The 55734-nt window shown below is 66.5% G+C and carries 57 protein-coding genes and 2 pseudogenes (1 of these 59 only partly in view); 36 read left to right on the top strand and 23 right to left on the bottom strand.

Features of this window, described 5'->3' with window-relative positions; genetic code table 11:
* Positions 1-2090: the 3' portion of a ComEC/Rec2 family competence protein gene (locus tag EG885_RS08270; protein ID WP_242679564.1), read on the top strand. The gene continues 94 nt to the left of window position 1, outside the view; the window shows 2090 of its 2184 coding nt (coding positions 95-2184); its start codon lies beyond the left edge, outside the window; the stop codon is at positions 2088-2090.
* A gap of 3 nt (positions 2091-2093) precedes the next feature.
* On the opposite strand, the gene EG885_RS08265 is transcribed toward EG885_RS08270, so the two are convergent.
* From EG885_RS08265 to EG885_RS08255, 3 genes are all read right to left on the bottom strand, one after another.
* The gene (locus EG885_RS08265) at positions 2094-2318 is read right to left on the bottom strand and encodes a DUF2798 domain-containing protein (RefSeq protein ID WP_131574005.1); all 225 of its coding nucleotides are present in this window, start codon (positions 2316-2318) and stop codon (positions 2094-2096) included.
* Positions 2319-2396: 78 nt separating this feature from the next.
* On the bottom strand, positions 2397-3758 hold the full coding sequence (locus EG885_RS08260; RefSeq protein ID WP_165571074.1) for an aminotransferase: 1362 nt from the start codon (positions 3756-3758) through the stop codon (positions 2397-2399).
* A gap of 125 nt (positions 3759-3883) precedes the next feature.
* Positions 3884-4228: a TfoX/Sxy family protein gene (locus tag EG885_RS08255; protein WP_131574004.1), complete on the bottom strand. Its 345-nt coding sequence runs from the start codon at positions 4226-4228 to the stop codon at positions 3884-3886.
* A 63-nt stretch (positions 4229-4291) separates the two neighbouring features.
* On the opposite strand from EG885_RS08255, the gene miaB reads away from it, so the two are divergent.
* Positions 4292-5644, top strand: a complete 1353-nt coding sequence (miaB, locus tag EG885_RS08250; RefSeq protein WP_131574003.1) for a tRNA (N6-isopentenyl adenosine(37)-C2)-methylthiotransferase MiaB — start codon at positions 4292-4294, stop codon at positions 5642-5644.
* Between the two features lie 83 nt (positions 5645-5727).
* On the opposite strand, the gene queE is transcribed toward miaB, so the two are convergent.
* From queE to polA, 4 genes are all read right to left on the bottom strand, one after another.
* Positions 5728-6450, bottom strand: coding sequence for a 7-carboxy-7-deazaguanine synthase QueE (gene queE, locus EG885_RS08245; protein WP_131574002.1), 723 nt, complete (start codon positions 6448-6450; stop codon positions 5728-5730).
* The gene (gene queD, locus EG885_RS08240) at positions 6447-6800 is read right to left on the bottom strand and encodes a 6-carboxytetrahydropterin synthase QueD (RefSeq protein WP_131574001.1); all 354 of its coding nucleotides are present in this window, start codon (positions 6798-6800) and stop codon (positions 6447-6449) included. Before queD ends, queE begins: the two co-directional genes overlap by 4 nt.
* Positions 6800-7507, bottom strand: coding sequence for a 7-cyano-7-deazaguanine synthase QueC (gene queC, locus EG885_RS08235; RefSeq protein WP_131574000.1), 708 nt, complete (start codon positions 7505-7507; stop codon positions 6800-6802). The genes queD and queC overlap by 1 nt, the downstream gene beginning before the upstream one ends.
* A gap of 182 nt (positions 7508-7689) precedes the next feature.
* Positions 7690-10488: a DNA polymerase I gene (gene polA, locus EG885_RS08230; protein ID WP_131573999.1), complete on the bottom strand. Its 2799-nt coding sequence runs from the start codon at positions 10486-10488 to the stop codon at positions 7690-7692.
* An 80-nt stretch (positions 10489-10568) separates the two neighbouring features.
* Between polA and EG885_RS08225 the strand changes: the two genes are divergently transcribed.
* Positions 10569-10751, top strand: a complete 183-nt coding sequence (locus tag EG885_RS08225) for a DUF2256 domain-containing protein (RefSeq protein WP_131573998.1) — start codon at positions 10569-10571, stop codon at positions 10749-10751.
* A gap of 69 nt (positions 10752-10820) precedes the next feature.
* Here EG885_RS08225 and EG885_RS08220 read toward each other — a convergent pair whose 3' ends face one another.
* Positions 10821-11066: a zinc-finger domain-containing protein gene (locus tag EG885_RS08220; protein ID WP_131573997.1), complete on the bottom strand. Its 246-nt coding sequence runs from the start codon at positions 11064-11066 to the stop codon at positions 10821-10823.
* Between the two features lie 89 nt (positions 11067-11155).
* Here EG885_RS08220 and EG885_RS08215 point away from each other — a divergent pair, with 89 nt between their 5' ends.
* Positions 11156-12079, top strand: a complete 924-nt coding sequence (locus EG885_RS08215; protein WP_131573996.1) for an ABC transporter ATP-binding protein — start codon at positions 11156-11158, stop codon at positions 12077-12079.
* Positions 12080-12177: 98 nt separating this feature from the next.
* Here EG885_RS08215 and EG885_RS08210 read toward each other — a convergent pair whose 3' ends face one another.
* On the bottom strand, positions 12178-12558 hold the full coding sequence (locus tag EG885_RS08210; protein WP_131573995.1) for an HIT domain-containing protein: 381 nt from the start codon (positions 12556-12558) through the stop codon (positions 12178-12180).
* An 11-nt stretch (positions 12559-12569) separates the two neighbouring features.
* Positions 12570-14147: a DUF5928 domain-containing protein gene (locus tag EG885_RS08205; protein WP_131573994.1), complete on the bottom strand. Its 1578-nt coding sequence runs from the start codon at positions 14145-14147 to the stop codon at positions 12570-12572.
* 165 nt (positions 14148-14312) lie between these two features.
* Between EG885_RS08205 and EG885_RS08200 the strand changes: the two genes are divergently transcribed.
* Complete coding sequence (locus EG885_RS08200; RefSeq protein WP_131573993.1) at positions 14313-15131, top strand: sulfotransferase family protein; 819 nt, start codon at positions 14313-14315, stop codon at positions 15129-15131.
* 68 nt (positions 15132-15199) lie between these two features.
* Here the strand turns inward: EG885_RS08200 and dps are convergent, their stop codons facing one another.
* From dps to ndk, 5 genes are all read right to left on the bottom strand, one after another.
* Positions 15200-15742 carry a DNA starvation/stationary phase protection protein Dps gene (gene dps / locus EG885_RS08195; RefSeq protein WP_278248470.1) on the bottom strand — a complete coding sequence of 181 codons (543 nt, stop codon included), beginning with the start codon at positions 15740-15742 and terminating at the stop codon, positions 15200-15202.
* Between the two features lie 87 nt (positions 15743-15829).
* Positions 15830-16063 (bottom strand): acyl carrier protein, encoded by a 234-nt coding sequence (locus EG885_RS08190; RefSeq protein WP_042251881.1) that lies wholly within the window; start codon positions 16061-16063, stop codon positions 15830-15832.
* 171 nt (positions 16064-16234) lie between these two features.
* A complete protein-coding gene (fabG, locus tag EG885_RS08185) occupies positions 16235-16972 on the bottom strand; it encodes a 3-oxoacyl-ACP reductase FabG (RefSeq protein WP_131573991.1) in 738 nt (245 codons plus the stop codon).
* Between the two features lie 109 nt (positions 16973-17081).
* On the bottom strand, positions 17082-18008 hold the full coding sequence (gene fabD / locus EG885_RS08180; protein WP_131573990.1) for an ACP S-malonyltransferase: 927 nt from the start codon (positions 18006-18008) through the stop codon (positions 17082-17084).
* Positions 18009-18183: 175 nt separating this feature from the next.
* Entirely contained in the window at positions 18184-18606 is a 423-nt protein-coding gene (gene ndk / locus EG885_RS08175) for a nucleoside-diphosphate kinase (protein ID WP_131573989.1), read from the bottom strand.
* 164 nt (positions 18607-18770) lie between these two features.
* Here ndk and EG885_RS08170 point away from each other — a divergent pair, with 164 nt between their 5' ends.
* The 15 genes and pseudogenes from EG885_RS08170 (at position 18771) to urtE (ending at position 32660) form a co-directional block, all read left to right on the top strand.
* Positions 18771-19880, top strand: coding sequence for an AI-2E family transporter (locus EG885_RS08170; RefSeq protein WP_131573988.1), 1110 nt, complete (start codon positions 18771-18773; stop codon positions 19878-19880).
* Positions 19881-20001: 121 nt separating this feature from the next.
* Positions 20002-20766 (top strand): GNAT family N-acetyltransferase, encoded by a 765-nt coding sequence (locus tag EG885_RS08165; protein ID WP_131574017.1) that lies wholly within the window; start codon positions 20002-20004, stop codon positions 20764-20766.
* Positions 20767-20900: 134 nt separating this feature from the next.
* Positions 20901-21716, top strand: a complete 816-nt coding sequence (locus tag EG885_RS08160; RefSeq protein WP_131573987.1) for an urease accessory protein UreD — start codon at positions 20901-20903, stop codon at positions 21714-21716.
* Between the two features lies 1 nt (position 21717).
* On the top strand, positions 21718-22029 hold the full coding sequence (locus EG885_RS08155) for an urease subunit gamma (RefSeq protein WP_131573986.1): 312 nt from the start codon (positions 21718-21720) through the stop codon (positions 22027-22029).
* On the top strand, positions 22030-22593 hold the full coding sequence (locus EG885_RS08150; protein WP_131573985.1) for a HupE/UreJ family protein: 564 nt from the start codon (positions 22030-22032) through the stop codon (positions 22591-22593). It abuts the gene before it with no gap.
* Between the two features lie 4 nt (positions 22594-22597).
* Positions 22598-22903, top strand: a complete 306-nt coding sequence (locus tag EG885_RS08145) for an urease subunit beta (RefSeq protein ID WP_131573984.1) — start codon at positions 22598-22600, stop codon at positions 22901-22903.
* On the top strand, positions 22900-24585 hold the full coding sequence (ureC, locus tag EG885_RS08140; RefSeq protein ID WP_131573983.1) for an urease subunit alpha: 1686 nt from the start codon (positions 22900-22902) through the stop codon (positions 24583-24585). The genes EG885_RS08145 and ureC overlap by 4 nt, the downstream gene beginning before the upstream one ends.
* A gap of 13 nt (positions 24586-24598) precedes the next feature.
* A pseudogene (locus tag EG885_RS23280) lies at positions 24599-25066 on the top strand (urease accessory protein UreE); the annotation flags it as partial.
* Between the two features lie 238 nt (positions 25067-25304).
* Positions 25305-25961 (top strand): urease accessory protein UreF, encoded by a 657-nt coding sequence (locus EG885_RS08130; RefSeq protein WP_242679562.1) that lies wholly within the window; start codon positions 25305-25307, stop codon positions 25959-25961.
* Entirely contained in the window at positions 25958-26581 is a 624-nt protein-coding gene (gene ureG, locus EG885_RS08125) for an urease accessory protein UreG (protein ID WP_131573981.1), read from the top strand. Before EG885_RS08130 ends, ureG begins: the two co-directional genes overlap by 4 nt.
* Positions 26582-26795: 214 nt before the next feature.
* The gene (gene urtA, locus EG885_RS08120) at positions 26796-28058 is read left to right on the top strand and encodes an urea ABC transporter substrate-binding protein (RefSeq protein WP_207392228.1); all 1263 of its coding nucleotides are present in this window, start codon (positions 26796-26798) and stop codon (positions 28056-28058) included.
* A gap of 57 nt (positions 28059-28115) precedes the next feature.
* Entirely contained in the window at positions 28116-30038 is a 1923-nt protein-coding gene (urtB, locus tag EG885_RS08115) for an urea ABC transporter permease subunit UrtB (protein ID WP_131573980.1), read from the top strand.
* 3 nt (positions 30039-30041) lie between these two features.
* A complete protein-coding gene (gene urtC, locus EG885_RS08110; RefSeq protein WP_131573979.1) occupies positions 30042-31214 on the top strand; it encodes an urea ABC transporter permease subunit UrtC in 1173 nt (390 codons plus the stop codon).
* Positions 31211-31951: an urea ABC transporter ATP-binding protein UrtD gene (urtD, locus tag EG885_RS08105; RefSeq protein ID WP_131573978.1), complete on the top strand. Its 741-nt coding sequence runs from the start codon at positions 31211-31213 to the stop codon at positions 31949-31951. The genes urtC and urtD overlap by 4 nt, the downstream gene beginning before the upstream one ends.
* Position 31952: 1 nt before the next feature.
* Entirely contained in the window at positions 31953-32660 is a 708-nt protein-coding gene (gene urtE, locus EG885_RS08100; RefSeq protein ID WP_131573977.1) for an urea ABC transporter ATP-binding subunit UrtE, read from the top strand.
* Positions 32661-32782: 122 nt separating this feature from the next.
* On the opposite strand, the gene EG885_RS08095 is transcribed toward urtE, so the two are convergent.
* Both EG885_RS08095 and EG885_RS08090 read right to left on the bottom strand, forming a co-directional pair.
* A complete protein-coding gene (locus EG885_RS08095) occupies positions 32783-33232 on the bottom strand; it encodes a DNA polymerase III subunit chi (RefSeq protein ID WP_131573976.1) in 450 nt (149 codons plus the stop codon).
* Positions 33233-33335: 103 nt separating this feature from the next.
* Positions 33336-34916: a leucyl aminopeptidase gene (locus EG885_RS08090; RefSeq protein ID WP_131573975.1), complete on the bottom strand. Its 1581-nt coding sequence runs from the start codon at positions 34914-34916 to the stop codon at positions 33336-33338.
* A gap of 112 nt (positions 34917-35028) precedes the next feature.
* On the opposite strand from EG885_RS08090, the gene lptF reads away from it, so the two are divergent.
* From lptF to rsmA, 6 genes are read left to right on the top strand one after another with little or no spacing between them, the layout of a single operon-like run.
* Complete coding sequence (lptF, locus tag EG885_RS08085) at positions 35029-36156, top strand: LPS export ABC transporter permease LptF (RefSeq protein ID WP_131573974.1); 1128 nt, start codon at positions 35029-35031, stop codon at positions 36154-36156.
* A complete protein-coding gene (lptG, locus tag EG885_RS08080; RefSeq protein WP_131573973.1) occupies positions 36153-37262 on the top strand; it encodes an LPS export ABC transporter permease LptG in 1110 nt (369 codons plus the stop codon). The genes lptF and lptG overlap by 4 nt, the downstream gene beginning before the upstream one ends.
* Positions 37259-39715, top strand: a complete 2457-nt coding sequence (locus tag EG885_RS08075; RefSeq protein WP_242679561.1) for an LPS-assembly protein LptD — start codon at positions 37259-37261, stop codon at positions 39713-39715. Before lptG ends, EG885_RS08075 begins: the two co-directional genes overlap by 4 nt.
* A gap of 32 nt (positions 39716-39747) precedes the next feature.
* Positions 39748-41022, top strand: coding sequence for a peptidylprolyl isomerase (locus EG885_RS08070; protein ID WP_131573972.1), 1275 nt, complete (start codon positions 39748-39750; stop codon positions 41020-41022).
* Positions 41022-42053, top strand: coding sequence for a 4-hydroxythreonine-4-phosphate dehydrogenase PdxA (pdxA, locus tag EG885_RS08065; protein WP_131573971.1), 1032 nt, complete (start codon positions 41022-41024; stop codon positions 42051-42053). Before EG885_RS08070 ends, pdxA begins: the two co-directional genes overlap by 1 nt.
* Positions 42050-42895 (top strand): 16S rRNA (adenine(1518)-N(6)/adenine(1519)-N(6))-dimethyltransferase RsmA, encoded by an 846-nt coding sequence (gene rsmA / locus EG885_RS08060; RefSeq protein ID WP_131573970.1) that lies wholly within the window; start codon positions 42050-42052, stop codon positions 42893-42895. The genes pdxA and rsmA overlap by 4 nt, the downstream gene beginning before the upstream one ends.
* A gap of 980 nt (positions 42896-43875) precedes the next feature.
* On the opposite strand, the pseudogene EG885_RS23275 reads toward rsmA, so the two are convergent.
* The 4 genes and pseudogenes from EG885_RS23275 to speB all read right to left on the bottom strand — a co-directional run.
* Positions 43876-44136: pseudogene (locus tag EG885_RS23275) on the bottom strand (DUF4167 domain-containing protein); the annotation flags it as partial.
* Between the two features lie 255 nt (positions 44137-44391).
* Positions 44392-45228: a peptide chain release factor N(5)-glutamine methyltransferase gene (gene prmC, locus EG885_RS08050; RefSeq protein WP_131573968.1), complete on the bottom strand. Its 837-nt coding sequence runs from the start codon at positions 45226-45228 to the stop codon at positions 44392-44394.
* Positions 45225-46280 (bottom strand): peptide chain release factor 1, encoded by a 1056-nt coding sequence (gene prfA / locus EG885_RS08045; protein ID WP_131573967.1) that lies wholly within the window; start codon positions 46278-46280, stop codon positions 45225-45227. The genes prmC and prfA overlap by 4 nt, the downstream gene beginning before the upstream one ends.
* 119 nt (positions 46281-46399) lie before the next feature.
* A complete protein-coding gene (speB, locus tag EG885_RS08040; RefSeq protein WP_131574013.1) occupies positions 46400-47359 on the bottom strand; it encodes an agmatinase in 960 nt (319 codons plus the stop codon).
* A gap of 295 nt (positions 47360-47654) precedes the next feature.
* Here speB and rpsF point away from each other — a divergent pair, with 295 nt between their 5' ends.
* From rpsF to bmt, 4 genes are all read left to right on the top strand, one after another.
* Positions 47655-48104 carry a 30S ribosomal protein S6 gene (gene rpsF / locus EG885_RS08035; protein WP_131573966.1) on the top strand — a complete coding sequence of 150 codons (450 nt, stop codon included), beginning with the start codon at positions 47655-47657 and terminating at the stop codon, positions 48102-48104.
* Between the two features lie 13 nt (positions 48105-48117).
* The gene (rpsR, locus tag EG885_RS08030; RefSeq protein ID WP_131573965.1) at positions 48118-48345 is read left to right on the top strand and encodes a 30S ribosomal protein S18; all 228 of its coding nucleotides are present in this window, start codon (positions 48118-48120) and stop codon (positions 48343-48345) included.
* A 13-nt stretch (positions 48346-48358) separates the two neighbouring features.
* Positions 48359-48943 carry a 50S ribosomal protein L9 gene (gene rplI / locus EG885_RS08025; RefSeq protein ID WP_131573964.1) on the top strand — a complete coding sequence of 195 codons (585 nt, stop codon included), beginning with the start codon at positions 48359-48361 and terminating at the stop codon, positions 48941-48943.
* 201 nt (positions 48944-49144) lie between these two features.
* Positions 49145-50134, top strand: a complete 990-nt coding sequence (gene bmt, locus EG885_RS08020) for a betaine--homocysteine S-methyltransferase (RefSeq protein WP_131574012.1) — start codon at positions 49145-49147, stop codon at positions 50132-50134.
* 33 nt (positions 50135-50167) lie between these two features.
* On the opposite strand, the gene EG885_RS08015 is transcribed toward bmt, so the two are convergent.
* Positions 50168-51247 (bottom strand): PA0069 family radical SAM protein, encoded by a 1080-nt coding sequence (locus EG885_RS08015; protein WP_131573963.1) that lies wholly within the window; start codon positions 51245-51247, stop codon positions 50168-50170.
* 97 nt (positions 51248-51344) lie between these two features.
* Between EG885_RS08015 and yghU the strand changes: the two genes are divergently transcribed.
* Entirely contained in the window at positions 51345-52208 is an 864-nt protein-coding gene (gene yghU, locus EG885_RS08010; protein ID WP_131573962.1) for a glutathione-dependent disulfide-bond oxidoreductase, read from the top strand.
* 139 nt (positions 52209-52347) lie between these two features.
* Here yghU and ilvC read toward each other — a convergent pair whose 3' ends face one another.
* Complete coding sequence (ilvC, locus tag EG885_RS08005) at positions 52348-53415, bottom strand: ketol-acid reductoisomerase (RefSeq protein WP_131573961.1); 1068 nt, start codon at positions 53413-53415, stop codon at positions 52348-52350.
* An 84-nt stretch (positions 53416-53499) separates the two neighbouring features.
* Between ilvC and EG885_RS08000 the strand changes: the two genes are divergently transcribed.
* From EG885_RS08000 to EG885_RS22675, 5 genes are all read left to right on the top strand, one after another.
* A complete protein-coding gene (locus EG885_RS08000) occupies positions 53500-53955 on the top strand; it encodes an Lrp/AsnC family transcriptional regulator (RefSeq protein WP_131573960.1) in 456 nt (151 codons plus the stop codon).
* Complete coding sequence (locus EG885_RS07995; protein ID WP_131573959.1) at positions 53952-54425, top strand: Lrp/AsnC family transcriptional regulator; 474 nt, start codon at positions 53952-53954, stop codon at positions 54423-54425. The genes EG885_RS08000 and EG885_RS07995 overlap by 4 nt, the downstream gene beginning before the upstream one ends.
* Positions 54426-54546: 121 nt before the next feature.
* A complete protein-coding gene (locus EG885_RS07990) occupies positions 54547-54999 on the top strand; it encodes an RrF2 family transcriptional regulator (RefSeq protein ID WP_131573958.1) in 453 nt (150 codons plus the stop codon).
* Positions 55000-55252: 253 nt separating this feature from the next.
* Positions 55253-55465 (top strand): hypothetical protein, encoded by a 213-nt coding sequence (locus EG885_RS07985; RefSeq protein WP_131573957.1) that lies wholly within the window; start codon positions 55253-55255, stop codon positions 55463-55465.
* A gap of 37 nt (positions 55466-55502) precedes the next feature.
* Positions 55503-55667 carry a hypothetical protein gene (locus EG885_RS22675; RefSeq protein ID WP_165571072.1) on the top strand — a complete coding sequence of 55 codons (165 nt, stop codon included), beginning with the start codon at positions 55503-55505 and terminating at the stop codon, positions 55665-55667.
* Positions 55668-55734: the final 67 nt, after the last annotated feature.

Here is a 55734-nt window from a genome sequence, read left to right as displayed (position 1 = left end):
TGCGTCCCGCCGCCGTGCTGCGCGCGGGGCTGTTTCCTTGGGTGCCGGTCTGCCTGTCGGCGGGGATCGGGCTGTGGTTCCTGCGCCCGGCCCTGCTGGATGCCGGGCAATGGTCCCTGCTGGGGGTCATTCTCGCGGGGGCGATCCTTGTGGCGTGGCAGGCGCATGGCTGGGCTGAACGCGGGCGGATCGGCTGGCCCTTGGCGGATGCCACGCATCTGGGCGCGCTGGCCCTGTGCGTCGCCGTGTTGGGCATGGGGCTGGTCGCCTTTCGCGCGGCGCAGGTCGCCGCCCCGGTCCTGGACTGGCGCTATTACGGCCCGGTTGAGGGGCGGGTGATCCAGATCGACAGATCGGGGCGCGACCGGATGCGGCTGATGCTGGACCGGGTGGTTCTGAATGATATGTCTCCGCAGCGCACCCCCGGCAAGGTCCGCCTGTCGCTGATGGGCGACGATCCCTTGCCGCCCCTGGGGCAGCGGGTGATGCTGACCGGCCATCTGGGCCCGCCGCCCGCGCCCGCTGCACCGGGCAGCTTTGATTTCCGGATGTTCGCGTGGTTCGACGGGCTGGGGGCGGTCGGCTATTCCCGCACGCCGATCATGGCCGTCGCCCCGCCGCAGGACGGGCTGTGGGGGATGCACCGCGCCCGGATGCAGATCAGCGCCGCGATCCGCGACCGCATCGGCGGGCAGGCCGGCGCGGTCGCTGCGGCGCTGATGACCGGCGACCGCTCGGGGATCGCGGAGGAGACGAACGCGGTGATGCGGGCATCGAACCTCTATCACATCATCTCGATTTCGGGGCTGCATATGGGGATGCTGGCCGGGTTCGTCTATGCGGCGGGGCGGCTGGTTCTGGTCGCGGTGCAGGGCGCGGGCATCGGGCTGGCCCGCCCGCTGCACAAGATTGCGGCGGGCGTCGCGATCCTCGCGGCGGCGGCCTATCTGTGGCTGTCGGGCGGCGGCGTCGCGACCGAGCGGTCGTTCATCATGGTCACCGTCATGCTGGGCGCGATCATCGCCGATCAGCGCGCCATTTCTTTGCGGACCGTGGCGCTGGCGGCGACCATCGTGCTGATCTACAGCCCCGAGGCCGTGACCAGCGCCGGTTTCCAGATGAGCTTTGCGGCCACCATCGCGCTGATCCTGACCTTTGGCCCGTGGTCGCGCATCGCGCCGCGCCTGCCCTGGTGGCTGCGTCCGGTGGCGATGCTGTTCGTGTCGTCGCTGGTCGCGGGGCTGGCGACCGCGCCCATCGCCGCCGCGCATTTCAACCGCATGGCGCAATACGGGATGCTGGCCAACCTGCTGGCGGTGCCGGTCATGGGCACGCTGGTGATGCCCGCAGGCGTCATCGGCGCGCTTCTGGCGCTGGTCGGGCTGGAGGCTCCGGCCCTGTGGGTCATGGGTCTGGGGACCGAATGGATGCTGTGGGTCGCGGGCTGGGTCGCGGGGCTTTCGGGCGCGGTCACCGGCATCCCCAAGCCGCCCGGTGCGGTGGTCGCGCTGATGGGCTATGGCGCGGTGCTGGCCATCCTGTGCTGGCGCCGGGCGGGGCAGCGCGGGTTGATCACCGCGGCAGGCTGCGCCGTGGGTCTGGCGCTGCTGGCCTTGGCGGCGGGTTTGTGGCTGAGCGCGCGCCGCCCCCTGCTGCTGATCGCCCCCGAGGGCGAGGCCGTGGGGCTGATGACCCCCGCGGGGCGGGCGATCTCGAAACCCTCGGGCGGGGCCTTTGTCGTGTCGGTCTGGCTGCAGGAAGACGGCGACATGCGCGATCAGAGCGCCGCCGCCGCCCGTCCCGGCTGGACCGGGGATCATCGCGACCGGCGTGCCGATCTGCCGCAGGGCTGGCAGGTCTGGCATCTGACCGGCAAGGGATCGGGCCGCCGCGCAGCGGGGGAATGCCGCCCCCGCCGCATCGTCGTCGCGTCGGAACCTGTGGCGCTGCAGGGCCGCGCGCCCTGTCTGCTGCTGGACCCGGACAGGCTGCGCCGGACCGGCGCGCTGGCCATCGTCATGGGACCGGACGGCCCGCAGATCCGGTCCAGCGGCCCCATGCCGCTGCGCGGTCGCACCAAGCCGCCGTGACCCTCAGGCCCGCGTCAGCCGCGCCACGACCCGACGCGCAACCGGCGCCACGACCAGCACCGCAGGAAAGGCGACCGCCCAACTGGACAGCCAGTTGCCCAGCCACAGTCCCGCCACCCCCTGCACCATCCCGACCGCGCGAAAGGTCGCAATGCCCGACACCAGCGAGGACATCAGCCCCGACAGGATCAGCCCGAACAGGATCGGGGCGTAGCGCGCGGGAATCATGGGCCGGTCTCCTGCAAAAAAAACCGCCGGCAGTATCGCCGCCGGGCCTGCCCCCGCCTGACGCGGGGGTGCTTTCTGTCATGCCAGTTCGGCAAAGACCTTGCCAAGCGCCTTGTCCAGCTTGTCGAACATCTCGTCCATCTGATCGGTGGTCAGGATGAACGGCGGGCACAGCACGATCGACTGCCCAAGCGGACGGCAGATCAGCCCCATATCGGTGCAGGTATTGGCGATCCGCTCACTGACCGACAGATGCCCTTCGAACGGGGTCTTGGTGGCTTTGTCGCGCACCGCCTCCAGCGCCCACATGAAGCCCACGCCGCGATATTCGCCGATATTGGGGTTCTGGGCCAGCTGCCGCAGCCCATCCTCGAATCGCGGCGCCAGATCGATGACGTTCTGGGCAAGCCCCTCATTCATGACCACATCAATGGCCTTCAGCGCGATGGCGCAGCCGACCGGATGGCCCGAGGCGGTGAAGCCATGCGGAAATTCCTCGATGATCTCGACCGCCGCCTGAACCCGGTCGGCCAGTTCCGGCCCCAGAATCACCGCGCCCATCGGAAACAGCCCCGCCGTCAGGTTCTTGGAACTGATGATCGCATCGGGCATGAAATCATAGGTCTGGCTGCCCCAGGTGTTGCCCGTCCGCCCAAATCCGGTGATCACCTCATCGGCGATCATCGGAATGCCGTATTTCTTCAGAACCGGCATGATCGCCTGAAAATACCCCGCCGATGGGGGAATGACCCCGCCCGCGCCCTGCACCGGCTCGGCAAAGAACCCGGCGATGGTATCGACGCCCTCGCGCAGGATCGTCTCCTCCAGCTCGCGGGCTAGACGCGCGGTGAACTGTTCTTCCGTCTCTCCTGCCTCGCCAAAGCGCCAGTAATGCGGGCAGCCCAGATGGATGAAGCCCGGCAGCGGCAGGCCGAAGACGGAATTATAGGGCTTGCCGGTCATGCTGGCCGACACGGCGGTGACCCCGTGATAGGCGTTCCAGCGGGTCAGGATCTTGCGCTTTTCGGGCTTGCCCTCGCTGGCATGCAGGAACCACAGCATCTTGACCATCGTGTCATTCGCCTCGGAGCCCGAGTTGGTATAGAATACCTTGCCGCGTTCAAAGGGCGACACCTCGACCAGCTTTTCCGACAGCATCACCGTCTGATCGGACATCCGCCCGAAAAATGCGTGATAGCCAGGAAAGCGATCGTATTGATCCTTGGCAGCCTGCGCCAGACCCTTGTGATCGAACCCCGCGACCATGTTCCACAGGCCCGAATTGGCATCCAGATAGCGGTTGCCGTTCACATCGACGACGTAAGGCCCCTCGCCATGGGTCAGCACGACGGCGCCGCGTTTGTGCACGCTTGGCAGGTCGGTGAATCCGTAAAGCGAATATTCGTCGGCGCGTGCTTCCCAGCTTTGCGGCGTGTTCATGGTCAGGCTCCTCAACCGGTCAGAAGCGCAGGCTATCCGGGGCCGGGGGCGCGTTCAATGGGGGCCGGTGCGCAGGGCCACGCCTGCCCGCGCTCCGGGCAGGCCCCGCGATCGACCGATCATTTTCAACCCGCCGCCTTCACCCCGGGGCGGCGCAGCCCGATCGCATCCAGCTCGGCCTCGATCCCGCTCAGCGGTGCGCCCCTGACCCCGGCCACCAGCGCATCGAAACGCTTCCGCAGCGCGTCCTTTTCCGCGCCCTTGCAATCGTTCCAGGGTCGGCCCTGCAGCGCCATGTGCAGGACGTAATAGCCGATGAAATGCGGCCGCTCGCCCGCGACCAGCAGCGCGCGATAGGCCGCATCCGCCCCCATCGCCCGCAGCATGGCCGCATCCGCCACCCCCACAGCGATCAGCGCCCGCGCCGTGGCGGGACCGATATTGGGGATGCCTGTCAGGTCGCTCTCCATCCCGTGCCTTTCCAAAACCCCGATCTTGCTGTATCGCTGCGCGACCTCCAAGGACAGCATGACATGACCGCCAGCACCCCGGCCACGAAAAAGCTTTTCATCAAGACCTATGGTTGCCAGATGAACGTTTATGACAGCCAGCGCATGGCCGAGGCGATGGGCGCCGAAGGCTATGTCCTGACCGAGGATCAGTCAGATGCCGATATGGTTCTGCTGAACACCTGCCATATCCGCGAAAAGGCCGCCGAAAAGCTGTATTCCGACCTTGGCCGCCTCAAGCCGCTCAAGGCCGCGCGCCCGGATCTGAAGATCGGCGTGGCAGGCTGCGTGGCACAGGCCGAAGGGGCCGAGATCATCCGTCGCATGCCGCTGGTCGATCTGGTCGTCGGCCCGCAGACCTATCACCGCCTGCCCGCCATGGCGCGGGGCGAGATCGCCGCAATCCAGACCGACTTCCCTCAGGAAGACAAGTTCGAACACCTGCCCGCGCGCACCAGCCTCAATCCGGCGACGCGCCGCGCGCCCACCGCCTTTCTGACCGTGCAGGAAGGCTGCGACAAATTCTGCGCCTTCTGCGTCGTCCCCTATACCCGCGGGGCCGAGGTCAGCCGCCCCGCCCCCCGCATCCTGTCCGAGGCCCGCGATCTGGTCTCCCGCGGCGTGCGCGAGATCACCCTGCTGGGCCAGAACGTCAACGCCTGGCATGGCGCGGCCCCGGCCTCCGACCCGGCGGGCGGCGAATGGGGCTTTGGACGGCTGATCCGCGCCCTGGCCCAGATCGAGGGCTTGGCCCGCATCCGCTATACGACCAGCCATCCCAACGATATGGGCGACGACCTGATCGCCGCCCATGGCGATGTGGCGCAGCTGATGCCCTATCTGCACCTGCCGGTGCAATCGGGCAGCGACCGCATCCTCAAGGCGATGAACCGCAAGCATACGGCGGATCACTATCTGCGCCTGATCGACCGCATCCGGGCCGCGCGCCCCGATATCGTGCTGACCAGCGATTTCATCGTGGGCTTTCCGGGCGAGACCGATCAGGACCATGCCGACACGCTGCGGCTGATCGAACAGGTTGGCTTTGGCATGGCCTACAGCTTCAAATATTCGCCCCGCCCCGGCACCCCGGCCTATGACCGCCCCGAGGTCGAGCCCGCCGTGGCCGATGCCCGCCTGCAGGAATTGCAGGCCCTGCTGACCCGCCAGCAGAAAGCCGTGCAACAGGACATGGTCGGCCGCACGGTCGGCGTCCTGTTCGAAAAGGCCGGACGCGAGCCCGGACAGATGATCGGCAAATCCGACTATCTGCACGCGGTCTTCGTCGACACCACGGACGTGCAGATCGGCGACTTGCGCCAGGTCCGCATCAAGAACAGCGCGGCAAATTCGTTGCACGGAGAACTGCTCCCCTAAGCCCGGCCCCTGCAACGGTCCCTAAAATATCCTCGGGGGGTCCGGGGGGCGAAGCGCCCCCGGCATTCGCGGGACGCAAACCGTCAGACGCCGCGCCGGTTCCCCCACAGCATCACATGCAGCTGCGGCAGCAGACGGGGCCGGAACCAGCCTTCGGCGGTGACCTTGTCCACCAGCCAAAGCAGCCGGTCGGCCACGTCCTGCGCCGCGACAGGCACCGCCGGATCGACCTCGGGATTGCCGGGTTGCAGGACCAACGGCAGGTCGGGATAGCTATCCGCGACATCGCGTGCCCAAGCGTAATCGGTATCGTCAAAGATCACGATCTTCATCACCACTGCACTGGCGCCCTGCCCGGCGCGCAGGCAATCGTCGAACACCGCCCAATCCGGCACCTGGCCGCTGGAGGGCGGCTTGGGGCTGAGAACCAGCATAGACAGCTCCGCAAACCAGTCCCGCGCGACCGATCCCTGCGTTTCCAGCGCAAAGCCATAGCCTTCGGCCCGACCCATCGCGATCAGTGGCCCGAAATCCTGAATGGCCGGGTTCCCGCCCGAGATCGACACGGTCAAAGGCCGCCCGCCCGACAGGTCGCGCACCCGCGCCCAGACCTCGGTGCTGCTCATGGCGGCCCAGCTGTCGCGAAAGGCGCTGTCCACCGCATGCAGCGAATCGCACCAACTGCAGCGGTAATCGCAGCCGCCCGCGCGCACGAAAACCGTGGGCAGGCCGATCAGCGCGCCCTCGCCCTGAATGGTCGGGCCAAAGATCTCGGCGATGCGCAGGGGTCTGTCGGTCGCGCTCATGGCCGGTATTCCGCCCAGGTCTTGGGCGTCTCGCTGACCCGGACGGCCTGCGTTTCCGGCCAGCGGGCACGGCACCAGTCGAACAGATGCCGCGCCAGATGTTCAGCGGTCGAGGGCACGTCCAGCACGTCATTCAGATGCCGGTGATCGAAACTGTCGTCCAGATAGGCTTTCAGCGGGGCCAGCTGGTGATAATCGCGCACGAACCCGTCGGCGTTCAGATCGTCTGCGGCCAGTTCGACGACCACGATATAGTTATGCCCGTGCAGCCTTGCGCATTGATGATCGGGGGCCAGATGGTCCAGCCGGTGCGAGGCGCTGAAATGAAACTCTTTGGTGATCCGGAACATCAGGCCGACCCCGCCGCATGGGCCGCGATCGCGGACTGCCAGAAATCGGGGTCCGCATAGACGGTCGGATCGGCATGGCCCGCCAGATGAAAGGCCTCGCGCCGTTCCACGCAGGTGCCGCAGCGTCCGCAATGGACCGCGCCACCCTTGTAGCAGGACCATGTGTCGGCAAAGGGCGTGCCTGCGGCGGCGCCTGCAGTGACGATATCGGCCTTGGTCGCATGGACGAAAGGCACATGCAGCGCGACATCGGCATAGCCGTCCAGCGCGGCGCGCTGCATCGCCTCGAAGGACGCCGTGAAGGCCGGGCGGCAATCGGGATAGATGAAGTGATCGCCCCCATGCACCGCCGCCGCGACCGCCCCGTCGCCTTTGGCAGCGGCAATCCCGAAGGCGATGGTCAGCATGATCGCATTGCGGTTGGGGACCACCGTGACCCGCATGGAGTCCTCGGCATAATGCCCGTCGGGCACGTCCAGATCATCGGTCAGGGCCGAGCCGTTCAGCGCCGCCCCCAAACCCGACAGATCGACCAGATGAAAGGGCACGCCAAGACGGCGCGCGCAGGCTTTGGCAAAGTCCAGTTCCTTGCGGTGACGCTGGCCGTAATCGAAGCTGACGATCCGCGACAGGCGCCCCTGTTCCGCCAGCACATGCGCCAGCGACACGGAATCGAGTCCGCCGGAGCAGACGAGTGTGGTGTTCATATCCGTAACCCTTGTTTTTGTGACCCGGGTAGGCTGCGACCGGGAAGCGACCTGCTAGCAGAGACTTTGCGGGATTAAAAGAACCGCAGAGCGGTGCCACAAGGGCCGCAGCGGGGGGTTCACACCCCCGCACCCCCGTGGGATATTGGCGGACCGCTGCAGGAGGGGGTCAGTGGAGTGGGTCAGTGCGCCTCCGCCCAGTTGACGCCGGTCCCGGCATCCACCACCAGCGGCACCGACAGGCGGACCGAAGGTTCGGCGGCGGATTCCATGATGTCTCGGGCGATGGTGGTCAGGGCGTCGGTCGAATCGTCGCGGACCTCGAAGACAAGTTCGTCATGGACCTGCAGCAGCATCCGGGCCGGAAGATCCGCGATGGCATCCGGCATGCGGATCATCGCGCGGCGGATGATATCGGCGGCGGCGCCCTGAATGGGGGCGTTGATGGCCGCGCGGCGGGCACCCCCTGCGGCGGGGCCGGACTGGTTGATGCCGGGCGTGTTGATGCGGCGACCGAACAGCGTGGTGACATAGCCGTCCTGTTTGGCATCCGCCACGGTCTTGTCCATATAGGCGCGGATTTCGGGAAAGCGCTGGAAATAGGTGTCGATGAAGCTTTGCGCCTCGGCCCGCGGGATGCGCAGGTTGCGCGACAGGCCAAAGCCCGAGATGCCGTAGATGACCCCGAAATTGATCGCCTTGGCCTGACGGCGGATCATCGGGTCCATCCCCTCGACGGGCACGCCGAACATCTGGCTGGCGGTCATCGCGTGAATGTCGATGCCATCGCGGAAGGCCTGTTTCAGGGCCGGGATATCCGCGACATGGGCCAGAATCCGCAGCTCGATCTGGCTGTAATCGAGGCTGACCAGCTTGTATCCTTCCGGCGCGATGAAGGCCTGGCGGATGCGGCGGCCTTCCTCGGTCCGGATCGGGATGTTCTGCAAGTTCGGATCGGTCGAGGACAGCCGTCCCGTCTGCGCGCCGGTGATCGAATAGCTGGTATGGACGCGGCCGGTTTCGGCATTCACATAGGTCGGCAGGGCGTCGGTATAGGTCGATTTCAGCTTGGCGATCTGGCGCCAGTCCAGCACGCGGGCGGGCAGGTCATGGCCTTCGGCGGCCAGATCCTCCAGCACGTCGGCGCTGGTGGAAAAGGCGCCGGTCTTGCCCTGTTTGCCGCCCGCAAGGCCCATCTTGTCGAACAGGATCTCGCCCAATTGCTTGGGGCTGCCGATGTTGAAGCTTTGGCCCGCCAGCCCGTGGATCTCATCCTCCAGCTGCGCCATTTTCTGCGCGAAGACGCCGGACATGCGGCCCAGCACGTCGGTGTCGATGCGGATGCCTGCCATCTCCATCTGCGCCAGCACCGGGATCATCGGGCGTTCCAGCGTGTGATAGACGGTCGAGACCTTTTCCACCGGCAACATCGGCGCGAAATGCTGCCACAGGCGCAGGGTGATGTCGGCATCTTCGGCCGCATAGGGGGCGGCCTTGTCGATGGGCACCTGCGCAAAGGTTAGCTGGGATTTGCCGGACCCGATCAGATCCTTGATCGGGATGCATTTGTGGCCCAGATAGCGTTCCGCCAGCTCATCCATCCCATGATTATGGGTACCCGCATTCAGGGCATAGGACATCAGCATCGTGTCGGCCAAAGGCGTGACGTGGATGCTGTGACGGGCCAGCATCTTCCAGTCGTACTTCATGTTCTGGCCGATCTTCAGGATCGACGGATCCTCCAGCACCGGCTTCAGCGCCGCCAACACCGCGTCGGGGTCCAACTGGCCCGCCACACGTTCGACCGCGCCGAACAGGTCGCCGCCCCCCGCGACATGGCCGATGGGGATATAGCAGGCCCGCCCCGGCGCGGTCGCCAGACAGATCCCGACCAGCCCGGCCTGCATCTCATCCAGGCCCGTGGTTTCGGTGTCGATGGCAACGTGGCCGGTGTCGCGGATGTCCGCGATCCACGTCTTCAGCGTCTCCATGTCGGTGACGGTCTGATAGCCCGACGCGTCGATTGCCGGCTGATCGGGGGCTGCGGGCGCATCGCTGGCGGGGGCGGCCTGAATGGCGGGGGCCTCGGTTCCCAGCACCTCGGCCACACGGTTCGTCAGGGTGCGGAACTCCATCTCGGACAGGAACGCCACCAGGCGGTCGGCATCGGGGCGCTTGACGGCGAGGCTCTCCAGCGTGACGTCCAACGGCGTGTCGCAATCCAGCGTCACGAGGCGCTTGGAGATGCGGATCTGGTCGGCATGGTCGATCAGCGTCTGCCGGCGCTTGGGCTGCTTGATCTCGCCGGCGCGGGCCAGCAGCGTTTCCAGATCGCCGTATTCCTGGATCAGCAGGGCGGCGGTCTTGATGCCGATGCCCGGCGCGCCCGGCACGTTGTCCACCGGATCGCCGGCCAGCGCCTGCACGTCCACCACGCGGTCGGGATAGACGCCGAACTTCTCGAACACCTCGTCGCGGCCGATCAGCTTGTTCTTGATCGGGTCCAGCATGTCGACCCCGTCGCCGATCAGCTGCATCAGGTCCTTGTCGCTGCTGATGATCGTGGCGGTGCCACCGGCGTTGCGCGCGGCACAGGCCATGGCGGCGATGATGTCGTCGGCCTCGTAGCCTTGGGTCTCGATGCAGGCGATGTTGAAGGCGCGGGTGGCGTCGCGGGTCAGCGGGAATTGCGGGCGCAGATCCTCGGGCGGCTCGGGGCGTTGGGCCTTGTAGGCGGGATAGATCTCGTTGCGGAACGTCTTGGAGGAATGGTCGAAGATCACCGCCGCATGGGTCGGCGCGGTATGCCCGTCATCGGTCTGCACATAGCGCCACAGCATGTTGCAGAACCCCGCCACGGCGCCCACCGGCAGCCCGTCCGACTTGCGTGTCAGCGGCGGCAGTGCGTGATAGGCGCGGAAGATAAAGGCCGATCCGTCGATCAGATGCAGGTGACAGCCCTTGCCGAATGCGTCGTCCATGATCATCTGCCCCTTGTCCTGCTACAGGCCGCCTTTTGCCACGGCTGACCGCGATCTTCCAGAGACCACAAGGGATGCCCATGCCCAAGATGCGCCGCAAATCCGACCTGCCCCAGAAGATCTGCGCCGCCTGCGGGCTGCCGTTCAGCTGGCGCAAGAAATGGGAACGGGACTGGGATCAGGTGCGCTATTGTTCGGACCGGTGCCGGGGCAAGGGCGCCAGGGACAGGGCGGGCAAGGCTGGCGCCGCCAGCCCGGGGTGACGGCGCCCTCGATGGGGGCGGTCGCGCCGCGCCGGGCCCGGACGGACAATCGGCGGGGGGGGTCAGTCTTTAGTGATCGTCATGGGCGTGATCGCGGTCGATCACGAAACGCTTGTCGCAATAGCCGCAATCGACGAAGCCCAGATCCGGAGAGATCGCCAGCCAGACGCGCGGATGGCCCAGACCGGCGCCGTCATCGCCGTCGCAGCTGACCCGCCAGCGCGTCACGATCTGGGTCGCCGGCGCGGGACGGGTGCCGGCCTCGGTGCCGGTGTTGGTGGACAGCGGGGTTTCGGGCGTCACGTGCTGTGTCATGGCTGGCCTTCTTGTGGCGGCGGGCGTCATCTGGTCTAACCCCCATAGCGCAGCGCCGCCCGGCTTCGCAAGCTCTGCAAGGAATGCCCATGTCTGATGCCATCCGGATCACCGGTCTGTCCAAGACCTATGCAGCCCAGGGGAATGCCCCGGCCAAAGAGGCCCTGAAGGGCATCGATCTCGCCATCCCGACCGGCAGCATCTTTGGCCTTCTGGGCCCGAACGGCGCGGGCAAGTCCACGATGATCAACATTCTGGCCGGTCTGGTCAACAAGACCGCCGGAAAGGTGACGATCTGGGGGTTCGATCAGGATGTGAACCCGCGCCAGTCCCGCGCCGCCATCGGGGTGATGCCGCAGGAACTGAACATGGACCCGTTCTTTACCCCCCGCGCCAGCCTCGAGGTGCAGGCGGGTCTGTACGGCGTCCCGAAATCCGAACGCTGGACCGACGAGCTGCTGGCGCTGGTGGGCCTGACCGATCAGGCCAATGCCTATGCCCGGTCACTGTCGGGGGGGATGAAGCGGCGCTTGCTGCTGGCCAAGGCGCTGGTGCACCGGCCCCATATTCTGGTTCTGGACGAACCGACCGCAGGCGTCGACATCACCCTGCGCGAGATGCTGTGGAAGAACGTGCGCCGCCTGAACGAACAGGGCATGACCATCATTCTGACCACCCATTATCTGGAAGAGGCCGAACAGATGTGCGACGAGATCGCCATCATCAACCACGGTCAGGTCATCATCCGTCAGGACACCCAGACCCTGCTGTCGCGCACCGATGGCAAGACGCTGGTGCTGGACACCGGCGGTCCCGTCACCCTGCCGCCCTTGCCGCAGGGCGCGCGCAGCGAGATCCGGCCCGACGGGCGGCTGGCGATCAGCTATCCCCCGTCCCGGCTCCGGGCCGACCAAATTCTGGACGTGCTGCGTGTGGCGGGGGTGCCCATCGTCGATGTGGCGACCGAGCAGGCCGATCTTGAGGATGTGTTTGTCGAACTGACCCGCGACTGAGACGGTGGCGGGGTTGGCAGGGGGCGCTGCCCCCCGTCCTTGCGGCCTCCCCCCGGGATATTTTTGCCAAGATGACATTGGCCGGGGCGAGAGGTCAGTCAGTCGCGGGCGCCGATCATCGGGCCCATGACGCGACCGCCCATGATGTGAAGATGGAAATGCGGCACCTCTTGCACGCCATGGGGGCCGGCATTGGTGATCGCGCGAAAGCCCTCGCCCTGTTCCAGACCGATGCCTTCCAGCGTGCAGACCTGAGCGCAGAGGCGCATGAAGCCCGCAATCTCGGCCTCGGGGGCGTTGGTGGCGAAATCGTCGAAGCTGACATAGCGGCCCTTGGGGATCACCAGCACATGACGGGGCGCCTTGGGCTGGATGTCGCGAAAGGCCAACGCGTGATCGTTCTCGGCCACGGTGTCGTTCGGGATTTCGCCGCGCAGGATGCGGGCAAAGATGTTGCTGTCATCATAGGTGAAGGCCATGAACGTTCTTTCTAGTCGTCGAAGAGGAAAGGCGTGTCGGCCAGAGCCTGTGCCTGATCGGGCATGATGCCGAGAAACGCCGCGAGCGCCGCCGCGTTCCGTTCGGCGCCCGCCGATTCCGAGATGCTGGACAGCTGGCGGAAGCCGGCCTCGCGGACCCGGTCGGCCTCGTGCTGCAGATCGCTGCGCATGACCGGCAGCAGGCGATCGACGATCTCGGGCGGGGCATCGGGGCTGACAAGGCCCACGCGGCTCATATGGCCACGGACGTAATCGTCGTCAAATCGGCTGTCGATGAACAGCACCCGCGTTTCCGCCCGGTCGCCGTCGAAATCCGCGATCAGGGCCAGCGCCGAGGGATCGACGCAAAAGACCAGCCGTTCGGTTCCGAACTGTTCGAACATCAGCTTGACCAGTGCCCGGCGATGGCGTTCGCGCTTGCCGACCGACGAGGCGACGCCGCCCATGTCGGGCAGATTGGCCTCTTGTTCGTTGAAGACGTAATCGACCGCCGGGATGTCCGTCTGGTCGCGGATCGCGGCGGTCAGACGCTTGGCGATATGCCATTTCTTGGCCACGATCATATGAACGATCCGTTCATGGCCCAGGCTGCCATCGGTTTCCCAGAAGCGCGGCGCAAAGCGGCGCCCGATCCGGCCGCGCCCGGTCAGAAAACTGAACAGCTGCCGCCCCTCGGCGGCGATGGCGAAGTCATGCCCCTCGGTCTGCCACAGCGCGCCCAGCCTTTCGCGCAGGTCCAGCGCCTCGGGGCTGATCTTGCGCGCGAACAGGTAATCCTGCCGCAGCAGCAGGCCGTACTGGTCGTTGTGGAAGGTGACCGGCATGCCGTAATCCGAGAAGATCAGGAAGGTCAGGGTGCGGGTACGGATCTGCTTTCTGGGCACGACATGGGCGACCAGCGTCTGAAAGAAGGTCTCGTCCGGGATCCAGGTGGTGCTGAAGAACCGCACGATCTCGGGGCGGTCGCGGATCAGGTCCAGGATCGCCTCGACCGTCTGGCGGCGCAGGCACCACCACTGCGATCCGATCATCACCTGGATATCCTTGGGCACCTCCCGTGTCAGGCCAAGGCGTTTCTGCAGTTCATAGCTGGTATAGAACAGCCATTTCTGCGTGCGTTCGTTGAACAGGTGGCGATAGATCAGGCGTTCTTCCTTGAAGCCCGTCTTGATCCAGTCGCTGTCGAAGAAATCAAAGCTTTCAATGTAATCGCATTCCTCGGCCTCGAGGAAACCGCGCGCGAACTGGGCCGATTTGATGGGCATGCAATCGCCCGACAGCATGTAGAAATGCGTGGCCTGCGGAAACGCCGCCTCGGCGGCGCGCAGAGCCTCGAGCGTGGCGGCGACCAGCGACCATTCGCCCCAACCGCATTTCAGACGCCGTGGCGCAAATGCCACGCCCGGATGGTCGCCAAGCGCGTCCTTGATCTGCTGGAACATGGCCTTGGGTGCGCGCTTGTCAAAATGGATCGACACGAAATCGCCCGTGGCGGTCAGACGACGGGCCTGGTCGATGACCCCCTGAGGGTCCTTGTGCGTGAGCAGGATAAAGGCAATGCGGGCCATGTGATGCGCGGTTCCCGGTGACTGATTACACTTGTTTCAACGTAAGGCGTTGAATATTTCCTCGTCTTTTGCTTTGTGTGTGTAACCATTTTTGTCGTTGGGACAAGCAGGACGGCACATTGCCGCGATCTGCCGGGTCGGCAGTGAAATCGGAGTAGGTTCAGGATGGGTTTTCCCGGCGTTTGGATGACAGAAAGCGAAAGCATGATCTATCGGGTCGTGCCGAAATGCGCATGCTCGACGATCGGCCAGATCATGTTCTATTCGGATCATGGGCGCTTCTTTGACGGCGACATCCACGATTCAAAGGATGGAATGCATAAATGGGCGCAGGATCACAGCCATGACGCAATCGAACGCGCCGTGCGGGCCCGTGATGCGGTGACCTTCACCTGCGTGCGCAATCCCTATGCACGGCTGCTGTCGTCGTTTTTTGATAAAATTGCCGGAATTCAGCGCAATGGCAAACGCTATCGCGGCAATCTGGTGCCGCAGCTGGTCCAGCGCTATGGGATCGATGTCGGCACGCCCGAGAACGGGTTCGAATTCGATCAGGTCGCCAGCTTTCGTCGGTTCCTGCTGTTCGCGCGCGACACCATCCGGTTCCGCAAACCGATGGAGCCGGACATCCACTGGTCGGCCATGTCGGGCCATATCTCGACCTTCATCGTGAACGGCGGGCGCTACGACCAGATCTTTTTTACCGAAGCGTTCAACGACGGCATGCAAAAGGTTCTGGAAGAGGCGCAGGTGCCGGTCCCGCTGAACCTGTCCGACGTCCCACGCTTTAACGAATCCGAGGGGCATGGCCCCAAGCGCGCCCACAAGGTCAGCGATTATTTCGACGACCTGTCGCGCCATCTGATCTGGGAAATCTACAAGGACGATTTCCAGCTGTTCCGGTACGATTTCGACAATCCGGACAACAAGATGCCCTTGGGCGAGGTCGATCTGGAAGAGGTTCACGCCAAGCTGGGACGCTGATCCCCACCCGGCGATCAACGGCCCCGGTCAGTCCGGGGCCGCATCATATCTGATAGTAACAGACCTGATTATTCCAGGTGGCTTTCCAGGAACCACAGATCCTTGTCTGCCGTCCGCGAGGCTGCGGTAAAGATGTCGGCGGTATTGGCGTCGCCTGCTTCGTCCGTCGTATCGATGGCGGCGCGCAGCTTGGCGCCGTGATCGCGCATCCGGTCGCAGATCGCCTTGATATGGTCGGCGGCCTTGGTCAGGTCGGTCGGATATTCCTTGAGGGTCGAGGCTTTTGCCACCGCCTCGGCCGTGCCGACGGCCACACCGTCCAGCACCTGCACGCGTTCGGCAAAGATATCCAGATGCTCCTGCAGACGGCCGTTCACCACATCCAACAACTCGTGCACGGCGATGAAGTTGATCCCCTTGACGTTCCAATGGGCCTGCTTGATGGCCATCGACAAGGCCAGCCCGTCAGCCAGCCGTGCGTTCAGTTCGGAAATTGCAGTTTTGCGGGCGTTGTCGGCAAGCCCTTTGACGTTGACGGCCATGACGGCCTCCTTTGTTCGTTTCGACCGGTCAACACGACCCGGGCCGCGCGGGTTCCCCTGTGCGACAATCCACGCTGCCGAAACGAAAAACGGCGCCTCCCTTGCGGGGGCGCCGTCAGATCCGCCGCGCCCGAAGGCCCGGCGTCAAGCGTCGGTTCAGACCGCGCCCTTGATGAAGGTCACCGCGTCGCCAACGGTCTGGATGGTTTCGGCGGCGTCATCGGGGATCTCGATCCCGAACTCTTCCTCGAAAGCCATGACCAGCTCGACGGTGTCGAGGCTGTCGGCGCCCAGGTCATCGATGAACGAGGCGGATTCGACCACCTTGTCCTCGTCGACACCCAGATGCTCGACCACGATCTTCTTCACGCGATCAGCGATATCGCTCATGTCATATCCTCATTCTCGCGGGCATCCGCCCAGTTTTTCACGGACGCAACTGGTCCGGTTCAGCACAGGGCGGTTCCCCTGCTGCTAAAGGCGGGGATATAGCACCCATGAACCCTCTTGCAACCGCTTTCGCAAACAGTCCCGCGCAGCGTTGCCGCCGCGCATGCCCGTTCAGACCATCGCCATGCCGCCATTCACATGCAGCGTGGCCCCGGTGACATATCCGGCCGAGGGGCTGGCCAGATACAGGACGGCGGCGGCGATATCCTCGGGCCGGCCCATCTGGCCTGCGGGGATCTGCGTCAGGATCTTGCCCTTCTGATCGTCGGTCAGCTTGTCGGTCATTGCCGTGGCGATGAAGCCGGGCGCCACGCAGTTCACGGTGATGCCGCGGCTGGCCACCTCATAGGCCAGCGACTTGGACATGCCGACCAGCCCGGCCTTGGCCGCGGCATAGTTCCCCTGCCCCGGATTGCCCGTGGTTCCCACGACCGAGGTGATGTTGACGATCCGCCCCCACCGCGCCTTCATCATGCCGCGCAGCACGCCGCGCGACAGCTTGAAGACGCTGGTCAGGTTCACGTCCAGAACCTGCGCCCATTCGTCATCCGACATGCGCATGAACAGGTTGTCGCGGGTGATCCCGGCATTGTTGACCAGAATATCCACCGACCCCATCGCCTCGGCGGCCGCCTTGGGCAGGGTCAGGACCGAGGCCGGATCGCTCAGATCCGCCACGACCACATGCGCCCGCTCTCCCAGGCTGGCGGCCAGGTCGCGCAGCGGCGCCTCGCGCGTGCCCGACAGCGCGACCGTCGCCCCCGCCCCATGCAGTGCATGGGCGATCGCTCCGCCGATCCCCCCCGAAGCGCCCGTCACCAGCGCCGTCTTACCCGTCAGATCGAACATGCCCAAAGCCTCTTCTTCTTCACCTAAATATCCTCGGGGGGGTGCCGAGCGGTTCGCCGTCGGTTCAAGAACCGATCGGCACGGGGGCGAAGCGCCCCCGGCTCCCACGCTATCCCTTCAGCGCCGCGACATCCGCAGGCACGCCCACATTCTTGACCGTCACGTCCTTGGCCGTCCTCCGGATCATCCCCGACAGCGCCTTGCCCGCGCCGATCTCCCAGAACTCGGTCACCCCGGCTCCGGCCATATTGGCGATGGATTCGCGCCAGCGCACCGTGCCGGTCACCTGTTCGACCAGCAGGCGGCGGATGGCGCCGGGCTCGATTACCGCCTCGGCGCGGACATTGGCGATCAGCGGCACGGCGGGCGGCTGGATATCCACCCCCGCCAGCGCATCGGCCATCGCAGCCGCCGCAGGCTGCATCAGCACCGAATGGAAGGGGGCCGACACGGGCAGCATCACCGCACGCTTGGCGCCTGCCGCCTTCATCGCCTCGGCGGCCCGCTCGACCGCGCCCTTGTGCCCCGAGATGACGACCTGACCCGGATCATTGTCATTGGCGGCCTGCACGACCTCGTCGCCGCCGATCTCGCGGGCGATGCGGTCCACCGTCTCGAAATCCAGCCCCAGGATCGCGGCCATGGCGCCGATGCCCACCGGCACGGCCTCTTGCATGGCCTGTCCGCGCAGGCGCAGCAGGCGGGCCGTGTCGGACAAGGTCAGCGACCCCGCCGCGCACAGCGCCGAGTATTCGCCAAGCGAATGGCCCGCCACGAAATTGGCGTCCATGATGTTGATGCCCTCGGCCTCCATGGCGCGGAAGGCCGCGATCGAGGTCGCCATCAGCGCGGGCTGCGCGTTCTGGGTCAGGGTCAGCGTATCGGCATCCCCGTCCCAGATCAGCGCCGACAGGCTTTCGCCCAATGCCGCGTCCACCTCGTCAAAGACATCGCGCGCGGCAGGATAGGCCATGGCCAGTTCCCGGCCCATCCCGATCGTCTGTGCGCCTTGCCCCGGAAACACGAATGCCCGCATGGCCGCCCCTTCTGAATTCATTGCGTTGCAAAAGGGCATAGCCTGCGCGCGGCGCTGCCGCAACCGACCGCCGCAACCGATCGCCCCTGCCGCAGGTGCAAACTGCCGTGACCCCCGCGCATGGAAAAGGGGCCCGCAAGGGGCCCCCGTCCGATCGTTCATGTGGCCGAAAAGTTCAGCCGACCAGTTCAAGACCCGAGAAGAAATAGGCGATTTCTTCCTTGGCCGTCTCGGGCGCGTCCGATCCGTGGACCGAATTTTCGCCCATCGAGATCGCGAATTCCTTGCGGATGGTGCCCGCATCGGCATTGGCCGGGTTGGTGGCGCCCATCACTTCGCGGTTCTTGGCAATGGCGTTCTCGCCTTCCAGAACCTGCACGACGACAGGCTCGGAGGCCATGAACTCGACCAGTTCGCCGTAAAACGGGCGATCCTTGTGGACTTCATAGAACTTGCCTGCCTGCTCGGCCGACAGCTTGACGCGCTTTTGCGCGACGATGCGCAGGCCCGCATCCTCGAACTTGGCATTGATCTTGCCGGTCAGGTTGCGGCGGGTGGCGTCGGGCTTGATGATGGAAAGGGTGCGTTCGATGGCCATGGTGTTCACCTTGTCTGTGGGGCGGCCCCTCAAGGCCCGCCACGAATGAAATCCGCGTCCGGTTAGCAGGCTTGACCGTCTGCGGCAAGCGGGGTGCCCATGCTGGGGGGGAACCGCAGCCGCGGCGCCGGGCTTGTCCCAAGCGATCACGACAAGGAGAGATCATGACCGACCTGCATCCCGCAAGGCCGACCCCGCCCCCATCCGTGGCCCGGACCGACGGCACCCCGCGCCGCGCGGTGACGGCGGGCACGCTGGTCTCGGCCCTGCTGATCGGGCTGATCGTGGCGGCGGCGTGGTTCTGGTCGAACCTGCTGCTGATCTCGTTCGCGGCGATCCTGATCGCCATCGCGCTGCGCGCCGGGGCACGGGGGCTGCATGGGCTGGTGGGCCTGAACCTCAAGCTGGGGGTGCTGGCGGTGCTGCTGGGCGTTGTCGCCGTGGTCGCCCTGATGGTGCGGCTGGCAGGGCCCGCCGTGTCCGACCAGTTCGGCCAGCTGATCGCCGCGCTGCCCGAAAGCTGGGACGCGGTCGAGGGCTGGTTCGCCTCGCTGCCCTTTGGCGAACGCCTGATCGCCGGCGTGCAGGATGGCGAGACCGGCAGCATCGGCGACAATGCCGCAAGGCTGGCCGAACGCATCCCCGATCTGTTCGGCATGGTGATGGGGGGCCTGTCATCCGCCTTTGGCCTGCTGTCATCGGGCTTTCTGCTGCTGATCCTGTCGATCTATGTCGCGATGGAGGCGGACCTTTATCGCGGCGGCCTGATCCGGCTGGTGCCCCTGCCCCGCCGGGCGCGGGCCGCACAGGTTCTGGACGAGCTGGGCACCCAGTTGGCCCGCTGGATGGGCGGTCAGGCGCTGGACATGCTGATCGTGGCCATTCTGGCCGGGATCGGGCTGTGGCTGCTGGACGTGCCGCTGGCGTTCATTCTGGCGGTGATCGCGGGTCTGACCAATATCGTGCCGATCATCGGTCCCTTCGTGTCGGGCGCCATCGCGGTGGTGGTCGCGGCCCCGCAGGGTCTGGACACGGCGGTCTATGTCGCGATCCTGTTCACCGTCATTCAGGTGTTCGAGGGCGAGGTGCTGATGCCCCTGATCCAGAAATATGCCGTGCAATTGCCGCCCGCGCTGACCATTCTGGCAATCGTCGCAATGGGGGCGCTGTTCGGCGCGGCCTCGGTCATTCTGGCGACGCCACTGTTGATCGTGGCGATCCACCTGACACGGCGCGTCTATGTCGAGGATGTGCTGGGCGACCGGCTGGACTAGGCGTCCCGTTTGCCTTCCCCTGCGGCAATGGCGCGGGATTCGTCTGTCACCGGGCACGGCTGTTCGTGCTTTCGTCATATGTTGGGACTATGATGGCGCAACATCCATCAGGGGGCAGATGATGCAACCGCTGTGCAAGGGCCGCTATCGTGCCCGTCTGGCCGCGACGACACGGGATCTGCGCGCCTCGCAAAGGCTGCGTTGGATTGCCTTCATCGCCCGCACGGGGCAGCCCGATGACGGGCAGCGGCTGGACATCGACGCGCTGGACGAAGAATGCAGCCACATGATGGTCGAGGATATCGACAGCGGTCGGCTGGTCTGCAGTTTCCGGTTTCTACCGCTGGCCGACGGGTCGCAGATCGCGCGCAGCTATTCGGCGCAGTTCTATGATCTGGCGGCCCTCGGCTCTTTCGATGGCCCGATGGTCGAGATGGGGCGGTTCTGCCTGCATCCCGATTGCCGCGACCCCGATGTGATCCGCATTGCCTGGGCCGCCCTGACCCGTTTTGTCGAGGAAACCGGGGTCGAGATGCTGTTCGGCTGTTCCAGCTTTACCGGCTGCGAACCCGAATTGCATGCCGAGGCTTTTGCCATGCTCAAGGAACGCCATCTGGCCCCGCGCCGCTGGTGGCCGCGCGTCAAGGCGCCCAAGGTGTTCCGCTTTGCCCGCGCGCTGCGGCTGCGCCAGCCCGACCCCAAGCGCGCCATGGCCGCGATGCCGCCGCTGCTGCGCAGCTATCTGGCGATGGGGGGCTGGGTCAGCGATCACGCCGTGGTCGATCAGGCGCTGAAGACGATGCATGTGTTCACCGGAGTCGAGATCCGCGCCATCCCCCCCGCCCGGCGCCGCCTGCTCAGCGCGCTCTTGGACATGCCCGCCTGACCTGGACCGGGTCCGCCCGTTTTGCGGGCAGTGTGTTTAAACTGACGGCACACCCTTTGGTACTGCCCGCCTTGCAAGCAAGATCCGGCCCCCCTGCGATTGACCCTGCCCCCGGCCTGGCGCCCTTTGCCTGCATGTTCGACAGCAGCGACACAGCACCGCGAATGCAGCGCAGCCATGGGGCGGCGCATGTGGTCATGGGACCGCGTGGGCTGATCGATCTGGCGCAGGCGGGCTCGGCCAAGGCGATGCTGCCGCGCATGACGGCGGGTCTGCCGGAAATCGTCTTTCTGAACACCTCGGGCGGGCTGGCTTCGGGCGACCGGCTGGCCTTTGCGGTCGATCTGCGCGCAGGCACCCGCGCGCTGGCCACCACGCAGACCGCCGAACGCGCCTATCGCGCCACCGCCGCGGCCGCACAGGCGCGCGTCACCCTGACGGTGGGCGCGGGGGGCTGGCTGGACTGGCTGCCGCAGGAAACCATCCTGTTCGACGGCGCCCGGCTGGACCGGGAAACCCGGATCGATCTTGCCCCGGATGCGGGTTGCCTGCTGCTGGAGATGCTGGTTCTGGGCCGTCTGGCCATGGGCGAACGTCCCGCCCGCCTGCATCTGCGCGATCGCCGCATCGTGCGCCGCGACGGGCGGGTCATCCATCACGACGCCTTCGCGCTGGACGATGCCACCCTGCCGCGCCTGGACGGCCCGGCGCTGCTGGGCGGTGCCCCGGCGCTGGCCACGCTGGCGCTGATCGCCCCCGATGCGCCCGACCGGCTGGCTGCGACCCGCGCCGTGCTGGACGAACCCGGCGTCACCGGGGCGGCCAGCGCGCCGCCCGGTCGGCTGGTCATCCGCCTGCTGGCCGCCAATGGCTGGCCTTTGCGACGGCAGGTCAACCGGCTGCTGAGCGTTCTTCGCCCCGATCCCCTTCCCCGTATCTGGCAGGTCTGACATGAACCTTACCCCCCGCGAACGCGAGAAACTGATGGTCTCGGTCGCCGCCATGGTGGCGCGTGGCCGCCTGTCGCGCGGCGTCAAGCTGAACCACCCCGAGGCGATCGCCCTGATCACCGATTTCGTGGTCGAGGGCGCGCGCGACGGCCGCACGGTCGCCGATCTGATGCAGGCGGGGGCGCATGTGATCACCGCGGACCAATGCATGTCCGGCATCCCCGAGATGATCGAATCGGTGCAGGTCGAGGCCACCTTTCCCGACGGCACCAAGCTGGTCACCGTCCATCACCCCATCCGTCAGGAGGCCTGAATGAAACGCCTGTCTTTTACCGCCGCGCTGCTGATCCCGTCCGTCGCGGTCGCGCATCCCGGCCATGTCGCGGATCAGGGCCAGTTCCTGCACGGTCTGGCCCATCCGGTCGGCGGCGCCGATCACCTGCTGGCGATGGTGGCGCTTGGCCTCTTGGCGGTACAGCTGGGCGGTCGCGCGATCTGGGCGCTGCCGGTGACCTTTGTGGCCGCGATGGTCGCGGGCGGGGCGATGGGCGCCGCCGGCACGGGCTTTCCGGCGGTCGAGCCGATGATCCTCGCCTCGGTCGTGATCTTCGGCGTGCTGGTGGCGATGGCCGCGCGGCTGCCGCTGGCGGTGCTGGTCCCGATGGTCGCGGTCTTTGGCGCCGCCCATGGCTGGGCGCATGGGGCCGAGGGTCCGGGATCGGGGCTGGCGCTGTATGCGGCAGGCTTTGCGCTGGCGACGATGGCGCTGCATCTGGCGGGCATCGCTTTCGGCCGCCTGCTGTCGCGCGGGCTGGAACTGCGCGTGCTGGGCGGCGGCGCCTCGCTGGCGGGCCTTGCCCTGGCCTTCGGAGGATAACCCCATGATCCCCGGAGAGATCTTTCCCGCCCACGGTGACATCACCCTGAACGAGGGGCGCCCGACCCTGACCCTGATGATCGCCAATACCGGCGACCGGCCCATTCAGGTCGGCAGTCATTACCATTTCGCCGAAACCAACCCGGCGCTGGATTTCGACCGCGCGGCCGCGCGCGGGATGCGGCTGGCCATTCCCGCAGGCACCGCCGTGCGCTTTGAACCCGGCCAGTCGCGCGAGGTCGCTCTGGTCGGCTATGCAGGCGACCGGATCGTGCAGGGCTTTCGCGGCCAGATCATGGGGGCGCTATGACGACGCTGTCGCGCGCCGATTACGCGGCGCTTTACGGTCCCACCAAGGGCGACCGCATCCGTCTGGCCGATACCGAGATCATCATCGAGGTCGAGCGCGACCTGACCATTCCGGGCGAAGAGGTCAAATTCGGCGGCGGCAAGGTGGTACGCGACGGGATGGGCCAGTCTCAGGTCACCCGCGATGGCGGGGCGATGGATACGGTCATCACCGGGGTCGTGGTTTTTGACCATCAGGGCATCATCAAGGCCGATGTCGGCATCAAGGACGGGCTGATCGCGGGCATCGGCAAGGCGGGCAATCCCGACACCCAGCCCGGCGTGACCCTGATCATCGGCCCTGCAACCGAGATCATCGCCGGAGAGGGGCGCATCCTGACCCCGGGCGGCTTCGACTGTCACATCCACTTCATCTGCCCCCAGCAGATCGATCATGCCCTGCATTCGGGCGTCACCACGATCCTGGGCGGTGGCACGGGGCCCGCGCATGGCACGCTGGCCACCACCTGCACGCCGGGCCCCTGGCACATCGCCCGCATGCTGGAGGCCTGCGCCGACCTGCCGGTGAACGTGGGCATCGCCGCCAAGGGCAATGCCAGCGTTCCGGCGCCCTTGATCGAACAGATCCGCGCGGGCGCCTGTGCGATGAAGCTGCACGAGGATTGGGGCACCACCCCCGCCGCCATCGACAATTGCCTGACCGTGGCCGATCAGATGGACGTGCAGGTGATGATCCACACCGACACGCTGAACGAATCGGGCTTTGTCGAGGATACGATGGCCGCCATCGCGGGCCGCACCATCCACGCCTATCACACCGAAGGCGCGGGCGGCGGCCATGCCCCCGACATCATGCGCATGGTGGGGATGGCGAATGTCATGCCCTCGTCCACCAACCCGACGCGGCCCTATACGGCCAACACGGTCGAGGAACATCTGGACATGCTGATGGTGTGTCACCATCTGGACCGCCGCGTCCCCGAGGATGTGTCCTTCGCCGAAAGCCGCATCCGCCGCGAGACCATCGCGGCCGAGGATATCCTGCACGATCTGGGCGCGTTTTCGGTGATCTCATCCGACAGTCAGGCGATGGGCCGGATCGGCGAGGTGATCATCCGCACGTGGCAGACGGCATCCAAGATGCGCCAGCAGCGCGGCAGATTGCCCGAGGAAACGGGCGACAACGACAATGTCCGCGCGCGCCGCTATATCGCGAAATACACCATCAACCCGGCCATCGCCCAGGGGGTCAGCGCGCATATCGGGTCGATCACGCCCGGCAAGCGCGCCGATCTGGTCCTGTGGTCGCCCGCGTTCTTTGCCGCCAAGCCCGAGATGGTGCTGGTCGGCGGGCTGATCAGCGTGGCGCAGATGGGCGATCCGAACGGGTCCATTCCGGTCCAGCCGATGTTCTCGCGCCCCATGTGGGGACATACGCGCCGCGCCTCGGCGCTGTTCCTGTCGAAAGCGGGGCTGGAGGCGGGCGCCGCCAGCCGGCTGTCGAAAACGCTGATCGCCGTGGAACACACCCGCGACATCGGCAAGCGCGACATGATCCTGAACGACGCCCTGCCCGTGATCGAGGTCGATCCCGAAACCTACGAGGTTCGCGCCGATGGACAATTGTTAACCTGCGAGCCTGCGACGGAACTGCCGCTGGCTCAGCGCTATTTCCTCTTCTGAGGGAGGACACATCATGACCGCCACTGCCCATACCATCATCCGCAATGCGCCCGCGCCCTTTGACGGTGACATCGCGCTGGATTACGAAGGCCGCCTGCTGCGCCGCAAACGCCTGTCCTTTGACGGGGGCCATTTCATGGTCGACCTGCCCGAGGTGACCAGTCTGGACGACGGTGACGCGTTCGAGCTGTCGGATGGCCGCCAGATCGTCGTGCGCGCCGCCCCCGAACCGGTGATCGAGATCCGGGGCAATCTGGCGCGGCTGGCCTGGCATATTGGCAACCGCCACACGCCCTGCCGGATCGAGGCCGACCGCCTGATCATCCGGCAGGATCACGTGATGGAGGCGATGCTGAAACAGCTGGGCGCCAACGTGATCCGCAAGGACATCCCATTCCGCCCCGAAGGCGGCGCCTATGGCCATGGCCGCACCTTCGGCCATGATCACGGTCCGGCAGACCATGCCCACAGCCACCCGCATGGCGCGGGCGAACAGGCGCCGGGCCATGCCTCGGCGCACAGCCATGCCCATGGTCAGGCCTCGGCCCACAGCCATGCGGACGGCCACAGTCACGCTTCGGGCCACAACCACGCCTCGGCGCACAGCCACAGCCACAGCCATTCGCACAGCCACAGCGATACGGGCACCGGTCATGCGGATGGCGGACACGCAGGCGACGGGCATGACCAGACCGACAAGGCCAGCCACGGCCACGGGCATGACCACCCGGCCCATGATCACGCCTGACACGGCCCGGCTGCGCCTGTGGCAGATGCTGTCGCCCGCTTTTCCGGTGGGCGGCTTTGCCTGGTCTCAGGGGCTGGAATACGCGATGGATCAGGGGCTGGTGACCCGTGCCACGCTGGCGCAATGGCTGGCCGACTGGCTGGATCATGGCGCAGGCTGGACAGATGGGGTGCTGGTCGCGCTGACCCTGCAGCCCGGCGCCGATCCGGCGGCGCTGGACGATCTGGCCCGCGCCGCCTGCCTGACCCGCCAGCGCCTGGTGGAAACCGTGGAACAGGGCACCGCCTTTGCCGCCAACATGACCGCACTGACCGGCACGCCGCATCCCGCCGCCGCTTTGCCGGTCGCCTTCGGGCAGGCCTGCGCGCCGTTAAATCTGCCCGCACCCGAGATCATAGCCGCGTTTCTGCAATCGCAGGCCGCCGGCCTGATCAGCGCCGCCGTGCGGTTCATGCCGCTTGGCCCGGTCGAGGGGCAACGGATGCTGGCCGCCCTGCAGCCCAGGATCCTGACCCGCGCGACGCGTGCGGCAACCGCCACGCAAGGCGACCTTGCCAGCGCCGCATGGGGGGCCGAGATGGCCGCCATGCGGCATGAAACGATGACAACAAGGATTTTCCGATCATGAGCCTGAATGGACCTCTCCGCGTCGGCATCGGCGGTCCCGTCGGTGCGGGCAAGACGACCCTGACCGAACAGATCGCCCGTGCGCTGGCCCCGCGCCTGTCCATGGCCGTGATCACCAACGACATCTATACCCGCGAGGATGCCGAGGCGCTGATGCGCGCGCAGGTTCTGCCCGAAGACCGCATCCGTGGCGTGGAAACCGGCGGCTGCCCCCATACCGCCATCCGCGAGGATGCCAGCATCAATCTGGCCGCCATCGCCGATCTGAACGCGGCCTTCCCGGATCTGGAGCTGATCCTGATCGAATCGGGGGGCGACAATCTGGCGGCGACCTTCAGCCCGGAACTGGCCGACCTGACGATCTATGTCATCGATACGGCGGCGGGGCAGGACATTCCCCGCAAGCGCGGCCCCGGTCTGGCGCGGTCCGACCTGCTGGTGGTGAACAAGACCGATCTGGCGCCCTATGTCGGGGTCGATGCAGTGCTGCTGGAAAAGGATGCACATGATGCACGCGGCACGCGCCCCGTCGTCATGGCCCAGCTGCGGCACGGAAAAGGCGTCGCCGAGATCGTCGATTTCCTGATCGAACAAGGCGGTTTGACACCATCCGCGCCTTAATCCTGCCCGCCTGACAGGCAAAGCCCTGCCGATCTGCCCAAGCCCGCGCCAGTGCCTGCGCAGGCGGGGCGTCACCTGCTCGAATCCTGTTCAGCTGCCTGATTTTCCCGTCTTCCTGCATCGGCAAGGGCCCGGCTCTTGACGAAATCTGACAGGGACACCGGCCAGAGCCGGGGGGAAAAGGGGTATGATGACCAAGTTGACCAAGATCCTGATGCTGACCAGCGCGCTGACGCTGGCGCAGGCGGCCCATGCGCAGACACCGGAAGGCGAGCCGATCAAGATCGGCGTGCTGCATTCCCTGTCGGGCACCATGGCGATTTCCGAAACCACGCTGAAGGACACCGTCCTGATGATGGTCGAACAGCAGAACGCCAAGGGCGGCGTCCTGGGCCGCCCGCTGGAGGCCGTGGTCGTCGATCCCGCATCCGACTGGCCCATGTTCGCCGAAAAGGCGCGCGAGCTGCTGACCGTGTCCGAGGTCGATGCGATCTTCGGCTGCTGGACCAGCGTCAGCCGCAAATCCGTCCTGCCGGTGATCGAGGAGCTGAACGGCCTGCTGTTCTATCCGGTGCAGTACGAGGGCGAGGAATCGTCCAAGAACGTCATCTATACCGGTGCCGCGCCGAACCAGCAGGCGATCCCCGCTGTCGATTACATGCGCGACGAACTGGGCGTGGAAAGCTGGGCGCTGCTGGGCACCGACTATGTCTATCCGCGCACCACGAACAACATTCTGGATGCCTATCTGAAGGATAATGGCGTCGCGGCCGAGGATATCTTTGTCAACTATACCCCCTTCGGGCATTCCGACTGGTCGCGGATCGTGGCCGATGTCGTGGCGCTTGGCGCGGGCGGCAAGAAGGTCGGCGTCGTGTCGACCATCAACGGCGACGCGAATGTGGGTTTCTACAAGGAACTGGCAGCGGCGGGCGTGTCGGCGGATGACATTCCGGTCATGGCCTTTTCGGTCGGCGAGGAAGAACTGTCGGGTCTGGATACCGCGGATCTGGTCGGCCATCTGGCCGCGTGGAATTACTTCCAGACCGCCGAAAGCGACGTGAACACCGCCTTTATCGAAGAGTGGAAAAGCTTCGCGGGCGAGGATCGCGTGACCAACGACCCGATGGAGGCGACGGTGATCGGCTTCAACGCATGGGTCGCGGCGGTCGAGGCGGCGGGCACCACCGATGTGGACCCGGTTCTGGATGCCATCGTCGGCGTAGAGGTGCCGAACCTCAGCGGCACCATGGCCACCGTGCTGCCGAACCACCACATCACCAAGCCGGTCCTGATCGGCGAGATCCGCGATGACGGCCAGTTCGACATCGTCAGCCAGACAGAGCCCGTGGCGGGCGACGCCTGGACCGATTTCCTGCCGGAATCGGCCGTTCTGGATTCGGACTGGCCGGGCAAGGATTGCGGGATGTTCAACACCGAGACCCAGACCTGCGTGCAGGTTCAGTCGAACTACTGATGTCTTTGGCCGGGCGGTTCACGCCGCCCGGTTCCCCTTGCCGAAGGAATCCCCCGCGTGACCCGTCTTGAACGAGTTCTGCCGCTGCTTGTGGCCCTGTTGCTGCCCATCTCCGTGCAGGCCAATCCGGCGCTTGAGGCCGTGATCGCCGAGAATATCGAGGGGCTGGAACGTCCCTCGCGCCTGACGGTCGAGCCTTTGGTGGCCCAGATCGCCGCCACCGGGCCTGAAGGGCTGGCCCTGCTGCAGGCATGGTCCGAACGCCAGCTGGGCCTGACCGATGACGGGCGCGCGGTCATCGTCGGCGATGATGACGCGGCCACCGATGCGGTGACCGGCCAGCCGGTCCCGGATGCCGATCCGCAGATGCTGCGCCCCAATTCGGGCGTGCGCGGCGTCATCGAATCGGCACTGGTGGCGGGGGCGCTGAACGATCCCGACCCCGCGCGGCGCCGCGCGGCGCTGGATTCGCTGGCGCGCGGCGGCACATTCGAACAGCTATCCGCGCTCCGCGCCGCACTGGACGATCCTGACCCCGCGCTGGCGGCCCGCAAGGCCCGGCTGGAACGGCTGCTGACCATTCAGGTGGGCGAAAGCAGCACCGAACGCGTCGCCGCCATCGAGGAGATGGCCGGCGATGTCAGCCTCGATTTCCGCGCCGCGCTGAACCCGCTGCTGGTCACGCGGCGGGTGGTGGCGACGGACGAACCCTCGGGCAATGTCGCGCGCGAAGTCACCATCGACAGCGACGATCTGCCCCGCGATGACGCCATCGCCCTGCTGGTGCAGGACGGCGTGCTGCAACCGCGCCTGACCTCGATCGAGCAGCGCGGCGCGCTGGCGGCCAATCTGAGCGACGGCATGGTCGGCGGCGTTCCGGTGGCAGACCTGTCCGACCCCACCGCCCGCGACACCGCCTATGAGGCATTGGAGGCCGCAGGCACCGTCCCCCCCGCCGCGACCGAGGCCGAGGTTCAGGCCGCGCTGGACGCCCATCGTGTCTTCGAACTCTATGCCGAAAACGACAGCGCCGTCACCGATGCCGCCCGCGCCGCGCAGATCCGCGCGCAGGTGCGGCTTGGCGCGATGCAGGGCATCGATCTGGGGCTGGACGCGCTGTCGCTGGCCTCGATCTATTTTCTGGCCGCCATCGGGCTGGCCGTGACCTTTGGCGTCATGCGGGTGATCAACATGGCGCATGGCGAATTCATCATGATGGGCGCCTATACCGGCTATACCGTGCAGACGCTGATCGCGGACCGGACCCTGTCGCTGGTCGTGGCGCTGCCGCTGGCCTTTGCGGTGACCTTCGGCGCCGGGGTGGTTCTGTATCGTCTGGTCATCCGCCATCTGGCGCATCGCCCGCTGGAGACGCTGCTGGCGACGTTTGGCGTGTCCATCGCGCTGCAACAGCTGGCCAAGAACATCTTTGGCACGCAGGCCCGCCCGCTGACCGCCCCGCCCTGGCTGGAAGGGTCGATCATCATCAACGACGTGATCGGCATCAGCTCGATCCGGGTGGCGATCTTTGTTCTGGCACTGCTGTTTCTGGGGCTGTTCCTGTTCATCATGAAGCGCACCAGACTGGGGCTGGAGGTCCGCGCCGTGACCCAGAACCCCGGCATGGCCGCATCAATGGGCATCAACCCCGACCGCATCGCGATGATGACCTTTGGTCTGGGGTCCGGGATCGCGGGAATCGCCGGCGTGGCGATCGGTCTGTTCGCACAGGTCACCTCCGAGATCGGCCAGCAATATATCGTGCAAAGCTTCATGACCGTGGTCGTGGGCGGGGTCGGCAATATCTGGGGCACGCTGGCGGGCGCCACGCTGATCGGCGGGCTGTCCAAGGTCATCGAAAGCTTCAACCCCGGCAACACGCTGGCGGCGCAGACCTTCATGATCCTGTTCATCATCATCTTTATCCAGTTCCGGCCCCGTGGGATCATCCCGCAAAAGGGCCGCGCGGCCGAGGCGTAACCCATGACGCGAACTCCCTTCATCCTGCGCACCCCCTCGACCCTGATCATGCTGGCGGTGCTGGCGGTGTTCACGATCGCCGTCACCCTGCTCAGCCATGCCTATGGGACGGGGGTCATCCCCACCTCGATGGTCAAGACGCTTGGCATGACCCTGTGTCTGGCGATGGCGGCGGTCGGAATGGATCTGGTCTGGGGCTATCTGGGCATCCTGTCGCTTGGCCAGATGGCGTTCTTTGCGCTTGGCGGCTACATGATCGGGCAATGGCTGATGTATGCCCGGACCGAGGGGATCGTCATCGCCTCGCAGGCGCAGAACCCCATCCCCGCCACCCCGCAAGAGATCCGCGACGGGGTCACCAACCAGATCTTTGGCGTGGTCGGCAGCGCCGATCTGCCGCTGGTCTGGAGCTTCGCGCATTCCCTGCCGCTGCAGCTGATCCTTGTGGTCGCGGTGCCGGGCCTTCTGGCGCTGGTCTTCGGCTGGCTGGCCTTTCGCAGCCGCGTCAACGGCGTCTATCTGTCGATCCTGACGCAAGCGATGACGCTGGCGCTGGCGTTGTGGCTGTTTCAGAACGACAGCGGCTTTCGCGGCAATAACGGCCTGTCGGGGCTGCAGAACCTGCCCGGCATGGACGCGGTCGATCAGGCGACGCTGTCGGTCTGGTTCCTGTGGGCATCTGCCGGGGCGCTTGGGCTGGTCTATGTGCTGGCGGCGTGGCTGGTCAGCGGCAAGTTCGGCAGCGTGGTCCGCGCCATCCGCGACGACGAAACCCGTGTGCGGTTTCTGGGCTATCCGGTCGAGGGGTTCAAGCTGGTCGTCTTTACCGTCGCCGCGATGATCACCGCGATCGCAGGCGCGCTGTATTATCCGCAGGCCGGGATCATCAACCCGGCCGAGATGATGCCCATCGCCTCGATCTATCTGGCGGTCTGGGTGGCCATCGGCGGGCGGGGGCGGCTTTATGGCGCAGTCATCGGGGCCTTTGTCGTGTCACTGCTGTCGACATGGTTCACCGGCGGGCGGGCACCCTCGATCCATCTGCCCGGCTATGTGGTGAACTGGGTGGACTGGTGGCAGGTCGCGCTTGGCCTGTCCTTCGTGCTGGTCACACTCTATGCGCCCAAGGGCATCGCGGGCATCTTCGATCTGCTGAACAAGAGGGGCCGGGCATGAGCGCGCTGCTGGAAGTGAACGGGATCAGCAAAAGCTTTGACGGGTTCAAGGCGATCAACAATCTGTCCTTTTCCATCAACGAGGTCGAACTGCGTGCGGTGATCGGCCCCAATGGCGCGGGCAAGACCACCTTCATGGATATCGTCACCGGCAAGACCCGCCCCGACGAAGGCGAGGTGCGGTTCGGCGAGACGGGCAAGTCGCTGCTGAAGATGAACGAGGCGCAGATCGCCCGCGAGGGGATCGGCCGCAAGTTCCAGCGCCCCACCGTGTTCGAGGATCAGTCGGTCGCCGACAATCTGATCATGGCGCTGAAGGCCGACCGCAGCCCGTTTTCGGTGCTGGGCTGGCGCCCGTCCGGCGAATCTGCGGCGCGTGTGGCCGATCTGGCCGCCGAGGTGGGCCTGTCCGACGCCGTCGACCGCAAGGCGGGCGAGCTGAGCCACGGCCAGAAACAATGGCTGGAGATCGGCATGCTGCTGGCCTCGGCGCCACGCCTTCTGCTGGTCGATGAACCGGCGGCGGGCATGACGCTGGCGGAACGTGAACAGACCACCTCGTTGCTGTGCCGTCTGGCCGAGACGCGGGCGGTGGTGGTGGTGGAACATGACATGGATTTCGTGCGCCGCCTGAACTGCAAGGTGACGGTGCTGCATCAGGGGTCCGTGCTTGCCGAGGGCAGCCTGGACCATGTGACCCGCAATCCCGACGTCATCGACGTCTATCTGGGGCGATGAGATGTTAGAGGCGACGAACCTGACCCTGCATTACGGCGGCAGCCAGATCCTGCATGGCATCGACATCACGGCCCGGCCCGGCGAGGTCACCTGCGTGATGGGCAACAATGGCGTGGGCAAGACATCGCTGATGAACCTGCTGGCCGGGCGGCATCCCCGTTCGGGCGGCGAGATCCGCTATGATGGCAAGGAGCTGGGGCGGCTGGCGGCACAGAAGATGGCGCGGATGGGCGTCGGCTATGTCCCGCAGGGCCGGGCGATCTTTCCGATGCTGACCGTGCGCGAGAACATGGAGACCGGCTTTGCCTGCCTGCCCCGCGCGGACCGCAAGATCCCCGACGAGATCTTCGACAGCTTTCCCGTGCTGGCCGAGATGGCCCATCGGCGCGGCGGCGATCTGTCGGGCGGTCAGCAACAGCAGCTGGCCATCGCCCGCGCGCTGATCACCAGACCTCGCGTGCTGCTGCTGGACGAGCCGACCGAGGGGATCCAGCCCAATATCATCGCCCAGATCGGCCGGGTGATCGCCACCCTGCGCGACCGGGGCGACATGGCCATCGTGCTGGTCGAGCAGTTTTTCGATTTCGCATGGGATCTGGGCGATCAGTTTCTGGTGATGGAGCGGGGTCGCGCCGTCATGCAGGGCGCCAAGGCCAGTCTGCGGCGCGAGGATCTGCATGCGCGGCTGGCGGGGCATGCCGAAGTGTAATCCCAAATCGGGAACGTGGCCGCGGGCGGAGTAAGGGGGGGGGGCTGCCAGCCCCCCTCTTGGCCTGCGGCCAATTCACCCCCCGGGGATATTTTCGTGAAGAAGAAGAGCGATCGGGAGGGTCAGCGTTTGCGTTCCCAACGGCCCGAATCCTCGGACCAGTATTCGGCCTCGATGCCGGCGCCGGTCAGGGCGCGCCATTGGGTGCGGGCGCGGTCGGTGGCGGTGGTGTCGCCGCCGTCGAAGAGAATGCAGGTGCGGTCGAGGGTTGCGGCATCGGCCGGCGCGATCTCGACCCCGTCCAGCGCCATGAGGCAGGCCGGGTTGTTGGCGGGGGGCTGGCCGGGCAGGGTCAGCAGGACCGGCTGGCGCGCGTCATGGGCACCGCCCGCGCGGCCATGCGGCAGAAATCCGTCGCCTTGCCACAGATGCTGGTCCAGATGATCCAGCCGGGCGGCATCCGGGGCGCGCAGTTCCACCCGCCAGCCTGCCGACAGCGCCTTGGTCAGAAGGACCGGCAGTAGCGTCTCGGCAGGCGAGCGGGTGAGATGATAGAACAGCGCCTTGCCCATCAGGCGTGACCCCGCGCACGCCACAGGCCGGGGCCGCCCCGGCGCCGGAGGGCCCCCACGGCGTCGCGGGGGCTGGGCAAGACGCCGGCGATGGGCGCACCGGTCACGGGCGTTCGAAGCTGTCGCGCACCAGACGGTCCAGCGTCATCACGCCCCAGCCCGTCGCGCCGCGCGGGGCCAGATCGGTGGCGGCGGGCGGCAGGGCCACGCCCGCGATGTCGATATGCGCCCAGGGCTGGCCATCACGCACGAAGCGGGCCAGAAACTGCGCAGCGGTGATCGAGCCTGCGGCACGACCGCCCGAGTTCTTCATATCAGCCAGCCGCGACTTGATCAGCCCGTCATAGGACGGCCCCAGAGGCAGGCGCCACGCGCCCTCACCCTCGGCCCGGGCGGCCTGCAGGATCTGGTCGGACAGCGTGTCGTCATTCGAGAAGACCCCGGCATTGTCATGGCCAAGCGCGATGATCACCGCCCCGGTCAGCGTCGCCAGATCGATCATCGCCGAGGGTTTGAAGCGGTCCTGCGCGTACCACATCACATCGGCCAGAACGAGCCGGCCTTCGGCATCGGTGTTCACGACCTCGATCGTGTCGCCCTTCATCGATTTCAGGATGTCGCCGGGGCGATAGGCGCGACCGTCGGGCATGTTTTCGACCAGACCGACCAGACCGACGACATTGGCCTTGGCGCGGCGCAGGGCCAGCGTGCGCATGACGCCCGCCACGACGCCCGCACCGCCCATGTCCATCGTCATCTCCTCCATCCCGGCGCCGGGCTTGATCGAGATGCCGCCGGTGTCAAAAACGACGCCCTTGCCGACAAGCGCCAGAGGCGCCTGATCGCCACCGCCATTCCAGCGCATGACCACGACCTTGGAGGGGCTTTCGCTGCCCTGACCCACGGCCAGCAGCGCGCGCATGCCCAGTTTCGCCAATTCCGGCTCGTCCAGCACCTCGACGTCCAACCCTAGTTCGCGCATCGCCAGCAGGCGGTCGGCGAAATCGCTGGTGGTCAGGACGTTGGCGGGTTCGTTGACCAGATCGCGGGTGAAGAACACACCTTCGGCCACGGCTGCGGCGGACCCTGCGACCTTGGCCAGACCTTCGGGATCCTTGACCATCATCGTGACGCGGGCCTTGTCGGACACCTCGGCGGCGGGCGCTTCCAGCCGGTCATCGGCTTGCGCATCGCCCAGAAGGGCATCGGGGGCCTGACCCTCTGATTCGGGCATGAGACCGCCCGACTGCGCGGTGGCCCCCGCCTCGGACGGTTTGGTCTGATAGACCGAGAAATCATAGCCGCGCAGCGCCAGCCCAAGGGCCACATCCCCGGCCAGCCTGTGCGCGCCCGCCAGAATCAGCGTGTGGCTGCGGCCCAGTTTCGCGCCAAGCGCCGCACCCGCGCGCCGCGCCTCGGCCTGGGATGAGGCGTTGGGCAGAAAGACCAGCACCAGCGCATCCGCCGCCATGCCGGCGGGGAAGGCCAGTTCCAGCGATTGGCCGGGTTTCAGTGCCTTGCCGGCCTTGGACGCCAGCGCGCGGATCGCCGCCTCTCGCGCGGGGCGGGGCAGTTTTCCGGCCAGCTTGTCGGTGCTGGTCAGGATCAGCGCCACGCGCCCCGGATGGTCCGCCAGCAGATCTGCATTGACGTCGGTAAAGTTGATTTCGACAGGCTGGGTCATGGAAACGGTCCTCACGTCTGGTTGCGGATGACCCTAGACCCCCGCCCGGCCCTTTTCCAGAGCCGCCCTTGCCGCTAAGCAGGACGGAACGTCACGCATGCAAAGGCCAGCCATGCCCCGGATCGACCGTTATATTCTTGGTCAGCTGCTGACGCTGTTCGGGTTCTTTGCGCTGGTGCTGGTGTCGGTCTATTGGATCAACCGTGCGGTCGGCCTGTTCGACGACCTGCTGAACGATGGCCAGACGGCGCTGGTGGTGCTGGAATTCACCGCACTGACCCTGCCGCTGGTCATTTCGGTGGTGCTGCCGGTGGCGGCCTTTGCGGCGACTGCCTATGGCACCAACCGCCTGTCCGGCGAATCCGAGCTGGTGGCGATGCAGGCGGCGGGGCTGGGCCCGTGGCGGCTGGCCCGCCCGGTGCTGATCTTTGGGGTCTTCGTGGGGATGATGGTGGCGGTGCTGGTCCACGGGCTGGTGCCTCTGGCCCGCGCCCGGCTGGCCGACCGCTCTGCCGAGATCGCCGAGAATGTGACCGCCCAGTTCCTGCGGCCGGGCGCCTTTCAGTATCCCGCGCCGGGGGTGACGCTGTTCATCCGCGATGTGGCGGGGGACGGGCGGCTGCTGGACCTGTTCATCGAGGATGGCCGCGATCCGGCCAATGTCGTCAGCTATACCGCGCAAGAGGCGCTGGTGGTCCGGGCCGAGGCCGGGCCGGTGCTGGTCCTGTTGCAGGGGATGGCCCAGAACCTGCGGACCAGTGCCACCGGGCCGGTTCTGTCGGTGACCCGCTTTGCCGAATTCAGCTATGATATCGGGGCGATGTTCCATGGCGGCGGTACAAGGGGCCGCGATCTGCGCGATTATGGCACGCTGCGCCTGCTGTCGCCCGATGCCGCCCTGCTGGAGGCGACCGGCGCCACGCCCGGCGATGCCCGCCGCGAGGCGCATGAGCGGATCGCCCAGCCCCTGCTGTCGCCCGTCGCCGCGATGATCGGCTTTGCGACGCTGATGATCGGCGGGTTTTCCCGCTTTGGCGTCTGGCGGCAGGTGGGCTGGGCGATCGTCGCGCTGATCGGGGTGCAGTTCCTGTCCAATGCCGCCGCCAATCAGGTCGGGCGCGATGTCGCCCTGTGGCCGCTGCTGTATCTGCCCGCAGCCTTGGGGGCGGCGCTGTGCGCGGGGCTGTTATGGATGGCCGCCAGACCGCGTGGCCCCAGAATGCGCAGGGTGGCCTCATGATTCTGGCATGGTATGTGGCGGGGCGGTTCCTGCGCAGTTTTCTGATGATCGCGGGGGTTTTCCTGCTGATCCTGTTCCTGATCGACATGATCGAGATCATCCGCCGCTTTTCCGACCGCGATATCGGGCTGGCGGGCGCTGCACGTCTGGCGGCGCTGAACATCACCGGCAGCTTTTATGCGATTCTGCCGCTGATGACCGTGCTGGCGGGGATCGCGCTGTTTCTGGGACTGGCGCGCAGTTCGGAGATGGTGGCGATCCGCGCCTCGGGACGCTCGGCCCTGCGGGTGATCGCAGCGCCCGTGGCCACGGCGGTGGCGCTTGGCGCGCTGACCGTGGGGCTTTTGAACCCCTTGGTCGCCGCCACCGGGTCGCTTTATGACGAGGCGGTGGCCCAGATCGGGCGCGCGGGCAGCCAGACCGTCAGCGTCGGCGACAGCGCCGTCTGGCTGCGTCAGGCCATGCAGGAGGGCGGACAAGAGGCCGGGCAGATCGTCATCCGCGCGCGCCGCGCCAGCCCCGATGCGGTGACGCTGTATGATGCCAGCTTTCTGGTTTTTGACGCCGAGGCAGGTCCGATCCGCCGGATCGAGGCCCGCGAGGCGCGGCTGACGCCCGGCGCGTGGCAATTGCATCAGGTCAGTGATTACCCGCTGGATCAGGAAAATCCGCAGGCGCGGGTGGTGCGCAGCGCGGCGATGGTGCTGGCCTCGGATCTGACCGCGCAGGGCATCCGCGACGGGTTCGGACGCCCCGAATCGGTGCCCGTCTGGCAACTGCCCACCTTTATCGCCGGGCTGGAACGTGCGGGCTTTTCCGCCGCCCGCCACAAGGTCTGGTTCCAGATGGAACTGGCCCGCCCCTTCCTGATGGCCGCGATGGTGATGATCGCCGCCGCCTTTACCATGCAGCATATGCGCGGGCGCAATGCGGGGGCGGCGGTCCTGATGGCCTTTGGCGCCGGGATCGCGCTGTTCTTTTTGCGCAATCTGGCGCAGGTTCTGGGCGATAACGGACAGATCCCACCGCCGATGGCGGCATGGACCCCGGTGCTGGTCGGCGCCATGCTGGCCCTGGGCCTGATCCTGAAGCGGGAGGACGGATGAGCGCGCTGATCGTGACACGGGCGCCCCGGCGCCCCGCCCGGGGATGGGCGACGCTGAAGACCGGCGCCGCGCTGGCCGCTCTGGTCCTGGGCTTGGGGCTTGCCGGGCCTCTGGCCGCGCAATCGGTCTTTGGCGACGAGGATCAGGCCAGCGGCATGCCATCGCTGACCGGCATGCCCGGCGCGATGGGCGTCGATATGGGCGTGACCGCGCTGGCCCCCGAGGCCGAGGCGCTGGCCAGCCAACCCATGAGCGACCGCACCCCCGTGCCGCCGAACCCGGCGGCGCTGACCCCCGATGCCAATGTGACCCTGCCCGGCACGGCGCGCCCCGATGATGGCGGCACGGCGGCGACGGTGCTGGCCGACAACGTGCAGCTGCAGGGGGATCAGACGCTGATCGCCTCGGGCGGGGTGGTGGTCTGGTATCAGGGGTCGCGGCTGATCGCATCGCGCATCGTGGTCGACGGCGCCTCGGGCGATCTGACCATCGAGGGGCCGATCCATCTGTCGCAGCCCGGCGGCACGACGGCAGGCGCCGATGCCGACCCCGCCGACCCCACCGACAATGCGATCCTGATCGCCGACAGCGCCCAGCTGGACCGCGAATTGCGCGACGGCATCATTCTGGGCGCACGGCTGGTGCTGGCGCGCGAATTGCAGCTGGCCTCGACCCGGCTGGAGCGGCGCGAGGATGGCCGGATCAGCGAGCTGAGCGATGTCGTCGCCTCGTCCTGCCAGATCTGCGCCGAAAATCCGACGCCGCTGTGGGAAATCCGCGCCCGCCGCATCACCCATGATGCCGAAACCCGGCTGATCACCTTTGACCGGCCCCAGCTGCGCGCCTTTGGCGTGCCGCTGGCCTATGCGCCCTTCAAGGTCACCGCGCCCGACCCGACGGTGCGGCGGCGGTCGGGCTTTCTGCGGCCCGAGGTGCGCACCACCTCGGGGCTGGGGTTCGGGGTAAAGCTGCCCTATTTCCAGACGCTTGGCGATCAGGCGGATCTGACCATCACGCCCTACGTCTCGCTGGACCGGACCCGCACGCTGGAGCTGCGCTATCGTCAGGCCTTTGCCAATGGCGCCACCGAATGGTCCGGCGCGATCAGCCGCGACGATCTGGATCCCGGCGAGACGCGCGGCTATGTCTTTGGCGCGGGACAGTTCGCGCTGCCGCGCGGATATCGCTTGGGGCTGCAGGTGCAGACGGCGTCCGACCGGGCCTATCTGCTGGATTACGGCATCACCGATGCCGACCGGCTGTGGAGCGGGCTGTCGCTGGAACGCGTGCGCCGCGACAAGATGATCTGGGGCCGGGTCGGCAACTATAATTCGCTGCGCGAGGATGAGGACAACGCCACATCGCCCGCACAGGTGGCCGATGTCATCTGGATGCGACGCGTGCAGCCGCGCGTGATCGGCGGCGAGGTGCTGCTGGAATGGTCAGCCCATGCGCACAGGCGTCCCTCGGATGACGATCAGATCGGGCGTGACGTGGCGCGGGCCTCGGTCGGGGCCGACTGGCGGCGCAGCCAGATCCTGCCCGGCGGGGTGGTTGCGGCGGCTCTGGCGGGCATTGATGCCGATCTGTACCGCATCGCGCAGGACGACCGCTTTGACGATGTGGTGACCCGTGTCGACCCGCAGGTGGGGGTCGAATTGCGCTGGCCGCTGGCGGGCAGCCATGCGGGCGCCACCCATCTGGTCGAACCGGTGGTCCAGATTCTGTATTCCCCGCGCGGGCGCGATGACGACATCCCGAACGAGGACAGCCGCCTGATCGAATTCGACGAGGGCAATCTGTTTTCCGACAACCGCTTTCCCGGTTCCGACGTCCGCGAAACCGGGCTGCGCGCCAATATCGGCGCAACCTGGACGCGCATCGACCCGACCGGCTGGTCGCTTGGTCTGACCGGCGGGCGGGTGCTGCGTGCGCGCGACGCCGACAATCTGGACGCAGACAGCCCGCTTGGCGGCAGCGCCTCGGACTGGTTGCTGGCGGCGCATTACGACAGCGGCGACGGGCTGGCCATCGCCAACCGGGCCTTGTTCGGCGATGATTTCGCTATTTCCCGCAACGAATTGCGGGTCGGCTGGCTGCGTCCGGATCTGCAATTGTCGGCAGGCTATATCTGGATCGACCGCGACGAGGACGAGGGCCGCGACATTGATGCCAGCGAACTGGCCGGCAATCTCAGCTGGCAGATCGCGCGCGGCTGGTGGGGCGAGGCAGAAACCCGCTATGATTTCGCCGCCGACAGGGCACAGCGCGCCGCCCTGCGGGTGGCCTATCGCAACGAATGCATCACCGTCGAAACCGGCCTGTCGCGCCGCTTCAGCAGCTCTGATCTGCTGCGGGCCGAGACCAGTTTCGATCTTTCCGTGCGCTTGGGCGGCTTTGGCATGGCACAAGACGGGCCGGGCACGGTGGCGCGCAGGAACTGCATGCGCTAATCTGGCGCCAACAAACGAGGATGAGGGCAGACATGCGGCATTTCCTTTCGGGTATCGCCCTTGCGGCGGTGATCGCCACGGGCGCGGTGGCCCCCGCCATGGCGCAGAACCTGTTCGCGCCCGTCGTCTATGTGAACGACAGCGCGGTCACCGGATACGAGGTGGACCAGCGCATGCGCTTCATGCAGGCGATCGGCGCGCCGCTGGCCGATGCCGACGCGGCCCGGCAGGCATTGATCGATGACCGGCTGCGGGTGCAGGCCGCCACCGAGATCGGCGTCGAGATCACCCCCGAAGGTCTGCAGGAAGGCCTTGAGGAATTCGCCGGACGCGCCGGTCTGGACGCGGCGGGCTTCATCGCCCAGCTGGAACGCGCGGGCATCGAAGACGGCGTCTTTCGCGATTTCGTCGAGGCCGGCACCGTCTGGCGCGAGGTCGTGCGCGCCCGCCTGCTGCCCCAGGTGCGGGTGTCCGATGCCGAGGTGGATCAGGAATTGCAGCGCGCCATCGAAACGCCGGTCATCGACCGGGTGCTGCTGTCCGAACTGATCATCCCCGCCCCCCCGGGTCAGGAGGCGCAGGCCCTGCAACTGGCCGAACGCATCGCCGGATCCCGCCCGAACGAGGCGCAGTTCGCCGAAGCCGCGCGCCAGTATTCCGCCACGCCTTCGGCGCAGGCCGGTGGACGGCTGGACATGCTGGCGCTGGACAATCTTCCGCCCTCGCTGCGCCCCATCGTCACCGCATTGCAGCCGGGGCAGGTCAGCCAGCCCCTGCCGGTCGAGGGCGCGGTGGTGCTGTTCTTCCTGCGCGACATTCAGGGGACGGTGCGCGCGGGCGCTCGTGAACAGGTGCTGGATTACATGACGCTGCGCCTGGCCTCGGTCGCCGATGCGGCAAGGCTGGCCGCAACCGTGCGCGGCTGCGACGATCTTTACGGTCAGGCAGGCCCCGACATCGCCCCGCAGATCCAGCGCCAGACAGCCAGCCAGGGGGCGATCCCGCAGGGCACCGCCGCCCGGCTGGCCTCGCTGGACCCCGGCGAGGCGGGCGTGGTGCCGGTCGGCGCGGGTGCCGATCTGGTGATGCTGTGTTCCCGCCAGCCCGCTTTGGCCGCGCAGGCCGAGGTCGCGACCACTGCCCTGCCCGAGGACGGGGTCGAAGCCGCCGTGCCCCAGCCATCCCAACCCGAAGGCATCCCCACGCGCGAGGCCGTGCGCAGCCAGCTGTTCAACCTCAAGGTCAATGCCGCCGCCGAGGGCTATCTGGCCGACCTGCGCGCCGACGCGATCATCCGGCGACCCTGATGGCACGCATCCTGCTGACCTGCGGCGAACCCGCAGGCGTGGGCCCGGAACTGGCGCCGCTGGCGCTGGCCTCGGGCGTCGATCTGGTCTGGCTGGGCGATCCCCGGCATTTGCCGCCGGGCTGCGCCATGACCGTGGTCGCCGACCCCTCGGACCCCGTGCCGCCGGGCCATCTGCCGGTCCTGCGCCATGATTTCAGCGGTCCCGCCACGCCGGGCCGCCCCGACCCGTCCCATGCGGCGGATGTGATCGCGGTCATCGCCCGGGCGGTCGATCTGGCGATCAGTGGCCGCGTGGCGGGCATCACCACCGCGCCCATCAACAAGCAGGCCCTGAAAGAGGGCGCTGGCTTCGCCTTTCCCGGCCATACCGAATATCTGGCCCATCTGGCAGGCGATGTGCCGGTGGCGATGATGCTGGCCTCGACCACGGTGACGCCGCCCTGCCGGGTGGTGCCCGCGACGATCCACATTCCCCTGTCGGATGTCCCTGCGGCCCTGACGCCCGCCGCGCTGGAACAGGCCATTCGCCTGACCCATGCGGCGCTCATCCGCGATTTCGCGATTGAAAGCCCCCGCATCGCGGTCGCGGGGCTGAACCCCCATGCGGGCGAGGGCGGGACGATGGGCCGAACCGAACTGGACATGATCGTCCCCCTGCTGACCCGCCTGCGGGCCGAGGGGATGGACCTGACCGGCCCCCTGCCAGCCGACACGATGTTTCACGCCCCGGCCCGCGCCGGATATGACGCCGCCATCTGCGCCTATCACGATCAGGCCCTGATCCCGATCAAGACGCTGGATTTTGCAGGCGGCGTCAACGTGACCCTGGGCCTGCCCTTCATCCGCACCTCGCCCGATCACGGCACCGCCTTCGACATCGCGGGCAAGCGGCTGGCCGACCCGGCCTCCACCATCGCCGCGCTGACGATGGCCCGCCAAATGGCCAATGCCCGGCAGCCCCTTCATCTTGGCCGAAATATCCCACGGGGGTCCGGGGGTGTGAAACCCCCGGTCCGGCATCAGCCATGATCGACAACCTCCCCCCCCTGCGCGAGGTCATCGCCACCCACGACCTCAGCGCCAAGAAGCAGCTGGGTCAGAATTTCCTGCTCGACCTGAACCTGACCCACAAGATTGCCCGTCAGGCGGGGGATCTGACCGGCTGCGACGTGCTGGAGATCGGCCCCGGTCCCGGCGGGCTGACGCGCGGTCTGTTGGCCTGCGGCGCCCGCCACGTGCTGGCGATCGAGAAAGACCCCCGCGCCCTGCCTGCGCTGGAACAGATCGCCGCCGCCTATCCGGGCCGCCTGACCATCATCACCGGCGACGCGCTGGCCATCGACCCGATGGCCCATCTGACGCCGCCGATCCGGGTGGCCGCGAACCTGCCCTATAATGTCGGCACCGAATTGCTGATCCGCTGGCTGACGCCGCGCGACTGGCCGCCCTTCTGGCAATCCCTGACGCTGATGTTCCAGAAAGAGGTCGCGCAGCGCATCACCGCCACGCCCGGCTCCAAGGCCTATGGCCGGCTGGCGCTGCTGGCCCAATGGCGCGCCGATGCGCGCATCGTGATGACCCTGCCGCCCGAGGCCTTCGTGCCCGCCCCCAAGGTCCATTCCGCGGTCGTCCATCTGACCGCCCTGCCCCAGCCCCGCTTTCCCGCCGATGCCGCCGTTCTGGGCCAGATCACCGCTGCGGGCTTCAACCAGCGCCGCAAGATGCTGCGCGCCAGCCTCAAGGGCCTGCATCCTCAGATCGAGGCGCTGCTGGACAGCGTCGCCATCCCCCCCACCGCCCGCGCCGAAGAGATCGAGCTGGAACAGTTCTGCGCTCTGGCGCGCGCCCTGAAGGCTGCGCGCGAGGCGTGACGGGGGGCTGGACGACCCCCGGTGGTGGGCCATCTGGCTGCTGCCGGAAAGATGGATATTTGAGTGAAGAAGAAAGGGGGGCGTTTGGTGCCCCTTGTGCCCGCGCCGGAGCTTTTGGCAGAGGTTGAAAGGCTCTGACGAATGACAAAGGGCGCGCCGTCTGGCGCGCCCTTGTCCGTGTGGTGATCCGGTCGGGATCAGTCCTGATTGCCGTCCTGCGGATCGGACACCACAGCATCGCTTTTCATCACAGGCTTGCGGCGGCTGCGGGTCGGCGCGGGCACCACATCGGTCGGCGCCGCATCCGTCGAGGTCGCATCGCCAGCCGCATCCGAAGCGGCACGCGGCGTCCGGGCACGCGGGGTCCGCGCGCGGGGGGGCTTGGCGGGCGTTTCGACCGCGGCGCCGGTTTCCGGCGTGATCACCGGGGCGGCAGCGTCATCCTCGCGCGCGCTCAGCACATCCGGCAGGGTGGCCTGAGCCGGAGCCGCAGCCTCGGCATTGCGCGGATCGTTGTTGTCGCGCGGCTCGCGGCGCGAACGCGACGACCGGGGCTGGTTTTCGCGGGGCTGGCTGTCCCGGGGCTGTGCGTCGCGGCTTTGCGGATCCCGGGGCTGATTGTCGCGCGGCTGGCTGTCGCGCGGCTGGTTGTCGCGGCTTTGCGGGTCGCGCGGATGGCTGTCGCGGGGCGCATTGTCCCGGTATTGCTGGTCGCGGGACTGGTTGTCCCGGTTCTGTTGGTCCCGGGGCTGGCTGTCGCGATTTTGCTGATCCCGCGACCGGTCCCGATTGCCGTCATGACGCTGGCCGCCATCGTTCTGATGGCCGCCCTGTCCTGAATTGCCATTGCTCTGATAGCCGTGGTTCTGGTTGCCGTTCTGGCCACCATTCTGGCCATGCCCCTGAGCGTTGCCGCCCTGATGATAGCCGTGACCGCCCATGCTGGACTGATAGCCGTCATCCTCGGGTCTGCCCTGCCCCTGACGGTCGGCCATTTCCTTGTTCGCCTCACCCAGCATACGGGTGTAATGCTCGGCATGTTGCAGAAAGCTCTGCTCGGCCACGCGGTCATGGGACAGCTGGGCGTCACGCGCCAGCGTCAGGTATTTCTCGATGATCTGCTGGGGGGTGCCACGCACCTTGCCCTCGGGCCCCGAGCTTTCAAAGACACGATTGGTGATGTTTCCCAGCGTGCGCTGGCGGTTCGATTTGCTACGCGAGCGGGATTTTGATGATCTCATCAGACTGTCTGTAAATGTTTCCGGGCGTCGGGATGCCAGAATGAACTGGACGGCGGTGTCGGACGGTTACGGGGGCATCCAGCCTCTCCGTTCAGCCCTGCCTGTCCCCGGCAAGGACGCGATGACGCGACCCTTCGGAATCGGCAGTATGTGGCTGACCCATGCGACGGCGGCTTGGCTGTCGCACGCCGCCGACTAACCATGTCACGCAGGGTTAGACAAGCGAAAACTGCGTGAAATATCGCGCAGCCGCGGTCAAACCGCTGATGCGCCATCAAATTCCGCCACCACCACGCGATCGCGCCCGTCCAGATCCGGCAGCACCCGCGCCGCACCGCCCTGCGCCGCGAACAATCCCATGACCGCCGCCCCCTGCGACGGCCCGATCTCGACCAGCACCGCGCCGCCGGGGGCCAGCAGGTCGCGCGCACCCGCCGCGATGATGCGATAGGCGCTGAGGCCGTCGGCCCCGTCGGTCAGCGCGGCGCGGGGCTCCCAGTCGCGCACATCGGGCGCAAGGCCTGCCATCTCGGCCTCGGCAATATAGGGCGGGTTCGACACGATCAGATCGAACTGTCCCGTCACCCCCTCGACCCAGTCGGCCTGCCGGAACCGCGCATTCACGCCGATCTGCCGGGCGTTGAACCGCGCCACCTGCAGCGTGGCCTCCGAGATATCGGTGCCCAGCCCGACGGTTCCCGACCGTGCCGCCAGAAGCGAGATCAGGATGGCCCCGGTCCCGGTCCCCAGATCCAGCACGCTGTGCCAGGGGCGAGCCAGCGCGGCCTCGACCAGCGCCTCGGTTTCGGGGCGGGGGTCCAGCGTGTCGCGGGTCACCTGAAAGCGATGCGCCCAGAAATCGCGAAACCCGACGATCTGCGCCACAGGCTGACGCAGCGCGCGCGCCGCAATGCCGCGATGAAACCGCGCCGCCTGATCCGCGCTCAGCGTAAGATCCTCGGTGATGCGCAACTGGCCCGGCTCGATCTCCAGCACGGCGGCCAGAATGCGGTCGGCGTCGCGGGCGCCGCCCTCGATCCCCGACGCACGTAGCAGGGCCGCCCCCTCGGCCTGAGCCTGCGACAAATTCATTCCGCCTCCGCCAGCCGTGCAGCCTGATCATGGGAGGTCAGGGCATCGATGATCTCGGCCAGATCGCCCGCCATGATCCGGTCAAGCGCGTAAAGCGTCAGGTTGATGCGGTGATCGGTCATGCGGCCCTGCGGGAAATTATAGGTGCGGATGCGTTCGCTGCGATCGCCGCTGCCGACCTGCGACTTGCGATCGGCCGAGCGTTCGGCATCCGCCGCAGCCCTCTGCATGTCATACAGACGTGCGCGCAGCACGGCCATGGCATTGGCGCGGTTCTGATGCTGGGACTTTTCGCTGCTGGTGACGACGATGCCGGTGGGCAGGTGGGTGATGCGCACCGCCGAATCGGTGGTGTTCACATGCTGGCCGCCCGCCCCGCTGGCGCGCATGGTGTCGATGCGGATGTCGCCGGCGGGAATGTCGATGGCCACATCCTCGGCGGCCTCGGGCAGCACGGCCACGGTGGCGGCGCTGGTATGGATGCGTCCGCCCGATTCGGTGGTGGGCACGCGCTGCACCCGGTGCACGCCGGATTCGTATTTCAGCCGGGCAAAGACCCCCTCGCCCTCGATCCGGGCGGTGGCCTCCTTGACGCCGCCCAATTCGGTCCGGGTCAGATCCAGCATCTGGAACTGCCAGCCCTGCCCCTCGGCATGGCGGCGATACATCTCCAGCAGATCGCCGGCGAACAGGGCGGCCTCGTCGCCCCCGGTTCCGGGCCGGATCTCGACGATGGCCGGGCGCGCATCGGCGGCATCCTTGGGCAGCAAGGCCAGCCGCAACGCCTGTTCCAGCGCGGGCAACTGCGCATCGATCCGGCGCAACTCCTCCTCAGCCAGACCGCGCATCTCGGGATCCCCCAGCATCGCGCGCGCCTCGGCCAGCCCGTCCTGCGCCGTCCGCCATTGGCCGATCTCTTCGACCACCGGCTTCAGCTCGGCATATTCGCGGCTGATCGCGGCGATCTGATCGGGCGCGGCACCGGCATTCAGCCGCGCCTCGAGAAACTCGAAACGCTGCAGGATCTGGATCAGACGGTCTTCGGGCACCATGAATGCGCCTTACCCCCGCGCCCGCGACGGGACAAGCGCCACTTGCCCTGCATCGGTCCGCAAATATCCCCAGGGGGGTCCGGGGGGCAGGAAGCCCCCCGGCCGTCGCGGGACGCCATTCACCGTCGGGTCCAGCCGAACAGCGCGATCAGTTCCAGCGCCACGTGCGCCCCCGCGATCGCCGTCGCCCCGGTCGTGTCATAGGGCGGCGACACCTCGACCACATCGCCGCCGATCAGATCCACCCCTGCCAGCCCACGCAACAATGCCGCCGCCTGCCAGCTGGCCAGGCCTCCCCAGACCGGAGTCCCTGTGCCCGGCGCAAAGGCCGGGTCCAGCGCGTCGATGTCGAAGGTCACATAGACCGGCCTCTCGCCCACCACCGCCCGCACCCGGGCCAGCACCGCATCGACGCCGTCGCGATGAACCATGGGCGCGTCCAGGATCGTCACCCCCATCGTGTCGGGATTGTCGGTGCGGATGCCCACCGCGACGCTGGCCGCCGCATCGACCACGCCCTCGCGGATCGCCTTGTACAGAAAGGTGCCATGATCGATCCGGTCCGGATCGTCATCGACCCAGGTGTCGGAATGCGCATCGAACTGGATCAGCGCCACCGGCCCCCGCCGCGCCACCACCGCCCGCAGGATCGGCAGAGTGATCGAATGATCCCCGCCAAGCGTCACCGGCGCCGCCCCGGCATCCAGAATGGCGCCGATATGCGCCTCGATCCGCCCCGGCACATCGCGCATGTTGGCATAATCGAACGCCATGTCGCCGTAATCGACCACATCCAGCAGCGCCAGCGGATCATATGCCCAGCCATAGGGCGCATCGAAAGCCTGCAGCGTGGAGGCCTCGCGGATCGCGCGCGGTCCGAACCGGGTGCCCGGCCGATGCGTCACCGCCTGATCGAAGGGGATGCCCGTCACCGCCAGATCGACCCCGGTCAGATCCTTGCTATAGCGTCGCCGCAGGAAACTCGTGGCCCCGCCAAAGGCATTCTCGAACGACAGCCCGCGCAGGCTCTCGCGCGTGAAAGCCTGATCCACTTGCGTCTTCGCATCTTCCAGCGCCATCACGTCCCCCAAAATATGCTGGGCCAGACTGCCCCGCCCTCTGCCCCCCATGCAAGACCCTGCCGCCTCGACCCTTCTTCTTCACGACAATATCCGCGGGGGAGGCCGCATCGCGGCCGGGGGCGGCAGCCCCCTTCCCCATCGACAGCGCCGAATCACCTTGCATCCGCAGCATTCGCTGCTAGAAGACCCCATCCTTCCGCCATGCTCTTTTCTGTAACGGCGCAGCCTCTCGTGACGGGTGCGGAAGGGACGATCCGTCGATGAAATGCGCAACAAACCCGAAAGGATCGCCATGCCTCTGTACGAGCATGTGCTGATCGCCCGCCAGGACCTGTCGAACACGCAGGCCGAAGGGCTGATCGAACATTTCTCGACCGTACTCGCCGATAACGGCGGCAAGGTCGTGGAACATGAATACTGGGGTGTCCGCACCCTGGCCTACAAGATCAACAAGAACCGCAAGGGCCATTACGCCTTTCTGCGCACCGACGCGCCTTCGGACGCGGTGCTGGAAATGGAACGTCTGGCCCGCCTGCATGATGACGTGATGCGCGTGATGACCATCCGCGTGGACGAACATCAGGAAGGCCCCTCGGTCCAGATGCAGAAGCGCGAAGAGCGTGGCGAGCGCGGTGACCGTGGCGATCGCGGCGACCGCCCCCGGGGCGACCGTCCCGACCGTGGCGATCGTCCCCGCGACGACCGTCCCCGTGACGGCGGCGAACGCCGCGAGCGGAACTGAGAGGATCTGACCCATGGCCAACAAACCCTTCTTCCGTCGCCGCAAGGTCTGCCCGTTCTCGGGCGATAACGCACCTGCGATCGACTATAAAGACACCCGCCTGCTGCAGCGCTATATCAGCGAACGCGGCAAGATCGTGCCCTCGCGCATCACCGCCGTCTCGGCCAAGAAACAACGCGAGCTGGCCCGTGCCATCAAGCGCGCGCGTTTCCTGGCCCTGCTGCCCTATGTCATCAAGTAAGGAGACCTGAACAATGCAAGTCATCCTGATGGAACGTGTGGCCAAGCTGGGCCAGATGGGCGAAGTCGTGAACGTCAAGCAGGGCTTTGCGCGCAACTATCTGTTGCCGCAGGGCAAGGCGATGCGCGCTTCGGAAGCCAATATCAAGGCATTCGAAGGCCGCAAGGCTCAGCTGGAAATCCGCAACGCGGAATCCAAGGCCGATGCCCAGAAGATCGCCGAGACCCTCGAAGGCCAGACCTTCGTGATCATCCGCTCGGCTTCCGATTCGGGCGCGCTGTACGGCTCGGTCACCACGCGTGACGCCGCCGATGCGGCCACCGCGAACGGCTTTACGGTCGATCGCAAGCTGGTCGTGCTGCGCAATCCGATCAAGGATCTGGGCCTGCATGACGTCACCGTCGTGCTGCACCCGGAGGTCGAGGCGACGATCACCATGAACGTCGCCCGTTCGGCCGAAGAAGCCGAGCTGCAGGCACAGGGCAAGTCCATTCAGGACATGGCCGCTGATGCCGATGCCGAAGCCGAATTCGAGATCGCCGAACTGTTCGACGATATCGGCGGCGCCGACGATGGCGAAAGCGACGACCGGAACTGATTGGTTTCTGTCAAACTGCCTGAAATTTTCGCCGCGCCGGGAAACCGGCGCGGTTTTTATCTGTTCGGATGCATCCTGTTTCCTGACATGGCATCATCCCGCATGGATCTGATTACCGGATATGACCCCGCAGGGGCCGCTGCCCTGCCCGGCACCTCTGCCGGGGCGGCCATGTCCCCTTTGCCGGGCAAGGACAAGACGATGACCGATGCGCTGACCCGGATGCTGGCCACCCGCCCTCATGTTCTGGCCGACGGGGCGACGGGCACCGCGCTGTTCAACATGGGACTGGACAGTGCCACCCCGGCCGAAATCTGGAACGCCACCCATCCGGATCGCATCGCCGCCCTGTATCGCAGCGCCATCGATGCCGGGTCCGACCTGTTCCTGACCAACAGCTTTGGCGCCAATGCCAGCCGCCTCTCGCTGCACGGCGCCGCCGATCGCGTGACCGAGCTGAACCGTCTGGCGGCTGAGATCGCCCGCGAACAGGCCGACCGGGCCAACCGTCCGCTGGTCGTCGCCGGCAGCATGGGCCCCATCGGAGAGATCATGGCCCCGATGGGCAGCCTGACCCAATCCCGCGCCATCGAGATGTTTCACGAACAGGCCGAGGCGCTGCGCGACGGCGGCGCCGATATCCTGTGGATCGAAACCCTCGCTTCGCTTGACGAATTGCGCGCCGCGGCCGAGGCGGCGCGCCGCGTCGGCATGACCTGGTGCGGCAGTCTCAGCTTTGACACGGCAGGACGCACGATCATGGGCGTGACACCCATGCAACTAGCGGCGGCGGTGGAAAAGCTGCCCAATCCCCCCGTCGCCTATGGCGCGAATTGCGGCGTCGGGGCCTCGGATCTCTTGCGAACGGTGGCGGGGCTTGCGGCCTCGGGCAATGAACGCCCGATCATCGCCAAGGGCAATGCGGGCGTCCCGCATCTGCAGGACGGCCATCTGCATTACGACGGCACGCCCGACCTGATGGCCGATTACGCCTGCCTGGCCCGCGACATGGGCGTGCGGATCATCGGCGGATGCTGCGGCACCATGCCCGAGCATCTGCAGGCCATGCGCAGCGCGCTGGAAACCCGCCCGAAAGGTCCGCGCCCGACGCTGGACCAGATCACCGCCCGCCTTGGCGCCTTTAGCGGCGGCATGGGTCAGGACGGCCTGACCATCGGGCACAGGCACTGATCCCATAGGACGCAAAGCACCAGACCGGAAAGGTCAGAACAGCGACAACTGATCCCCTGCCTTGGGCGGCGGGGCGAAGCGGCTGCAATCCAGCGCCGGGCTGCCTTCGCGATAGCCAAGCCGCTTGCGCGCCAGACGGAATCGCTGCTGCGCCAGCTGCGCCTCGATCCCCTCGCCCTTGAAGCGATGACCAAAGCGCGGATCATTGTCGCGCCCACCGCGCATGGCCTGAACGCGGTTCATGACATGCGCGGCCATGCCGGGCCGGTGCCTGTCCAGCCAGTCCCGGAACAGCGGCGCGACCTCATGCGGCAGGCGCAGGGGGATCATGCTGGCGGTGGTGGCCCCGGCCTCATGCGCGGCCTGCAGGATCCGCTCGATCTCGGGTTCGGTCAGGACCGGGATGACCGGGGCGACCATGACGCGCACCGGAATGCCCGCGCGGGCCAGGTCGCGGATCATCCGCAGCCGCGTGACGGGAGAGGGCGCGCGCGGCTCCATTGCGCGGGCCAGATCGGCGTCCAACGTGGTGATGCTGACGCCGATCATCGCCTGATCGCGGGCCGCCATCTCGGCCCACAGATCCAGATCGCGCAGCACGATCGAGCCGCGCGTGACCAGCGTCGCCGGGTGATTCCAGTCGCGCAGCACCCGCAGGATGCCCGGCATGATCGCCAGCCGCGCCTCGACCGGCTGATAGGGATCGGTATTGGTCCCAAGCGCGATGGGCGCGGGCTTATAGCCGCGCCGCCCCAGTTCGCGCGTCAGCAAGGCGGCGGCGCCCGGCTTGGCGGTGATCTTCGTTTCGAAATCCGCGCCCGGCGACAGGCCCAGCCAGGCATGGCTGGGCCGCGCATAGCAATAGATGCAGCCATGCTCGCAGCCGCGATAGGGATTGATCGACCGATCAAAGCCGATATCGGGCGAGCTGTTGCGGGTGATGATGCTGCGCGGCTGCTCGGTCGTGACCTCGGTCCGCAGCAAGGCCTGATCCTCGGGGATGTCCCAGCCATCCGAACAGCGGATATGGGACAAGGCCTCGAACCGCCCCGATGGTCGGGTGTCAGAGCCTCGGGCCTTCAGGCGTTGGTCGGGGTTGCGAGGTGGCAGCATGACATCAATATAGAACACAAAGGGAACATATGCAAAGCCCGTTGATGTTGGCGCCACCCATCCCCATCCTTGATCAGGCACAATGACAGGACAGATGATGAGCGACGATTACACCCCTCCCAAGGTCTGGACCCCCGGCGCGGCCAATGGCGGCCAGTTCGCCAGCATCAACAAGCCCACCGCAGGCGCGCAATACGACCGCGATCTGCCCGTGGGCCAGCACCCGCTGCAGCTGTATTCGCTGGCCACGCCCAATGGGCAAAAGGTCACCATCCTGCTCGAAGAGTTGCTCGAAGCCGGGCATGACGCCGAATACGACGCCTGGCTGATCAAGATCGGCGATGGCGACCAGTTCGGCAGCGGCTTTGTCGACGTGAACCCGAATTCCAAGATCCCCGCGCTGATGGATCATTCGGTCAGCCCCCCGCAGCGGGTCTTCGAATCGGGATCGATCCTGCTGTATCTGGCCGAGAAATACGGCGCCTTCCTGCCATCGGATCCTGCCGGACGGACCGAGGCGCTGAACTGGCTCTTCTGGCAAATGGGCGCAGGCCCCTATCTGGGCGGCGGTTTCGGGCATTTCTATGCCTATGCGCCGGTCAAGATCGAATACGCGATCGACCGGTTCACCATGGAGGTCAAACGCCAGCTGGACCTGCTGGACAAGCGGCTGGCCAAGACCCGCTTTATCGCGGGCGATGATTACACCATCGCCGACATTGCCATCTGGCCGTGGTACGGTCGGCTGATCACCGGCGGCGCCTATGGCGATGCGGCAACCTTCCTTGACGCGGAACGCTATCGCAACCTGCACCGCTGGCAGGCCGAGATCGCGGCCCGCCCTGCGGTGCAACGCGGCATCATGGTCAACAATGTCTCTGGCGATCCGGCCAAACAGCTGCATGAACGCCATGACGCGGCGGATTTCCAGACCCGGACGCAGGACAAGCTGGAAGGCTGAAACAGAAAGGGGGGCGCTGCCCCCCGTCCTTCGGACTCCCCCCGGGATATTTAGGCCAAGATGAAAAGGCTGCCCTCTTCATCTTGGTAGAAATATCCCACGGGGGTCCGGGGGTGTGAAACCCCCGGCTTTCTACAGATCAGTTGCGGGCGCGGTCGACCATCTTGCCCTTGCTGATCCACGGCATCATCTCGCGCAGCTTGGCGCCCACCTGTTCGATCTGGTGTTCGTCATTGATGCGGCGCGTCGCCTTGAACGACGGCTGGCCAACGGCGTTTTCCTGCATGAAGTCGCGAACGAACTTGCCGGACTGGATGTCCTTGAGGACCGCCTTCATCCGGGCCTTCGTCTCGTCATAGGGCAGGATGCGGGGGCCGCTGACATATTCGCCATATTCCGCCGTGTTGCTGATCGAATAGTTCATGTTGGCGATGCCGCCTTCATAGATCAGATCGACGATCAGCTTGACCTCGTGCAGGCACTCGAAATAGGCCATCTCCGGCTCGTAGCCGGCCTCGACCAAGGTTTCGAAGCCCATGCGGATCAGTTCGACCAGACCGCCGCACAGAACCGCCTGTTCACCGAACAGGTCGGTCTCGCATTCCTCGCGAAAGTTGGTCTCGATGATGCCCGAACGCCCGCCACCGATGGCCGAGCAATAAGACAGGCCGATTTCCATCGCCTTGCCGGATGCGTCCTGATGGACGGCCACGAGGCAGGGCACGCCGCCGCCCTTGGTGTATTCGCCGCGCACGGTATGGCCGGGGCCCTTGGGGGCCATCATGATCACGTCGACGCCGGGCTTGGGTTCGATCAGGCCGAAATGCACGTTCAGGCCGTGGGCAAAGGCGATCGCGGCACCATCGCGCAGATTGTCATGGACGTATTTCTTATAGGTCTCGGCCTGCAACTCGTCGGGCATGGTGAACATGATCACGTCGCACCAGGCGGCGGCTTCGGCAATGCCCATGACCGTGAGGCCCTCGCCTTCGGCCTTCTTGGCCGAGGGGCTGCCCTCGCGCAGGGCGACGACCAGATTGCGGGCGCCGCTGTCGCGCAGGTTCAGCGCATGGGCATGGCCCTGGCTGCCATAGCCCAGAATGGCGACTTTCTTGTCCTTGATCAGGTTCACGTCGCAGTCGCGGTCATAGTAAACGCGCATGATGGAAGTCCTTCTTGTCTGATGATGTCTTTCTAGACTGCCCATCGCGAAGGCATTCCCGCAATCGCTCCGTAAAATGGCATCTTCTTAAAATAATCATGTTCTGATATGAGCTTCAGGATGATATTCATGCCCGATACCGCCGATCGCCGCATACTTCGCCATCTTCTGGCTGATCCCGCCGCACCCGCCGCCACCCTGGCCGAGCGGGCGGGGGTCACGACCGCCAGCCTGTGGCGGCGGCAGGAACGCCTGCGCGAGGCCGGGGTGCTGAAGGGCATTCAGGCGCGCATCGACTGGCGCGCCCTGGGGTGGGAGGTCGAGGTCTCGCTGCGCTTCACGCTGGACAAGACGAACCCTCGCGCCTTCGACGAATTCCTGGCGGCCCTGCGGCAGGTGCCCGAGGTCACGGAAATCCAAAGTTTTCTGGGCAGCGTCGACTGGCGCGCCTCGGTCATCGCGCGGGATATGGCCCATTGGCAGCAGGTCTATCGCGACCGGATTCTGACCCTGCCCCATATTTCGGAGCTGGATGCGCTGATGCTGGTCGCCACCATCAAGGACAGCGAGGAACTGGCGCTGTGAAGGATCTGGACGCCCTCGATCTGGCGATCCTGCGGGTGCTGGCGACAGATGCCACGACCAGCGCCGCCGATATGGGGCGCGCCTTGGGAATCGGCCAGCCTGCCGCATGGCGGCGCATCCGGCGGCTGACTGATCAGGGGATCGTGACCGGGCGGCGGGTGGTGCTGGATCAGGCGGCGCTCGGCTTTGGCGTGACGGTGTTTCTGGGCATCAAGCTGGCCGCCAAGGGCCGGACCAGTCTGGAGGATTTCGAACGCGCCGTCACCGCCATCCCCGAGGTGCAGCTGGTTCAGCATGTGCTGGGGCAGTTCGACTATCGCCTGCGCATCACCGCCCGCGACATCAGCGATTTCGAACGCATCCTGCGGCGCCGGATCATGACCCTGCCCGGCGTGGGGCAGGTCGAGGCGAATGTGATGCTGTCCGAAGAACGGCGTCCGGGGCCGTTGGGTGGTCCGCCGGGACAGTGACGGATCGTCGCCCCCTTGCCACGCCCTTTGCCAAAACCCCCGGCCTCTGGTCGTCTTTTCTTTCCCGTACCCTCGATCTGCCTTATAGCCGTCTGACACCAACGCATGCGGAGGCCGGGCGATGATCACGCAAAAGATGAAATACGCGCTGAAGGCCCTGCTGGTGCTGGGCGACGAGGCGCGCCGTGACCGCCCCGAGGCGCTGACCATCGAGGCGATCGCCAAACGCTCGGGCACGCCCAAGCGGTTTCTGGAACAGATCCTGCTCGAGGTGCGCAATGCCGGGATCGTCGCCTCGATCCGCGGGCGCTCGGGCGGCTATAGCCTGATCAAGCGCCCCGAGGACGTGTCGATCTCGGAACTGCTGCGGCTGATCGACGGGCCGATCGCGCCGCTGCCCTGCCTGTCGCGCCGCGCCTATCAGCGCTGCGAGGATTGCACCGACGAGGCCACCTGCCGGTTGCGGCGCGTGTTCTCGGAGGTGTTCTGGTCCTATCTGATCCTGATCGAATCGCTGTCGCTGGCCGATATGCTGGGCTCGGAAACCGTCGCAGCGCAGGTCACCGGGGCCTGACTCCGGCCTCTGGCCCGAACAAATCACCCGGTTCGCACCCCAACCGAACGCTTTCCCGCCGGATCGCCGGACGGTTCATGACTGCTAATACGATTTGATAACAATTCCCTACAGAACCCCGACCCCCCTTCAGAGAAGATCATCCTAAAATCACGACTAAATCAGCTGTTTTTATTCTATTGCTAAACACGACTTTTCCTGTCGATATTAACTCATCGCCACGCCCCAAGCGGCATAACGGAAAGGACGACCGATGAGCCTGCACCAGACGCCCCCGACCCGCCCGCCGCTTTACGCGGTCACGCTGATCGACCGCCGTACGGGTTACCCGCACCGCGTCAATGGCGCCGCCCTGACCGCCTTCAGCCGCGATCCTGCACAGGCGGCCCGCGACCTGCTGACCGGGCGCGACCCCAGCCTGTGGCATACCCGCATCCTGCCGCTGCCCGGCACCTTCGCCCACTGACGCCCGCGATCCGATCCATTCGCCAGGAAACCCCATCATGACCATCGTCACCATCCAGACCGGCACCCGCTCCAGCGCCCAGGGCCCCCGCCTGGCCCAGCATCCCGATGGCCGCGTCACCATCTCGACCGGGCGCGGCACGCTGACCGGCTGGCCCATCGCCCGCCTGACCCCGGCCCGCCTGACCCCGATGGGCCTCTGACCCGACCCTTTCATCTTGGCCCAAGTATCCCGGGGGAGTCCGCAGGACGGGGGCAGCGCCCCCCCCT

Source organism: Paracoccus nototheniae (genome assembly GCF_004335005.1).
GTDB lineage: Bacteria > Pseudomonadota > Alphaproteobacteria > Rhodobacterales > Rhodobacteraceae > Paracoccus > Paracoccus nototheniae.
This window is presented reverse-complemented; position numbering and strand designations above follow the sequence as displayed.

Coding starts and splice junctions, on each gene's coding strand:
- EG885_RS08160 (WP_131573987.1), top strand. CDS start 20,901: ATGTTCGACAGCAGCGACACAGCACCGCGAATGCAGCGCAGCCATGGG.
- fabD (WP_131573990.1), bottom strand. CDS start 18,008: ATGCGGGCATTCGTGTTTCCGGGGCAAGGCGCACAGACGATCGGGATG.
- urtA (WP_207392228.1), top strand. CDS start 26,796: ATGCTGACCAGCGCGCTGACGCTGGCGCAGGCGGCCCATGCGCAGACA.
- EG885_RS07990 (WP_131573958.1), top strand. CDS start 54,547: ATGATCACGCAAAAGATGAAATACGCGCTGAAGGCCCTGCTGGTGCTG.
- ureC (WP_131573983.1), top strand. CDS start 22,900: ATGACGACGCTGTCGCGCGCCGATTACGCGGCGCTTTACGGTCCCACC.
- polA (WP_131573999.1), bottom strand. CDS start 10,488: ATGGACGACGCATTCGGCAAGGGCTGTCACCTGCATCTGATCGACGGA.
- EG885_RS08145 (WP_131573984.1), top strand. CDS start 22,598: ATGATCCCCGGAGAGATCTTTCCCGCCCACGGTGACATCACCCTGAAC.
- miaB (WP_131574003.1), top strand. CDS start 4,292: ATGACCGCCAGCACCCCGGCCACGAAAAAGCTTTTCATCAAGACCTAT.
- EG885_RS08255 (WP_131574004.1), bottom strand. CDS start 4,228: ATGGAGAGCGACCTGACAGGCATCCCCAATATCGGTCCCGCCACGGCG.
- EG885_RS08265 (WP_131574005.1), bottom strand. CDS start 2,318: ATGATTCCCGCGCGCTACGCCCCGATCCTGTTCGGGCTGATCCTGTCG.
- lptG (WP_131573973.1), top strand. CDS start 36,153: ATGATTCTGGCATGGTATGTGGCGGGGCGGTTCCTGCGCAGTTTTCTG.
- EG885_RS08165 (WP_131574017.1), top strand. CDS start 20,002: ATGCAACCGCTGTGCAAGGGCCGCTATCGTGCCCGTCTGGCCGCGACG.
- EG885_RS08200 (WP_131573993.1), top strand. CDS start 14,313: ATGGGTTTTCCCGGCGTTTGGATGACAGAAAGCGAAAGCATGATCTAT.
- prmC (WP_131573968.1), bottom strand. CDS start 45,228: ATGAATTTGTCGCAGGCTCAGGCCGAGGGGGCGGCCCTGCTACGTGCG.
- rpsR (WP_131573965.1), top strand. CDS start 48,118: ATGGCCAACAAACCCTTCTTCCGTCGCCGCAAGGTCTGCCCGTTCTCG.
- EG885_RS08170 (WP_131573988.1), top strand. CDS start 18,771: ATGACCGACCTGCATCCCGCAAGGCCGACCCCGCCCCCATCCGTGGCC.
- EG885_RS08150 (WP_131573985.1), top strand. CDS start 22,030: ATGAAACGCCTGTCTTTTACCGCCGCGCTGCTGATCCCGTCCGTCGCG.
- EG885_RS08220 (WP_131573997.1), bottom strand. CDS start 11,066: ATGACACAGCACGTGACGCCCGAAACCCCGCTGTCCACCAACACCGGC.
- EG885_RS08015 (WP_131573963.1), bottom strand. CDS start 51,247: ATGCTGCCACCTCGCAACCCCGACCAACGCCTGAAGGCCCGAGGCTCT.
- prfA (WP_131573967.1), bottom strand. CDS start 46,280: ATGGTGCCCGAAGACCGTCTGATCCAGATCCTGCAGCGTTTCGAGTTT.
- EG885_RS08130 (WP_242679562.1), top strand. CDS start 25,305: ATGACCACCCGGCCCATGATCACGCCTGACACGGCCCGGCTGCGCCTG.
- ureG (WP_131573981.1), top strand. CDS start 25,958: ATGAGCCTGAATGGACCTCTCCGCGTCGGCATCGGCGGTCCCGTCGGT.
- EG885_RS08215 (WP_131573996.1), top strand. CDS start 11,156: ATGTCTGATGCCATCCGGATCACCGGTCTGTCCAAGACCTATGCAGCC.
- EG885_RS22675 (WP_165571072.1), top strand. CDS start 55,503: ATGACCATCGTCACCATCCAGACCGGCACCCGCTCCAGCGCCCAGGGC.
- lptF (WP_131573974.1), top strand. CDS start 35,029: ATGCCCCGGATCGACCGTTATATTCTTGGTCAGCTGCTGACGCTGTTC.
- queC (WP_131574000.1), bottom strand. CDS start 7,507: ATGAACACCACACTCGTCTGCTCCGGCGGACTCGATTCCGTGTCGCTG.
- ndk (WP_131573989.1), bottom strand. CDS start 18,606: ATGGCCATCGAACGCACCCTTTCCATCATCAAGCCCGACGCCACCCGC.
- fabG (WP_131573991.1), bottom strand. CDS start 16,972: ATGTTCGATCTGACGGGTAAGACGGCGCTGGTGACGGGCGCTTCGGGG.
- rsmA (WP_131573970.1), top strand. CDS start 42,050: ATGATCGACAACCTCCCCCCCCTGCGCGAGGTCATCGCCACCCACGAC.
- speB (WP_131574013.1), bottom strand. CDS start 47,359: ATGGCGCTGGAAGATGCGAAGACGCAAGTGGATCAGGCTTTCACGCGC.
- EG885_RS08210 (WP_131573995.1), bottom strand. CDS start 12,558: ATGGCCTTCACCTATGATGACAGCAACATCTTTGCCCGCATCCTGCGC.
- EG885_RS08095 (WP_131573976.1), bottom strand. CDS start 33,232: ATGGGCAAGGCGCTGTTCTATCATCTCACCCGCTCGCCTGCCGAGACG.
- urtC (WP_131573979.1), top strand. CDS start 30,042: ATGACGCGAACTCCCTTCATCCTGCGCACCCCCTCGACCCTGATCATG.
- queD (WP_131574001.1), bottom strand. CDS start 6,800: ATGTTCCGGATCACCAAAGAGTTTCATTTCAGCGCCTCGCACCGGCTG.
- EG885_RS08225 (WP_131573998.1), top strand. CDS start 10,569: ATGCCCAAGATGCGCCGCAAATCCGACCTGCCCCAGAAGATCTGCGCC.
- EG885_RS08090 (WP_131573975.1), bottom strand. CDS start 34,916: ATGACCCAGCCTGTCGAAATCAACTTTACCGACGTCAATGCAGATCTG.
- EG885_RS08190 (WP_042251881.1), bottom strand. CDS start 16,063: ATGAGCGATATCGCTGATCGCGTGAAGAAGATCGTGGTCGAGCATCTG.
- urtD (WP_131573978.1), top strand. CDS start 31,211: ATGAGCGCGCTGCTGGAAGTGAACGGGATCAGCAAAAGCTTTGACGGG.
- EG885_RS08070 (WP_131573972.1), top strand. CDS start 39,748: ATGCGGCATTTCCTTTCGGGTATCGCCCTTGCGGCGGTGATCGCCACG.
- EG885_RS08155 (WP_131573986.1), top strand. CDS start 21,718: ATGAACCTTACCCCCCGCGAACGCGAGAAACTGATGGTCTCGGTCGCC.
- pdxA (WP_131573971.1), top strand. CDS start 41,022: ATGGCACGCATCCTGCTGACCTGCGGCGAACCCGCAGGCGTGGGCCCG.
- EG885_RS08000 (WP_131573960.1), top strand. CDS start 53,500: ATGCCCGATACCGCCGATCGCCGCATACTTCGCCATCTTCTGGCTGAT.
- queE (WP_131574002.1), bottom strand. CDS start 6,450: ATGAGCGCGACCGACAGACCCCTGCGCATCGCCGAGATCTTTGGCCCG.
- ilvC (WP_131573961.1), bottom strand. CDS start 53,415: ATGGGCAGTCTAGAAAGACATCATCAGACAAGAAGGACTTCCATCATG.
- urtE (WP_131573977.1), top strand. CDS start 31,953: ATGTTAGAGGCGACGAACCTGACCCTGCATTACGGCGGCAGCCAGATC.
- EG885_RS08260 (WP_165571074.1), bottom strand. CDS start 3,758: ATGAACACGCCGCAAAGCTGGGAAGCACGCGCCGACGAATATTCGCTT.
- rpsF (WP_131573966.1), top strand. CDS start 47,655: ATGCCTCTGTACGAGCATGTGCTGATCGCCCGCCAGGACCTGTCGAAC.
- EG885_RS07985 (WP_131573957.1), top strand. CDS start 55,253: ATGAGCCTGCACCAGACGCCCCCGACCCGCCCGCCGCTTTACGCGGTC.
- rplI (WP_131573964.1), top strand. CDS start 48,359: ATGCAAGTCATCCTGATGGAACGTGTGGCCAAGCTGGGCCAGATGGGC.
- EG885_RS08075 (WP_242679561.1), top strand. CDS start 37,259: ATGAGCGCGCTGATCGTGACACGGGCGCCCCGGCGCCCCGCCCGGGGA.
- yghU (WP_131573962.1), top strand. CDS start 51,345: ATGAGCGACGATTACACCCCTCCCAAGGTCTGGACCCCCGGCGCGGCC.
- EG885_RS08205 (WP_131573994.1), bottom strand. CDS start 14,147: ATGGCCCGCATTGCCTTTATCCTGCTCACGCACAAGGACCCTCAGGGG.
- bmt (WP_131574012.1), top strand. CDS start 49,145: ATGACCGATGCGCTGACCCGGATGCTGGCCACCCGCCCTCATGTTCTG.